Here is a 53,618-nt window from a genome sequence, read left to right on the forward strand (position 1 = left end):
GGTTTCGGCGGGGTGCGACATCGTCCGCGACGACACCGGACTCATCGCCGCCATCGTCACCGGCATGGCCGCGGCCAACATCCGCAAATTCGACATGCCGGCCCGCCGGCCCTTCTTCGAGACGCTCGTCCAGCTGATCATCGGGCTGCTGTTCATCTCCATCTCCTCCAGCGTCGCCCCGGCCTCACTGACACCCGTGCTCCTGCCCACCCTCGTCCTCGTCGCGCTCCTCGTCCTCGTGGTGCGGCCGCTGGTGGCCTACCTCGCGACCATGGGCAAGAACATGAGCACGGGGGAGCGGGCGTTCACGGGCTGGATGGCCCCGCGCGGCATCGTCGCCGCCTCCACCGCCGCGGCCTTCGCCGCGCCCCTCGTCCAACTGGGGCTCGCCGGCGCCTCCAAGATCCTTCCCATCACCTTCCTCGTGATCGTCTCGACGGTCGTGCTCTACGCCCTGACCGCCGGCCCCGTGGCCCGCATGCTCGGCGTCGCCCGCCCGAACCGCACCCGGCCCCTCCTGGTGGGCGGCGCTCCCTGGGTGATCGCGCTGGGCAAGGCCCTGCGGTCGGCGGGACTCGACGTGCAGATGTGGGCGGGACAGAGCGAGGAACGCGAGCGCATCAAGGAGGCCGGGATCAAACTGGCCAGGGGGGACCTGCTGGCGACGGCCACCAACCCCAGGGCGCGGCTGGAGGGGGTCAACGCGGTCTTCCTGCTCACTGACGACGACGACTTCAACGCGCTCGCCTCCGTACTCGTCGAGGACAACGTGGAGGGGCCCGTCTACCGAGTGGGACCACCTCACGAGAGCCACGGCGTCGTCGCCCCCTACACGGGCGGCGCCGTCCTGTTCGGCGGTTCGCTCCTGCGGCACGTCCTGGCGGCACGCTACGAACAGGGCGCCCGGTTCCTGGTGCGCCCGGCCTCCGATCCGCTCCCGCCGGGACACGAAACGCTGTTCGTGGTCCGCGACGACGGCAGTCTGGAACCGGTCGACGAGACACGGGCCGTCGTCGCCCAGGAGGGCGACCTGGTCGTGGTGCTGGCCCCCGGGCCCCCCGTGCGGACCCGCCCGACCACCGGCGGCGAGGCCGTCGGCTGATCCCTCCGCTATCCCTTCCGCATGCGGTTCAAGGTGTCGTCCAGCGTGATGGCGGCATCGATCAGTGCCAGATGGGTGAACGCCTGCGGGAAGTTGCCGAGTTGCCTTCCCGTCAGCGCGATCTCCTCGGAGTACAGGCCGAGGTGGTTGGCGTACGCCATCATCTTCTCCAGGACCAGCCGGGCCTGATCCGCCCGCCCGGCCCGGGCCAGGGCGTCGACGTACATGAAGGTGCACAGGGAGAAGGTGCCCTCGGAGCCGCGCAGCCCGTCGGGGGAGGCCTCGGGGTTGTAGCGGTAGACGAGGCTGTCGGTGACCAGCTCCCGGTCCATCGCGTCCAGGGTGGACGTCCACATCGGGTCGTCGGGCGTGATGAACCCGACCGTCGGCATCCGCAGCAGGGAAGAGTCGAGCACAGCGCTGCCGTAGTGCTGGACGAAGGCCCGGCGCTCGGGGTCCCAGCCCCTGTCCAGGATCTGCCGGTAGATGTTGTCGCGCTCGGCGGCCCAGCGGCCGCTCTCCGCCGGCCTGCCGTGGGCGGCCGCCAGCCGCAGCGCGCGGTCGAACGCCACCCAGGACATCACACGGCCGTAGGTGAAGTCCTGGCGCCCGCCGCGGGTCTCCCACAACCCCTCACCGGCCTGGTCCCAGTGGTCCACGAGCCAGTCGAGCAGGGTGCGCAGCGAGGACCAGCCCTGGATGTCGAGGTGGATGCCGTGCTGGTGGGCGAAGGAGATGCTGTCCAGCGCCTCTCCGTAGATGTCCATCTGCAACTGTTCCGCCGCGCCGTTGCCGATCCGCACCGGGGCGGACCCCTGGTAGCCCTCCCAGTGGTCCAGGACCTCTTCGTACAGGTCGGACGAACCGTCCACCCGGTACATGATGTTCAAGGGCCCCGTGTCCGTGTCGCGGCCCGCCTTCTCCTTCACGCGGTCGCCGAGCCAGCCGATGAAGGCCCGCGCCTCCTCCGTGAACCCCAGCCCCAGCAGGGCGTACACGGAGAAGGAGGCGTCACGGATCCAGGTGAACCGGTAGTCCCAGTTCCGCTCGCCGCCCAGCTGCTCGGGCAGACCGGTTGTGGGCGCCGCCACCAGGGCACCGGTGGGTGCGTACGTCATCAGCTTCAGGGTGATGGCGGAGCGCTCCACCATCTCGCGCCACCGGCCCGTGTACCGGGACTGGCGGAGCCACGTCCGCCAGAAGAGCCTGGTCTCGTCGAAGAGCTCCTGGAACTCGGCGACGCGGATCTCGCGCGGCGGCCCCTCCGCGGCGGACGCCAGCACCAGCCCCCGCTGCTGTCCGGCGTCGAGCGCCAGCTCGACACGCAGGTCGTGCTCTCCGGTGAGGGTGTGCACCAGCCGCTCGTCCTCCGGTTCCCGCACCACGCTGAGCGTGAGTTCCAGGTCGGCCGAGGCGAACACCGCCCCGTTCTCGGAGATCCGCAGCGTGTGGGGTGCGCGGCCGTAGTCGAACCTCGGGGCGATCTCGACCTGGAAGGTCATGCTGCCGCGCACGCACCGAAGCATGCGGACCAGGCGGTGGCGGTCGGTGGCCGTGCCTCCGGTCACCGGCATGAAGTCGACGACCTCGCCGGTACCCGACTCGGTCATGAACCGAGTGACCAGAACCGCGGTGTCCGGCAGGTACAACTGCTTCGTGGTGTACGTGGGTTCGGCCGGCCTGACCGTGAAGTGGCCGCCCTTCTCCCAGTCGAGGAGTGACCCGAACACGCTCGGAGAATCGAAACGAGGACAACAGAACCAGTCGATCGTTCCGTCCGTGGTCACCAATGCCGCGGTCTGGAGATCACCGATCAGGCCGTGGTCTTCGATCAGCGGATAGTCAGCCATGCGAGACGACCCCTTCCGACGCCCCCCAGCCAGCTTAGGCGCGGAACTCCCGGCGAGCCCGCCGGGCCGTCGCCGCCTGCGGGCGCCGGGAAGCGGCCCTACCATGGGAACGTGCGAACTGGACGGTCAGGCCGCTGCGCACCGCCGAAACCGGGGAACGGACGATGATGTCCTGGGCGGCGCGCTTCCGGTTGCGGCAGTACGCCAAGGCAAGCCTGTGGATCATCCCCCTGCTCGGACTCCTGCTCGGGGCGCTGTCCGCCGAGTGGGCCGCCCGCGTCGACGGGGCGGACTGGCTGCCGGGCGGCTGGCGTTACTCCGCGACGACCGCGAGCAGCGTGCTCAGTTCCGTCGTCGGAGCCATGGTCGCGCTGCTGGGGTTCGTCGTGACCATCGGTGTACTGGTCATCCAGCAGGCGACCGGCACGCTCTCCCCGCGCTACATGCGCCTGTGGTACCGCGACCGGCTCCAGAAGGCCGTGCTGGCCACGTTCACGGGAACCTTCGCCTTCGCATTCTCCCTGCTGCGCAAGATCGAATCCGACTCCGTCCCCAACCTCGGGGTGACCCTGTCCGGTGTGGCCGTCGCCGTCAGCCTCATGCTGCTGCTCATCTACCTCAACCGGTTCACCCACAACCTGCGGCCCGTCGCCATCGCCGATCTGGTGGGGCGCCTCGGAGCGAAGGTGGTGGCCCGCGGGTCGGAGCGCATCCGTTCCTCGGCGGCACCCGAAGGGTGGTCCTTGCCCACGGCCGGTCCGGTCACCCGCATCCGCTCCGAACGGGGCGGAGTCCTCCAGGCGTTCGACGCGGCGGGGCTGATCGCCGCCGCGGCCCGCGAGGACTGCGTCCTCGTCCTGACCCATCCCGTCGGGGACTTCGTACCGCCCGGCACCACCTTCGTGGAGGCGCACGGCACCTCGCCGCCCCCCGACCCGCACCGGGTCGCGGGGCTCGTCGCGTTCGGGGCCGAGCGCACCATCGAGCAGGACCCCGCCTTCGCCCTGCGCATCCTCGTCGACATCGCCATCCGCGCCCTCTCGCCCGCCGTCAACGACCCCACGACCGCCGTGCAGGTCCTCAACCACGTCGACACGTTCCTGCACGTGGTGGGCCGGGCCCGGCTCGGCGGCCGGTACGTGCTCGCCGACGACCGCGGCCGGCCGCGGCTGGTGGTGCCGGGCCGTGGCTGGGACGACTACCTGCGGCTCGGGGTGACGGAGATCCGCGAGTACGGCGTCACCTCCCTCCAGGTGTGCAGACGGCTCCGCGCCCTGCTGGAGGACCTGCTCGAAACACAGCCGGCCGAGCGTCTGACGGCCGTACGCGCGGAACTGGGCCTCCTCGACGAAGCGGTCCGCCGGACCTTCACCGACCCCGCGCGCCGCGCCACCGCGCAGACGCCCGACCGTCAGGGCATCGGTGGTGTGCGGCCTCCCCGGGCCTGACCCACGCCCGCCACCCCTCACCGCCGGGCGCCGTCACAGACGAAGGACGACCAGGGCCGTGTCGTCGGTCATGCCGACGGGCTGGGCCAGACGGGTCAGCAGGGCGTCCGCCAGCGATTCCGCGTCGGCGGAGCGGTGCCGCACGAGAGTGGCGGCGAGCCGTTCGAGACCGGTGTCGATGTCCTCGCGACGGCGCTCGACGAGTCCGTCCGTGTACAGGACCAGCACGGAACCGTCCCGGAAGGCCGTCTGGGCCTGCGGGCGGGGAGTGTGCTCGGGCCGGGCGCCGAGCGGCGGGTCGGTGGCCGCGTCGAGGAAGACGACCGTGCCGTCGCTGTGGCAGAGCGCGGGCGGCGGGTGGCCGGCGCTGCTGTAGGTGAGGGTGCGGCTGCTCCAGTCGATGAAGACGAGCACGGCGGTGGTCGACTCGGCTCCCGTGACGGAGCGGGCGTACAGACCGAGTACTTCGAGGGCCTGCGCCGGGCCTTCCGCGACACGGGCCGCGGCCGACAGTGCACTGCGGAGCTGTCCCATGACGCCGGCCGCGCGCAGCCCGTGCCCGACGACGTCACCCACGGCGACGGCGGTCCGCCCCGGCAGGTCGGCGACGTCGTACCAGTCACCGCACACGTTCAGGGCTCCGGCCGCGGGCCGGTAGCGCACCGCGGCCTCGTGGTGGCCGAGCGGGCGCAGCGCCGGCAGCATCGCCTCCTGGAGGTGGAGGGCCACCTCGCGCTCCCGCGCGTGGGCCCGGCGCAGCCGCTCGTTGACGTCCTGGAGGTCCCGGGCACGGCTGTAGAGGTCGGACTCCAGGGCCTGGCCACGGTCCCCGCCGCTGCCTGCCCGGATCAGTTCGGTGACCTCCTCCACCCGGTGCAGAAGGAGCGCCACGCTGCCGTCGGCGGCGAGGACGGGGACGTTCACGGGGCTCCAGTACCGTTCCTGCCACACCCCCGGCCGGTCGGGGGACTCCACGTCGTAGCGTTGCAGCGCCATCGCGTCGCCCTCGCGCGTGGCCGCGACCCGTTCCAGGGACGTGCGCAGGTTGCGCACGCCGGTCGCGGCCGGATCACCCGGATTGTCGGGGAAGACGTCGAAGAGGTAGCGGCCGACGAGCTGCTCACGGGTGCGGCCCGACAGGGACAGGTAGGCCTCGTTGGCGTCCACGTACACCAGGCCGGTCGTCAGCAGCGCCACCGCGCTGGGCAGGGCGTGGAAGACCGCCGGGTAGTCGATCTCCGATCCGTTCACGCTCCACCTGCCCGCGGGCCGCCGCTTCCGGTCATGACATCGCTCCCACGATAGGGCTGCGGCGGGCGAGGGGCGCGCCGTCACCCTCCGGCCCCGGGCCGCCCGGCGCGGATGCCCGGTACACCGTCTCGTGGGACCGGTCAGTCACTCCGGGCGCCGATACCCCGGGCGCCGCCACCCCGCCGGTCAGCCGGTGAGCTCCTCCGCCGGCAGGCGTCCCGTGCGCACCGCGTCCAGCAGCGCCTGGTGGTCGCTCTCGTTCTGGTCGGCGTACGCCTCCGCGAACGTGACGAGGGCCCGGTCGAAGGAGTCCCCGCGGCCCAGGTAGGACGCGATCGCGATCCGGTCGCCGGACCGCGCGTGCGCGCGGGCCAGCGTGATGCCGCAGACTTCGCCGAACGCCTCCAGCTGCCTCGGCGACATCGTCTCCGGCATCGCGATGCCCTTCCAGTCGCGCAGCTGGCGGATGTAGAAGTCGCGGCGCTTGCCGTCGATCCCCTCGACCCGTTCCCAGCCGAGGAACATGTCGCTCGTCGCCTGCATCAGCCGCTGTCCCGCGACCACGCGCTCACCCTGGTTGCGGTACTGGCTCGCCCCGACGTGGTCGGCGAGGACGGAGGTGTCGGCCTCCTTGGCCTGGAGGAAGAGCGGGTCCTCGCCGTCCCGTCCGAGGAGCAGGAAGATCCAGCACCGGGTACCCACGCTGCCGACCCCGACGACCTTGCGGGCGACGTCGACCAGCTGGTAGTCCGCCAGCAAGTGGCGCCGGTCGGACGGCAACGTGAGCCCGTACCGGTCGATGAGCGCCCTGAACTGGCGCTCCAGCGTGGTCCGCTCGGCGTCCGGCAGCAGATCGGCCATCGGCACCAGCAACGGCGGGTCCGCCGCGATCATCGGCCTGCCGTCGACGAGCTCCGTGAGCTTGCCGAACACCTGCAGGGTGTCCCGGGCGCGGGCCTTCGCCAGCGCGCGGTCCAGCTTCTTGCGGCCCTTCTTGTGGAGGCGGCCCGTGGTCAGGTCCTTGAGGCCGGTGTCGTTGATCTTCGTGTACCAGACGTCGAGGTTGCCCATGCCGGCGAAGCTGATCATCGCTTCGCGGTACGAACGCACGGTGCCGCTCACGATGCGGGCGCGTTCCGCGTCGTCGAAGCCGTTCGCCCGGCCGGCGATGACGAAACTCGCCGACAGGCGCTTGACGTCCCACTCCCAGGGGCCCGGCAAGGTCTCGTCGAAGTCGTTGATGTCGAACATCAGCTCCCGCTCGGGCGACGCCAGCAGCCGGAAGTTCAGCAGGTGCGCGTCTCCGCACAGCTGGGTGGTGATCCCCGAGTCGGGACTGCCCGCCAGGTCGGAGGCCATGATCGCGGCGGCGCCCCGGTAGAACCGGAACGGGGACTCGGACATCCGCCCGTAGCGGATCGGCACCAGTTCCGGCACCCGGGTCGCCGACTGCGCCTCGAGGATGCCGAGGGGGTCCCTTCGGCTCGAAGAGGGCTCGTACGCGGCGTGTCCCGACCGCGGTGAGCGGCGGCGGGCTTCCTTGCCGAGTGCGGCGCGCTCCGCGGGGGTGGAGCGAAGTGCCGCGCGCATCGCCGTGGTCGCGTGCTGGGGCATCCGGGGCCTCCTGCCTGGCTCTCTGACCGTCGAGCCGCCCACGGCACCGCGTCGGGCTGACGGCGGGGGCGCCGGGCGTCCGCGAGCGCCGGGATCTTCCTCCAACCGTAGATCCGTCCCTGGTACCTCGCATGACAGGGCCGGGATCCGCATGACAGGGCCGGACCCCGCTCTGGGGCGCGGCGGTCTTGTTTTCTTGTGCGGCTAGCCCCCAGTCGCCATGTGTATCAACGCACTTGGCGCGGAATACCTTTCATACGCGGATTGTCGCGCCCCCCTGCCTTGGAATGAAGGGATCTCTGATGTCTCCTTCCGGAATCCGGCGTCCCCGCCCGACTGCCGTCGCCGCACGGCCCGACGGGCGTGACGGGACCGGCGGCGACCTCGTGGAGGCGCAGACCGCGTCGGCGGTGGGGATGCTGATGGCCATGACGCCGTGTTCGGCCCGGGACGCGCACCTGATCCTGGCCGCCGCGGCGGACCTCGCCCGCACCACCCCCGAGGCCGTGGCGTCGGCCCTGGCCGCCGGAGCCCGGGGAACTCCCGTCCCCCGGCGCGTGGAGCGGGCGGTGCGCCGGGCGGTGCAGGCGGCCCGCGCCCCCGCCCCGCCCGGGCAACGGCCTCGTGCCCTCACGCCGGCCCGGACCCGTACCGAGGAGGCCCTCACGCGGCTGCGCGCCTGCCAGGCCCGTCTCGCGGCAGCGCCCGGGGATCCCGCGGCACTGAGGGAGATGGACGACGCCGCCTACACCTTGTGCGTCCTGATGGGCCGGCCCACTGCCCACGACGCCGTCCTCGCGGCACTGGAGCACCTCGCCCCGCCCGCCGCCGCATAGCCGCGGCCCGGCACGGCGCCGCGTGCCGTTCGCGCGTACGCCCGGCATGCGGGGGTACGTTCCGCCGCATGCGTACTCATGACCTCGTGATCATCGGGGCGGGCTCGGGCAACGCCGTCGTGGACGACCGGTTCTCCCACCTCGACGTGGCCATCGTCGACGAAGGGCCGTTCGGCGGGACCTGCCTGAACCGGGGGTGCATCCCCAGCAAGATGCTCGTGCACGTCGCGGACCTCGTGGACGGGATCCGCGACGCCGGACGGTTCGGCGTCGGGGCACGGCTGAGCGGCGTCGACTGGTCCACCGTCCGCGAGCGGGTGTTCGAGCGGCTGGACCGGCAGGCCGCGGAGGGGGAGCAGGGCCGTCGCGACTCCCCGAACATCGAGGTCCTCAAGGGCCACGCCCGCTTCACCGGGGACCGTACGCTGACCGTCGGAAGTTGCGCGGACGCCGTCACGATCCGCGGCCGACAGGTCGTCGTCGCCACCGGCAGCCGCCCGACCGTACCCCCGCCGGTACGGGAGTCCGGGCTGCCGTACGAGACCTCCGACACGGTGATGCGCGTGCAGCGTCCGCCGCGCCACCTGGCGGTGCTGGGCGGTGGCTACGTCGCCGCAGAACTCGCCCACGTCTTCCACGCCGCGGGCAGCCGCATCACGGTCGTCGAGCAAGAGGACACCCTGCTCTCCGCCCAGGACGAGGCGGTCGCCGCCGCGTACACGGCGATCGCCGCCGACCGCTACGACGTACGCACGGGCACCGCGCTGACCCGCGTCGAGGGGCGGCCGGGACAACTGCGCCTGGTCCTGGACGACGGCGGCGCCGTGGAAGCCGACACCCTGCTCGTCGCCGTGGGCCGCACCCCGAACAGCGACCGGATCGACGCCGCACGGGCCGGGATCGACCTCCACGACGACGGCCGGATCGTCGTGGACGCCTTCCAGCGCACCAGTGCCCAGGGGGTGTTCGCCCTCGGCGACGTGTGCACGGACTTCCCGCTCAAGCACGTGGCGAACCGGGAGGCGCGGACGGTCTCGCACAACCTGCTGCACCCCGGCGACCCGGTCCGCACCTCCCACGAGGCCGTCCCCGCCGGGGTGTTCACCCGCCCCCACATCGCGCAGGTCGGCAGGACCGAGCAGCAGTGCCGGCAGGAGGGCCTCGACTACGCCGTTTCCGTGCGCCGCTTCTCGGACACCGCCTACGGCTGGGCGCTGGAAGACGGCACCGGCTTCTGCAAGGTACTCGCCGACCGCGGCACCGGGCTGCTGTTGGGCGCCCACGTTCTGGGTCCGCAGGCCGCGAGCCTGATCCAGCCGCTCGTGGTGGCCATGAGCCTCGGCATCGGCGCCGGTGAGCTCGCGCGGACACCCCTGTGGATCCACCCCGCGCCCACCGAGGCGGTCTCGAACGCACTGCTCGACCTGGACCTGGACTGAACCTGGACCCGGGCACGGGCGAGGGGCAAGGGCAAGGGCGTACACCCGATCGGCGGTGTCCGGCGGGCGTGGTCGGTGCGTGCCGTCACAGCATGGGGGTGAAGGCCGCCCCGCCCCCGGGGACGGGGGTGGGGCGGCGTAGACCCGGTCGGGGAGCGTGCCGCATGCCCGATGAACGGTTCACAGGCTTCGTCCAGTCCTACAACCGAGCCAGAGGCTACGGGTTCATCCTTCCGCTGGGGCGGCAGGAGCCCGTCTTCGTGACGCGGGACGCCTTGGAGGGCCCGACCCCGTCACTCTCGGAGGAGCAGCAGGTCACCTTCACGATCGAATTCCACGAGGGACGCCTGCACGCCCGGCACGTCCTGCCCTGACCCGCCGCACGGAGACCCGCCGCGCGGACCGTGGGGCGGAGCGCCGGAGCCCGCCGTCAGCGCCACGACTGCTGTGGGGAGCCGTTGCAGTTCCAGAGCTGGACCCGTCCGCCGTTGCGGTTCTGGTTGGTGTCGTGGTCCAGGCACTTGCCGTTGTACTTCAGCACGATCGAATCGTTGGGGCCCCGGTACCAGGCCTGCTGAGGCTGGCCGTTGCAGGACCACAGCTGCACGTTGCCCCCGTTGTTGTTGATGGTGTTGGTGTCGGCGTCCAGGCACTTGCCGTTGAAGTCGATCTTCAGTTCACCCGACGGGTGCAGGGTCCAGCGCTGGTTGGCGGCGTGGTTGCAGTCCCACACCTGGGCCCGCGCCGGGTTGTTGTTGATGGTGTTCGTGTCCGCGTCCAGGCACCGGTTGCTGAGCTGGACCCGGTAGACCGCGCCGGCGGCGGCCGCCGCCGGGGAACCGGTGCCGGCGCCCACGGCGCTCTCGGTCGTGGTGAAGGGCAGGAGTACGAGCGCGAAGCCGGTCGAGAGCTTCTTCGCCGTAAGGGAGTTGAAACGCATCGCGGTACGGGCCTTTCGGTCAGGAGTCGGGCCGGCGCCGGGCACACCCGTGCCGCACGAAGCGGGGGAGGGGGAGCCGCGTGCTTCACCACGTGGGGTGAACCGCCGACTGGATGCTCCGAGTTTGTGGCGGTCTGGGCAGGCTGGCAACCTTGTCCCTGTTGCTTCGCCTATGTCGGGATCCCTACCCTGCTGACCTGCGGGGACAGAGGTGTCCCGGGACAGGACGGGCGACCGGGACGCTTCGGCGAGCCGCGGGGGAGAGGGTACGGATGAGCCACCTCGACGGCACGGACCGGCAGGTCACGGCCGCCCGTCGGCTGGGCGACGCACTGCGCGCGCTGCAGCAGCGGTCCGGGACGACACTGCGGGCCCTGGAGCAGCAGGTGCTGATCAGCGATTCCTCGCTGTCGCGTTACTTCCGTGGGGCCACGGTGCCGCCCTGGCCCGTCGTCCGGGACATCTGCCGGGCCCTGGACACCGATCCCACGGCGTACCGCGTGCTGTGGGAAGCCGCCGACGCCGACCAGAACCGTCCGCCGTCCGGCCAGGGCACCGGCCCGGACCGTGCCCCGTCAGGGTCCGTTCCCGCCCCCTCCCCGGAGCCGGGCGGGCCTTCCGCGCCTTCGGTGGCCCCGGAGCCCGGGTCTGCCGGGCCCGGCCCGGTACCGGTCGTCGCCCGGCGCTGGCCGTGGGCGGTGGCAGGCCTGCTGACCGGTGTCGCGCTGGGGGTCGCGGCCGTCCTCGCGCTGACCTCGTCGGAGGCTCCCGAAGCCGCCCGGGTCTTCCGCAACAAGGCCACCGACGCCTGCCTCGACGACAGCGTGGAGGGCCTGCGGGTATGGCCCTGCAACGGATTGCGCTACCAGGAATGGGAGTTCCGCCCGTACGGCGACGGCCCCGGCGACCTCCGCAACCGGGCGACCGGCGCCTGCCTGGACCACGACGGGACGGCGCCGCGCGCCCGCTCCTGCGACCGGTCCGCCGCCCAGGGATGGACGCTCACGGGCCGCGCCGACGGCTCGGTACAGCTCCGCCACCTCGCCACGGGAACCTGCCTGACCGGTGGCCCGGGGGCACCCGCCGCCGGTCCGTGCGACGGATCGGACCCGCAGCGCTGGACCTGATCCGTCCGGCAGCCCGTCCGGCGGGCCGTCCGGCGGGCCGGCCGGCAGCCCGTCCGGCGGGCCGTCCGGCGGGCCGTCCGGCGGGCCGTCCGGCGGGCCGTCCGCCGGTCAGGAAGCCGGCGGCCCGCTCAGCCCCCGTACCCGGAACTGCATGACCCGGTACGGCCAGCCCCTGTCCGTACGCCACTGGCTCACCGTCAGGTGCAGGTCGTCCAGGCGGGATCCCGGGATGACGTAACCGCCGTACGGCTGGGCCACGTGCGTGTCGTCCTCCTGGCCCCAGGCCGCGCCGCGGATCAGGGTGTGCCGGTACGAGCCGGCCGGTCCGGCGGTCGGCTCGCGCATGACGAGGGCTTCGATGCGGGCGTCGGCGGCATTGAAGCAGACCAGCACCCAGTACCCGTCCAGCAGCCGCAGGCACAGCTCGCCGAAGCCGCCCTCCAGCACCGGCGTGGGCGCGTTGCCCCAGCCCCAGGCGCCCGCGCGGTACCCCCACCCTTCGTAGGCGTCCGGCTCGGCCAGCGCGTCCGCCCGCACCCGGTGCAGCAGGACAGGCCCGGTCCGGCTGAAACCCGTCGAACAGACGTAGACGTAGCCGTCCGGCCCGAGAGCCCACGTCAGCGACTGGAACAGCCCGCCGTGCGCGTTCCCCGGGAACCGGGCACCGGTGTGCCGCCAGGTCGCTCCCGAGTCGTCGGAGCGCCAGATCTCGCTCCACACCACGCTGCCCCACCCCCGGTGCACGGTGACGTGGAGGAAGAGGGCTCCGCCGATGAGGACCACGTCGGACGGCAGCACGGTGCTGAACAGCGGGTTGTCGTGCTCGTACGCCCACAGCTGGCGGGCGTGTTCCCCGCCGACGGCTCCCGTCCAGACGACACCCTCGTCGAGGCGGGCCGTCGTCGCATACAGGCCGACGGGGGAGCGCCACCAGCCACCGCCCACCCGGGCCTCCTCGAAGGTGTCCCCGAAGACGAAGAGGGTTCTGCCGTCCGGCAGGGCGACCGGGATGCCCAGGTCCGTGGCCTCCATCCGGAACCGGGTGGTGAGCCCGGGGCCCGTCAGGTCACGCACCTTCGTCACCCGCGGCGCACCGCCGGCCCCATGAGCGCCGCCCTGAGCGCCCCCCGGAGGGCCGCCGCCGCGGCCCGGACCGGCCGGGAGCGCACCCAGTGCCGCGGCGGCGGCCGCCTTCAGGAACGTCGACCGGCGAAGCCCCGGCCCCCGTGCGAGCGTCATGCGAGGACAACAGCGGAAGCAGGCCCCGCGTCACGCGCGAACGCCGCCCGGCCGGGGAGAACGCCTCGGGTCCGGAAGCACAAGATCGGCAGGGCCTACCGATTCCGGAAGCGGGTGCGGTATCCCTGAAGAGCGGCCCCGATCGGGGGCGTTCCCGCTGGAAGGAGAACCGCCGTGGACGACTGGTACGTGGACGACCGTTGCTTCAACTGCGACGTCGCTCGACAGTTGGCGCCCGATCTGATCGGCGAGGTCGACGGAAGGTCCGAGGTCCTGCGCCCGCCGCGCGACGAGGCGGAGACGCGGCGCTTACACGCTGCCGTCTTCGCCTGCCCCACCCGCTCGATCCGCCCCGTCTCCGGGCGGCCGGACCAGGGGCTCGATCCCTTTCCGATGACGCTGGACAGTGGCGTACTGCTGTGCGGGCACAACTCACAGCACACCGCCGGGGCCAACTCCTACTTGCTCCTCCGGCCCTCCGGCACGGTCATGATGATCGACACGCCGCGCTGGAGCCGTGGACTCGCCGACCGTTACGCGGAATCGGGTCCCGTCACCGATGTCCTGCTCACCCACCGCGACCACGCGGCACACGGCCGCCACTACGCGGACCACTTCGGCGCCCGGCTGTGGATCCACGAGGGTGACCTCGACGCCGCGCCGGACGCAGACCGGGTGATCCGGGGTCTCGAACCCCTGGAGATCGGCGAGGGAGTCACCGCCCATCCCCTGCCCGGCCACACGCAGGGCAGCGTGCTCTACCTCGCGGATGACCGGTACTGCTTCAGCGGGGACAGCTTCTACTGGTCCCGTACCACCGGTGACCTGGAAGTCGCGGACAGCGTGACCTGGTACTCCATCGAGGAGTTGGGCACCTCCCTGGCCCGGGCGGCCGAACGGCTGAAGTTCGAATGGGTCCTGCCGGGCCACGGCGACCGCCGCCGGCTGCCCGCCGACGAGATGTCGAGGAGGCTGAGCGCGCTGGCAGGGCGCACCCGCCTGTTGCGGCCCCGGCCGGTCGACTTCACCGCCGTCCGCTGGTGAAACGGCGGCCGGCCCGAGCCGGCGGATCCGCGTGATCGTCGCGACGGCGCGGCGACGTGCGGAGCACTCCCGGCCCCCGCTCGAACTCCGCGGTCAGCTGCCGCTCCCCGGAGGCCCGCACCCAGCGGTGCTCCCGTGAGGCTGCGGTGAGGGCCCGGGCCCACACGGCCCGGGCCCCCACCGCTTGCTCTACTTCACCGTTTCACCGTCAGTCAGTGGGAGTCGACGGGATCCCCGAGGGGTTCTTCGTCGGGACCGGCGTGGAGGTCGGGGCCGGCGGGGTCGACGGGTTCTTCGTCGGACCCGCTGTGTAGCTCGGGGTCGGGACGGGCGTGCAGGTGGGGTCCACCGTCGGGACCACCGTGGGGGTCGGCTGGACCTCCGTGGGGTTCGCCGTCGGGACCGGCGTGGTGGTGGGGCCGGTCGTCGGGACCGGCGTGGGGGTCGGCGTGGAGGGCGGCTCGACCTCGGAGGAGTTCGCCATCGGGATCGTGATCGGGGTGCGGCTGGGGGTGGGGGCCGGCGTGGAGGTGGGGTTCGTTGACGGGACGGGCGCGCGGGTCGGAGTCGGCGCGCACGTCGGGCTCGACGTCGGAGCCGGAACGGTGGAGGAGGCCTGGGCCATCCCCGTCGCGAGGGCGAGGCCGGTCACCAAGCCGGATGCGGCAACAGCAAGTGTGAGTCGGACTCGGCGAGTACGCATGTGGGTCCCCCCTGGTCAGTATGTCCGGCAGTGTTGCCAAACATGATCAAGAAGAGCCAACACTGCCCGTCGCCGACCCGCAACAGCCTTCTAGCGGCACCGCCGCCCTGACCCCTACCACCGAACTGCCCCGCACCCCTCGAACCCCGCCGCCCCGGCCAGGTGGTGCTTCGGGCGAGGCCGGGACCGAGCCTCTCCGGTGGCCGGGACGGGTTTCCGTACCTCGGTTCAGGAGACGCTGCCTCGATGGTTCTCGCGGCCGAGCAGCCCGTCCTTGTACGTGACCGTCTTCGCGGTGAACGCGCCCTTGCCGGTGATCACCCCTGTGATGTTCTCGCCGGGTGCGAGATCGACGGTGTCGATCTGGCCCTCATCGACAGCGAGTTCAGCAGTGTGCTTCCCGCCAGTGTTGTCGGTGATCGAGAAGTACAGCGGGTTGATGCTGATCGTCTTGGCCGAGTTGTTGGTGACGGTCACCGACACGCTGGTGTACTTCTCGTCGCTGCCCTTCGAGAGGACGTTCGGCTTGAAGTCTGTCTTCTTCGCCGTGACGACGATGGGCTGCTGGTTCTTCCCCGCAGGGGTGTCGGACTCGCTCTCCAGCGCCTTCGCGGCAGGCGATGACACGGCTGCCGGCGGCGCGGCCGCCTCCTTCCCGTTCTTCCCGCCGTCCGTCCCGCCCGCCAGCGCTCCGGCGATTCCGATGAGCACGATCACGCCGACGACACCGAGGCAGGAGAACCCGATGATCTTCCCTGTTGGAGACTTCTTCGGCGGCGGCGGGTACCCGTACCCGGGCTGCGGTGGCTGTTGGGCTGGCGGGAACTGGTTGGACATGGGACCCCCATAGGGACAGGTGTGAACGAGTCACGCTATGGGGACATCGCCGCCTGGGAGGGGCTATGCCCGAACTGTGACATTCGGACATGCTTTCCCCTCTTCTGTGAATCGTTTCAGCATGTTGGGTCGTCAACGACCCTGTAGGTGCTTGACGTTGTCGCCGAAGGTCCAGCCCTTTGAGCCGTCCCAGTTGACCGACCAGGTCATGAGGCCCTTGAGCGAGCCGCTGAAGGCGTTCCACGACTGGCTGACCAGGCTCGGAGTCATGTGGCCGCCACCCGCACCCGGCTGGGCGGGCAGGCCGGGCACCTGCTTGTCGTAGGGGACCTTGACGGTGGTGCCCTGGATGGTCAGGCCGTTGTTCAGGCAGGTGGTCTGCGCGGTGAAGCCCTGCACCGTACCGGCCTGGTAGGAGTCGCCGGAGCAGCCGTACATACTGCCGTTGTAGTACTGCATGTTCAGCCACCACAGTCGCCCGTTGTCGGCGTACTTCTTGATGATCGGCAGGTAGGAGCCCCAGATCGACCCGTAGGTGACGCTTCCGCCGGTGACGTACGCGGTTTCGGGGGCCATGGTAAGTCCGAACCCCGCGGGCATCTGGGCCAGCACGCCGTCGATGATGCGCACCAGGTTGGCCTGGGAGGCGGACAGGGTGTTGATGTTGCCGCTGCCGGTGAGGCCGGTCTCGATGTCGATGTCGATCCCGTCGAAGTTGTACTTCTTGAGGATCGGGACGACGGTCGCCACGAACCGGTCGGCGACGGCGCTGGAACTCAGGTCGATGCCCGCGGCCGCGCCACCGATCGACATCAGGACCGTCGCTCCGGCCGCCTTGGCCTGGCACATCTCGGCGGGGGTCGCGACCTTGACGCCGGCGTCCATGCCGTCCTGCCACAGGACGGTGCCGTCGGAGAGGATCACGGGGAAGGCGGCGTTGATCACGTTGTAGCCGTGTGCGGCGATCCGGCTGTCCGTGATGGGGATCCAGCCCAGGCCGGGGTGGACGCCGTTCGCGGCGCCGTCCCAGTTCTCCCAGTACCCCTGCAGGACCTTGCCGGACGGCTTGGGCTTCGTGGGGCACGTCTCGCCGGGCGGCGGGGTCGTGGGCGGTGCGGTGGTGGGCGGCGGGGTCGTCGGGGGCGGTGTGGTGGCCGGGGGTGTGGCGGTCGGTGTGGCGGTCGGTGTGGGGGTGCTGCCGCCGGGGCCGACGAGCGACACGTCGTCCGCGTGGTACGAGGGCTGTCCGTACCAGCCGTGCAGGTAGACGGTCACGGAGGTGGTGTTCGGGCCGGTGGTGAAACCGACACTGAGCCGACCGTACGACGGGCTGTTCGGAGTCCAGGTGGACTGGGCGCCGGAGATGCCGGCACCGGTGGCGCCCAGGTATACGTAGCTGCCCTGGACGTAGGCGCTCAGCGTGTACGAGGAGTTGGGCTGCACGCTGGCGGTCTGGCTGCACTGGGCGTGGTCGGAGTCGGTCGGCGTGGCCTTGAGGGCGGCCGCGCCCGAGTGGACCGGGCTGCCGACGGCGGCGCCGGTGGTGCCGGAGCACGTCCAGCCGGAGAGCCCGTTCTCAAAACCCGAGTTGGCCACCGGATCCGAGGTGACCGCGCCTGCCGATCCGGTACCGGACACGGCGATGCCGGCGCCGATGAGGGCGGCGGCGCTCACCCCGGCCAGGGAACGCGCGAGGGCGGACGCTCCGCGCCGGGCGCGGCTGGTCCCGTACACCCGGCCCTCGTTGCCGCGGCCGGAATCCTGTGGAGGGCGGGCATCGCCCGTGGGGCGTGGGGTGCGCGACCGTCGACGGAACATGCTGTGCTCCCTTCCCGCTGGGCGTCGTAGGCATGGCTGACTGACTGACGCGTGGGGTGCGACGCCCGGCTCCGGGTGAGGTGGGGACAGGTGGGGCTGTGCCGGTCCGGATCGTATGAGGGGCGGAGAGGTCGGTCAATAGGTATGGACCAATAGCGGAAAGTGCGGCTCGCCGCCGCCACCCGGCCGGGAGGTGTCACGTTCTGGGCCGCTCGCCTGTCGTGCATGCAGGAGCCGGAGAAAGGATCGTCAGGATGAAGACCGTCATCGTGTGTGCCTCCGTGTCGCACGGCAATACCCGTCGTGTCGCTGAGGTCGTGGCCGAAGTGCTGGGCGCGCGTGTCGTCTCCCCGGAGGAGGCCGACCCGCTGGAGCTGGCCGACGCGGACCTGCTGGGGTTCGGGTCGGGCGTCTTCTACGGCCGGTTGCACCCGCATCTGACTGATTTCGCCAAGGCGCTTCCCGACCGGCGGGGCCGGGCGTTCGTGTTCGCCACGAGCGGGCTGCCCGAGCTGCGGCCGACGCCTTTCACCCGTCGGCTGGTCGGGCTCCTCGAAGCCAAGGGCTTCGTGGTGGAGAGCACGTTCTCGTGCCGGGCGTTCGACACGTGGACGCCCTTCAAGCTCGTGGGCGGCATCAACAAGCACCGGCCCGACGCCGGGGACCTGGCTGCCGCGCGGGCGTTCGCCGAGCGGCTGCGGGACGGGGCCGGGCCGGTGTCCTGATCCCTGGTGTCAGGGGCCGGTCGGCGACAGCGCGGCCGGCCGGCCCCTCACATCAGGTGACGGGCGAGCCCGCCTCCGCGCGTGTGGACCCGGACCCGCGGGACGCGCGGCAGCAGGACTGCCCGTAAGGTCGGCAACGGCCGCCGGCGCCACGGGCCCGGTGGTGACCTGTGGGAGGAACACGTGGAAAAGGCTGAGCCCCGGGGGCGTTCGTACCCTGATGCGGAGGGTCCGGGCGACGGCGCGGACGGTCTGCGCGAGCGCGGGTTCGCCCGCTACGGAGCCGAGCGGCTGGGCATCCTCCCGGCCGGCTCCGCCGCAGGGGACCTGGCCAGGATCCGGGAGGTCTGCGCGGCCATGCCGCCCGACCCGTACGCCCCGGGAACCAACCGGTTCCGCCGGTACTCCCATGCCGTGTACCTGCCGTGGAAGGACGAACTGTCCTGGATTCCCGGAACCCCTGACCCCGTGCACGGTACGGTCACCGACTTCTCCCAGGGCCAGGACGGCCCCGATCACCCGCGGACGCGGCGCGTGCTCCCCGACATCCCCGAGGCACTGCGCGGCAACCCCCTGCTGCTGCGCCTCCTGCGCTGGGACATCGAGCAGGTCCTGTCCCTGAAGGACCTGGGGCGACGGCCGCTGTGGGCCGGTGTTCACCTGATCAGGCTCGGCGTCGACGGTCCCGGCCAGGAAGCCGTCTCCTCCCCGAACTGCTTGCACCAGGACGGGGGTTCGGCCGGCACGTTCACCTTCGCCCACCTGATCAGCCGGACCAACGTCACCGGCGGGCAGAACGTCATCGCGACACCGGGCAGCGCGGGCCTCCAGCCCGAGGACCCGTGGGCGGACCTCCACGCCGAGTTCACCCTCACCGACCCGCTGGACGGCTACGCCGTCCACGACCACAGGGTCAGCCACTACGTCGGCCCGGTCCGCGCGGGCTCCGGGCGGGGGCCGGGCGAACGGTCCATCCTCATCGTGGGCATCGCCCCGTACGTCCCCCAACTGTGACGTGGACACACCTGCACCCCGCACGTGAACCCCGGCACCGTCGCGTCGGCGAACCAGCCGTCGTTCGTGAAGTCCCACAACGGCAGGTCCGCGGCAGGCCCGCATCAGGCCCGCGGCAGGTCAGATCCGGCAGCTGATCGGTGAGCCGTCGAGCGCCGATTCCGCGGACCAGCTGAACCAGGTGCGGGCGTCCACGCCCAGCAGAGCCGCCGGGGCTGGCCCCTCCCCGTAGATCTCGCTGAGCACGTCAGGGGTTTCGAAGGCGAGGACGATGCTCGGCCGGCCGGCGGATTCGAAGCAGAAGACGGCGGTCCGGCCGTCAGGCCCCGTGTCCAGACCATCCACGGGCCGCCATCCCGACGCCGGCGCTTCCCGGCCGTAGTACGCCAGTACTTCCTGCCGGGTCCCGCCGTACGCGTAGAGCCGCCCCGCGGAGAGCCAGGCGTCCGCCGTGTCTTCGACGCAGGAGGCCCCGGCCCATGGACCGTCGACGGACACGGCCCCCTGCGGACGCAGCGCCAGTGCGGGAAGCTCGTCGAGTTCGGCCACGGCCTGCTCGGTTCCCTCGCAGGTGGGGAACGGGGGAAGGAGCGAACATCCGCTCACGCTGCTCCCCACGAGGAGGACAGCCAACAGCACCCGCACGGCAAGCATGTTCATGGCGAGATTATGACCCTTGTCCGAAAGTCGCACCGCCGCCCCCTGGAACTCGCGGGTGCGCGCGCCCGGGCCGTACTTCGAGACGACGCGCAGGCGTGCCCTGGTCGGCCGGCGGACCGCAAGGCGGCGGCTGGTGAAACCGCGTCAGGTGGTCACGCGCGCACTCCAGCGGTCGAGCGCCGCGTACGCCGGGATCCACCGGGTGGTGCAGGCGGCGTACTCGGGAACGGACAGCCGGGCGAGGAGCCTGTCCGCCGTGAGTTCGTCGGCGCCGTCCAGCAGCCACGGCAGCAGCAGCGGCGCGTCCTCGTCGACGTGCTGGGCGTGGACCCGGCTGAAATGCTCCCACTGCCGGGCGGTCAGCTCCCGCTGGATCAGCGGGAGCGCCGCCTCCTCCTCGTGCTTGAGGTGTCCGGCCAGACCGCGGGTCAGCGCGTCGGAAAGCTGGCCCAACCGCAACGGGTCCGGATCGCGGTCGGTCACCGCGTCGTCGATGGCCCGGATCACCGGGTTGATGGCGGCGTGCTCGGCCTCCATCACCTCCAGCAGCGCCAGGTCCTCCGGCCGGCCGGTCAGGCTCTCGCGCAGCGACGGCCACAGGGCGTCGTCTTCGGCCCTGTGGTGGGCGCGGAGCGCCTTCTTGAACAGCGTCCACCCGGCAGCGGTGGCAAGCACCTGCCCCGGGTCGAGGTCCGCGGCGGTGGTGACGCGGTCAAGATGGGCCAGTTCCCGGCGCAGCGCATCATGCATCGCGTACATCACCGTCAGGTCGAGGGCGACGCTCATGGGGAGTTCAAGGAGGTGCCGACGATGCGGGGATACGTCATCCCGTCCGGGCGTACGGACGGGGGGTCTTGCGCGCGTGACTGCATAACTCAAACGATCTTGCGGGTCGCGCGCATGATCAAGGCCGAATCGTGCGCGGAACGATAACCACCGGGTTATCGATGAAGGGCCGGGGCCGGTGGCGACGACCGCGGCACGGGTAGGGGAAGGCATCCCCAGGCGGGTCATCGGCGTAGTGCACGCAGTATTCGTCCTCGGCGAAGAGGCCGAAGAACCTCACGGGGGCGGCGCGCCGCCTTCCGGCGAAAGCCGCCGTGTGATCCGGTCGAACAGCTCCGTCAGCGGCTCGCCTACGTCCCGGCCGAACTCGGTCAGCCCGTAGGTGACCTGCGGCGGCGTCGTCGGTTCGACCTCCCGCCACACCAGCCCGTCCTGAACCAGTGCGCGCAAGGTCTGGGCGAGCATCTTCTCGCTGATTCCGTGGATGCTCTCGCGCAGCTCGTAGAACCGGAGGTCGCTGCTCCGCAGGGAGATCAGCACCCAGATGCCCCACCTGCTGGTCACGTGGTCGACCACATCGCGCGCGGGGCAGTCGGTGTGAAACACGTCATACCGCTTCTCCGCCGCGGCCTGTCTGGTCTGCGCGCCTTCTTCCATGTCATGAACTTACCTCAAGGTATGTCCTTACGAAAAGTAAGCCCCTGCTCCTAGCGTGAAGGCCACACAGGACATCCGAGAAGGAGCTGCTTATGATCGTGGTGACCGGGGCCACCGGGAACATCGGCCGGCCGTTGACGCAGGCACTGACCGAGGCGGGCCAGGAGGTGACGGCCGTGTCACGGCACGTGGCGGCGGTGCCGAACGGCGCCCGCCACGTGGTGGCCGACCTGGCAGAGCCGTCCGGCTTCAAGCCGGCGCTGGCCGGGGCGAACGCGCTGTTCCTTCTGCTGTCCGGCGACTTGCACGCCACTGGAGCCAACCCTGCCGACATCATCGGCGAAGCTGCGGCCAGCGGGGTCCGCCGGGTCGTCCTGCTCTCCACGCTGGGCGTGGTGACCAGGCCCTCAGGCCGAACACGGATCGCGATGCGCGCGCTGGAGGACGTGCTGCGGGACTCCGGCCTGGAGTGGACCGTCCTGCGGCCGGGCGGCTTCGCCTCCAACGCCCTGTGGTGGGCGGATTCCGTCCGTACGCGACGGGTCGTCGCCGCGCCCTTCGGCGACGTCGGGGTGCCGGTCATCGACCCGGCGGACATCGCCGCGGTCGCGGCGGCCTGTCTGGTGGATGACCGGCACACCGGCGGCGTTTACGAGCTGACCGGCCCGGAGGTGATCACTCCGCGCCGGCAGGCGGAGGCCATCGCCGCCGCGCTGGGCTCCCCGGTGAGGTTCCACGAGCTCACCCGGGACGAGGCCAAGACCGCCATGACCCAGAGCATGCCGGCGGAGCTCGCCGACGACACCCTGGACATACTCGGTTCCCCGACCTCGGCCGAGCAGCGCGTCAGCCCGGACGTCCAGCGGGTCCTCGGCCGAGCCCCGCGCCCCTTCGGCGACTGGGCCGCCCGGAACGTCGCCGCGTTCCGCTGAGACCGGTCAGCGCCCCCGACGAGGAGCGACACGTGGGCGCAGCGGTCCGGCTCCCTGCGACCGGAGCACCAGAATGCCGCCCATGGAGCGCATCGAGTTCTTCACGTACGGGGCGGACCGCAGGCTCGGCATCCGGGTGGACGGGGCGGACCTGCGACAGATTCTGGTCGAGGCGATCCGGCCCGTGTGGGAGGAAGAGGAGTTCTTCCGGTCCAAGTCCTCGCAGGAGCGCGAGGAGTTCTTGAGCCACCAGTACGGCGGCCTGCCGGCGTACGACATCGGCGGGGGCGATGAGGTGGTGCGCCACTTCCTGGATGACGGATCCGACGAACTCAGGGACGCCGTGACCGGGGCGCCGGTCGTCCTCGGCTGCGTGTGCGGGGTGTGGGAGTGCGGCCCGCTGTACGCCCGCATCGCCGTGCGCGCGGACACCGTGACGTGGTCCGGTTTCCGGATGCCGTACAGGCCAGAGGGGGACGTGCTGCCGCTCGGCCCGTACGTCTTCGACCGCGACGCCTACGAGGAGGCCCTCGGTCGCCCCGGCGACGAGGAAAGGGATCCGCTCGACCTCATGCCGTAGCGAACCAGGCCACACACCCGACTTCGCCCAACGCCCGCCGTCACCCACACTCCGCTGACGGGTTCACAGGCGTCCAGGCTGACGGGCCTTGGGCGCCAACAGCCCGGACCTGGAAGCATCGCTTGGGCCCCGTGGGTCCGGGGATGGTGTACACCCAACCTGTGCTGTTCGGTGGCAGGGCCTTGGTGTAGTGGGTGTAGGTCTCGGTGACCTCGTAGCCCGTTTCGTTGGTGGCTTCGTCCTGCCATGTCACGGCAACGTGCCGAGAATCCAGGGGCCGACCGGCCACCACGCCTGAGGGTGCTGTGGGCCGGTCGGTTTCAGGTGTTCTGTGCGTCACGGTGAAGAAGGCCTTGGCGGTATCGACTTTGACGTACTCATTGCTCACCGCCAACAAGGACCAGCTGCCCGTCTTACCCGCGAACACGAGGCGCCTCACGTCCTCGTCGGCTCCGTCGAGGTCCATGTTGTCGCAGTCGCTGCCTTCGAAGAGCCTCAGCGTCGGCCGGACCCAAATCGCCTCGGAGCCCTGGCGCCCCACGGAGACGCGCAGTTCACCCCTGGCCTCCCCGCCGGCGCACGCCGATACCGTGACCAGCTCTCTCGGGTGACCGGTGTCGAGGAATGCCGTTCGGTTGAAACGGTAGACGGCTTTCCCGCTGCCGCTGATCTCCGGGGAAGACACCTCCAGGGTCCCGGCGAGAACGATGATGCGGGGATCTGCCGCCACTGCCGTCCCCGTCGTGCCCGCAAAGGCGATCGGGGTCAGCAGGACTGCAATGGCGGCGGCGCGTCCAAGCTTCATCTCAGGACCTCACGGATCTCGCGGCCCGACCCGACCCGGTGGGATTGTGTCGCGGACGGGTCACCCCAGTACCGCCAGACTCCCACTGCCGAAAATCCGGCGCATCTCGGGCGGCCGGGCTTAGTTGAATGGTGCACGGCCGCCTGCCGCCGGCCTCAGTACGGGGAGCGGCAGCGTCATGGGTTCCAACCCCCGGAACCGCCGTCAGGCGGGCTGCCACAGTTCGACGCGATTGCCCTCGGGGTCGGTGACCCAGCCGAACCGGCCGACGCCCTCCATGTCTTCGGTCTCGCCTGCCACGTCCGCTCCCTTGGCGCGCAATTGCGCGAGCATCGCATCCAGGTCACGGACACGGAAGTTGAGCATGGTCCGCTGGGCGCGGGACCCGAAGTAGTCGGTGTCGGACTCGAACGTCGCGAACACCGTCATCCCGGCTTCCTGACGCCACAGGCCGTTCTCGTCGGCGTCCAGGCCCAGACATTCGCGATACCACGCGCCCAGGGCCGCCGGGTCCGCCGCCCGCATGAAGTACCCACCGATTCCCAGCACACGTTCCATGCCGCCATCGTGCCAGCACCGCGGCCGGGCGGGGGAGACGTGCGACGTGGTGCGCGCTCGGTGTCGTCGTCGAGCCTGCCGGGGGTCGTCAGCCGGTGGCGTGCAGGGTGCGGCGGGCGGTGGCGCGGAGGTGGTCGAGGACGTCGGGGTCGGCGTCGAGGGCGTAGTCGGCGGTGAGGCAGGCCAGTGTCCGGGCGATGCGGGTGAGGGAGTCGTCCGAGGCGTCGACGACACAGGTGGCTTCGTCGACGGGGCGGATGCGGGCGGTCAGGTAACGGGTGTGGGTGCGGACGTGGTCCGCGGACGCCCGGACGGTGGCGACGGCGCGGTGACGGGTGGGGGCTTCGGAGAGCTTCTCGGCGACGTAGGCGGCAGGGTCGTCACCGGGCAGGGCGCGGGCGGGGACGCGATGGCCGGTGACCGTGACGCCGGTGATGCGGTCCAGTCGGAAGACGCGCCAGTCGTCCCTGCCGGTGTCGTGGGCCAGGAGGTACCACAGGTCGCCGGAGGCGACGAGGTGCTGCGGTTCGACCCGGCGTGGAGCGGTCGTGCCGGTGCGGGTGGTGTAGTCGAAGGTGACGATCTCGTGATCACGGCAGGTGACGGCGAGGGTGGACAGGAGGGCGGGGTCGGCGCGCGGGCCGCGGGTCTCCCAGACGATTCCGCTCATCGACTGCTGGAGCGCGGTGACCCGCGTGCGCAGGCGGCGGGGCAAGACCTGTTCGAGTTTGGCGAGGGCGCGCAGGGCGGTCTCCTCGATGCCCCTCAGGCCGCCGGCCGCGGTGCGCAGGGCGACGGCGATGGCCACGGCTTCGTCGTCGTCGAGGAGGAGTGGCGGCAGGTCGGTGCCGGCGGCGAGCCGGTAGCCGCCGGCGTGGCCGCGGGTGCTGTCGACGGGGTAGCCCAGGTCGCGCAGGCGGTCGATGTCGCGGCGCACGGTGCGGACGGTCACCTGAAGGCGGTCGGCGAGGTCGTCGCCGGACCACTCGCGGCGGGTCTGTAGCAGGGACAGCAGTCGCAGCGTCCGAGCCGTCATGTCGCTGGTCATGGCCCCACTATGACCGGGTCAGAGGACAGTCTGTGTCCTTGAAGGGTCTGAATGTGGTGCCATCCGACCGCAGCAGGTCGGTCGCAGTTCGCGGCACTGGTGACGGGGAACGCGGTTTCGGAGCCTTCGCGATCCGCGGGTCGGCCTCCGCTGTCCCGGGGTACGCGAAGACGCCCGGCGGGGGTGTCCCGGCCGGGCGTCTCGCGGTGTGTTCTCGGGTCCGCTGGTGGCTTAGTACCAGTGGTGGGTCTGCCAGAAGTTCCAGGCGCCGACGGGGCTGCCGTAGCGGGAGTTCATGTAGTCCAGGCCCCACTTGATCTGGGTGGCGGGGTTGGTCTTCCAGTCGGAACCGGCGGAGGACATCTTCGAGGCCGGCAGGGCCTGGACCAGGCCGTAGGCGCCCGAGGAGGAGTTCGTGGCGGTGTGGTTCCAGCCGCTCTCGCGGGAAACGATGTTGTTGAACGCCGCGAACTGCGCCGGGTCCTTGATCATCTGCTGGGCGATCGCTTTGGCGCTCGTCGGGGCCGCCTGGGCGGGAACCGTGGCGAGCATCGAGCCGGCGACGCCGAGGGCGACGACGGTGCCCGCGAGGGTCTTCTTCGAGGCGGCGATGCGGCGGATGACAGCGTTCGGCACAGGGGAACCTTCCACAGGGGACAAGGGCGGTCGCGGCATGCCTGAGGCATGCGTGATCCCTTCACGCGGTGGAGAGGGGTTCGTCAGCGGCAGGTGAGTGAAGCACCCGGGCCGCCCGGCGACACATCCAGTTCTACCGATGCCCCACCCGCCTGGCAACGAGCCCGCTTACTACCCGCCCTCGCAGCCGGGGACCCCCGGCCCGTCAGGGGGGTACGGTCCGGAGCCCCGGTGACGGGGCACCGTACCGGTCTGCGAGGCCTACTACCCCAGGTCGTATGTGACGTGGGTCCTATGGGGCGGCTCACCCCGGAGCCGCCCGAATCTCACCGAACGTCACTGGATATACCGCTTTGAAGGTTCGACACCGTGGTGGCATCAGGCGTCTGGCGACGGCGTTCTCCTTCTTTCGGCGACGGACTCAGCCGCCTTCGCCGTGCATGGCCTCGCCGAGCGCCCGCAGCAAGAGCTGGAACTCCGCGTCGTCGACGACGTGGAGGACCTGCCGGAGATTGACGGCGCAGTCGCCCGCCAAGGAGACCGCGACCTCCAGCACGGCGGCCTCGCTGCTGGTGGCTCGGTTCGACCACCCCGGGGTACGCATCAGCCGGGCGAGCGCGTCCCAGTCGATCCCGCCGGTACGGGCGATCAGCTGCCGTCCCGCAGCGTCCTCGAGTTCCCCGTCCTCGGCGAAGCGCCGGAGCCATAGCCCGCCCTGATGGGAACCCAGGAGCCGGGTGGCCGCCCGCATGTGCTCATCGCTGACGCCTTGGAGCAGCTGCGCCGCGAGCTCCGCGCCCGTCGTCTTGTCCGCCGACACCGGATTCTCCTCTTCCTGGAGGGACGAGGCCGAAGCCGGCCCCGGGCCACTGTGTCCGGCACGCCCGTTCCGCTGCGTCACACACGCCCGCCGTTCGCCCGGACGGCCTTCCACCGGGAAGAGCAGGACTCCTGCTGGAGCACGGTCACCTCGAGCCGGTGATCCAGGCGGCGGCGCGCGGGGAATGGTTCTGCGCGAAAGGGTGCAGCCGAGGGGCTGTGTCGGGCCGAGGAAGCCAAGGCCGACCTCGAGCCTCTGCCCAGCGGGGGTCGGCCCGGATGCCCCGTGAGCGTTCAGTGGTGGTCGGGGGTGAGCAGCGCGGCGGCCGCAGTGACGAAGGTGGCGGATGCGGCCTTCGCAGCCTGGCGCAGGGCGTGCAGCTCGGGGGTGGTGCTGGCGGTGCGCAGGGCGTACGTGGCTTCGGCGGCGCTCTGGGCGGGCGTGGTGAGTTCGGGAACGAGTACTTGGAGCCGGACCAGGGGCGCGGTGATCGCCGTGCGGGTGTCGTGAGAAGTCGTCTGCGCGGCCAGTCGCGCGTCGGGGTCGGCGGCGCCGTCGGGAGTGTCGGTCATGGCCAGGCGTTCCCGGTGGAACATCGCTGACCGGTGGGCGTCCAGGGCGGCGGCGAGATCCGTCACCGCGGCGAGCTTCTCCTGGCGGCGGGCATCGGCACGGTCCTCGGCGCGGGCGGTACGGGCGGCGCGGTGCTGGAGGAGGCCGGCGGCCAGGACGCCCGCCAGGGTGCCTACTACGGCGACTATGGAAGACCACATGGGTCGAATGTCCTCTCGGTCGGCGATGGATCATCGGGTGGCCAGGTGCGCGGGCGGGGCGGCCTCGTGACGTGACCGTCCTCCGCACGCGGTCAAGTCCCGCGTGTCGTACGGGGGTCAGGCTACGAAACGCTGGACTCCCCGACGGCCTCGACGGGGAGTCCAGGAGCCCAGGAGCCCAAGAGCGCAGGTGAAGCACCTGGTGTTCGATCCGAAGCCACCCTTGCCGAACCTATCGACATTCGATAGATTCCCATCGTAAGTCGATTGAAGGATGGGTCATGGGAAAGCTGGCAGTGCGTGCGTTGCGTGCCGTGCTCGCGGTGGTGTTGGTCGGCACGGTGTTCGTCCAGGCATCGATGGTGTGGGTGTTGGTCAGCGGGGGCGACCCCGAGGACGGATCGCTCCCGCTGACCCCCCTGCGCGTGATCACGATCCTGGGCATGGGGTCGGCCCAGGTCGCCCTGGTCTGTGTATGGCGGCTGGTGACGATGGTGCGACGCGGAACGGTTTTCTCCCACGCCGCCTTCCGGTACGTGGACTTCGTGATCGGCGCGATCGTGTCGGCCGCCCTCATGTGGTTCGTGGTCACGGCCCTCAACGCGCCGGGCCAGCGGGAAGATCCGGGTGTCACCGTCATCATGGGCGGCGTCGGCCTGGCCATCCTGGGGGTCGCGCTCATCGTGTTCGTGCTGAGGATGCTGCTCGCCCAGGCTGTCGCGCGCGACGTCGAAGCCGCGCAGATGCAGGCCGAGCTGGACGAGGTCATTTGATGCCGATCGCCGTCGACATCGACGTGATGCTGGCCAGGCGGAAGATGTCCGTGGGCGAGCTCGCGGACCGCGTGGGGATCACACCCGCCAACCTGGCCGTACTCAAGAACGGCCGCGCCAAGGCGGTGCGCTTCGCGACGCTCGCCGCGCTCTGCGAGGTGCTCGACTGCCAGCCGGGCGACCTGCTGCGCTGGGAGGCCGAGGACGCCGCGAAGGCCGAGGGCGCCGCGGGCGCCCAGGCCGGCTGACGTGGGCCGGGACGGAAGGGCCCCGGGGCCTGCCTGCGGCATGGCGAGCGCACGTGATCCGGAGGCTTCTCGGCTACGTAATCGCTGGTCAGAGCCGTAATCCTCGAACCGGTAGTCAGTGCGGTATGCCGACGGGCATACTCGAAGACATGGCAGATACCAGCGTGAAGATCGACGACACCACCCGGGACCGCCTCAAAGCCCTGGCCGACGACGAGGGCATGTCCATGAAGGACTACCTCGCCAAGGTGGCCGCGGAGAAGGAGCACGAGAAGCTGCTCGGCACCGCCACGGCCGCGTTCCGGCGGGCCATCGCCGCGCCCGGCATCCTGGACCGCTTCGACGCCGACTTCGGTCCGCTGCCGCCGGCCGCCGCCCACGCGACCCCGCAGGCGGCCTGAACCGGTGGAACTGCTCGTCGACTACCGATGGCTCCTGGACCGCCAGGAGGACATCCTCCGCTCCGACCTGACCGTCAACGACCTCTCCGCCCTGGTCGGCATGGCCGCCCGGCACCGGGTCAACACCCCCCGCCTCGACCAGGCGGACCCGGACGCCTTCTGGCGTGCGGCCGTCTTCCTGGAGGAGTGCGTTCTCCTGCGCCCGCTGCCGGCCCGGAACGAGGCGTACGGCTACGGCATCGCCCTCGCCTATCTGGAGGCTTCGGGGAAGCGGGTCGATGCCGAGTACGAGCAGTGGCGCGACCTCATCAACGACATCCGTGCCCTGCGCCTCGACTCGTACGGCATCGCGGACCGATTGCGATCCTTCCAGCTCGCCTGAGGTCGCACTGCCCCGAAGCCCCAAGCCCAAGCCCGAAGCCCGCCGCCCGCGCCTCGGTCACCGACAGGTGCCGATCGAACGGATCGCCGGGGTCGGCTCGGCGCCCGCGTTCAGTCGATGACGGCGCCGCCGGTGACATTGAACTCCGTGGCGGTCATGGTCGGCGCGCGGTCGGAGGCGAGGAAGGCCGCGGCGTAGGCGACGTCTTCGAGACGGGGCCGGCGGTGGAGCAGGGTCGCGGTCGCCTCGGGGTCTTCCTCGGGCGGGTTCGACGGGTCGGGGGAGCCGGGGGAGAGCAGCCAGGCCGACCGGATGCCGTGCGGGCCGAGCTCGCCGGCGAGCTGGCGGCACAGACCGGAGAGCGCGGACCAGGCGATGTGCGAGCCGCCGAGGCCGGGGATGGCCTCTCGGCCGCCACCCATGGCCAGGATCACCCCGGTGTGGCGGGGGATCATGTGGCGGGCGACGGCGGTGGCCAGGGTCAAATGGGTGGTGACCGCCTTGATGACGGGACGCAGTACGTCCTCGTCGGCCATGTCGACCAGCGGGGTGCCGTGCAGGTCGTCGTTGGAAGTGGCGTTGAAGGCGATGTCGATCCCCCCGGAGTGCCGGGCGACGGCATCGGCATGTTGCTCGACCGCGGCGCGGTCGGTCGCGTCGAGCGTGGCGAACTCGACGCGTCCCCCGGATTCGGCGATGGCGCCGGCCAGTTCCTCCAGGGGTGCGAGGGTGCGCCCGGCCAAGTGGACCGCGGCGCCTTCGCCGGCAAAGACGCGGGCGACCGCGGAACCGATCGCTCCGGCCCCGCCGTAGACGATGGCGGTCTTGTTCTCCAGCAGCATGACGTTCCCTACTCCATCGACGTTCTACACCTGGACCTCGCCGCCACCCCGTGCTCTCACCGGCACGAGGAGCTCCTGACAGCTGCGGGGACGGGGAAGCGCAGGGCCAATGGTCGGCGGCGGACAGCGGGCGGGCGTGTCGGCACGGCCGTGGCTGCGGGCGGGTCACCCGCCCGCCACACCGCGACGACGGGTCCGCCCCGCGCGAACCGATCTCGAAGCGCGGTACCGGGGAACGCGGGCGGCCCCGGAACGGATCCTGCCCTTGCTCCCGCCAGTCGACGCATTCTCAGGCGGCCGCCGGTTCCGCCCCGGGATACGGGCTGAGCATGGTGTCGAAGTAGCCGTCCGGGGCTTCCTCCAGGAAGGTCGACAGGTTCTCCAGGAAGGCGCGCAGAGGGGGCGTCGCGTTGTGCCGGTCCAGGTCTTCCTGTGAGCGCCAGACCTCGTACAGGAAGAACCGGCCGTCCTCGTGCTCGTGCAGGTGGTACTGCAAGTTGCCGGGCTCTTGCCGGGTGGGTTCCACGAAGGAGGAGAGGATGCGGCGGACCTCGTCGGCGCGCTCCGGCCGGGGGCGAAGGAAACCGTAGAGGGGAATGGGGTGTTCCGTGTTCGTCATGACCCTCACGCTAAGATCTCACATCAATGTGAGGTTCAAGGGATTGTGAGGGGCGCCACATGAAGATCGGTGAGCTCGCCGCAGCAACGGACACGTCCGTGCGGCTCCTGCGCTACTACGAGGAGCAGGGCCTCCTGACGTCCTACCGTCTCGACAGCGGCCACCGCCGCTACGACGACGCTGCCCCCGCCGCGGTCCGCCGCATCCGCGCACTGCTCGACGCCGGCCTTCCGACCCGGGTCATCCGCGATCTCCTGCCGTGCGTTCACCAGGACGGTACGGTCGCCGACTGTCAGCTGGAGACCCTCCAGAAACACCTCCAGGGTCTGGACGACCGGATCGCAGCGCTGGCGGAAACCCGCACCTCACTGGCCGGGCTCATCTCTGCCACCCAGACCCACGCACCGGCGCGCGCCTGACCCGCCACCCCCAGCACCGCGGGTCCGCGGCCATCGCGGCCCCCGTCGTGCGCAGCCGGAAAGTCGCCCAGGGCGGCTCCCAGCGGCCACGGGCACGGCCCTGTACCCGGCCGGTACAACCTTCGGCCATCCGTCCTGGTCACATCCGGGACAGAGCTGACTCGCCAGGGGAGTGTGCGTGAACATCACAGGTGGCAGACCGGATGGCGGAGCGGTCGCGGCGGTCGCGACGCTGCTGGTGGCAGCGCTGCTGAGTGCGGGATGCACCGCCGCGGGCCCTGCCGGTAGCGCGACGCCGAAGGGGCGCGGGGCCACGCCTTCCGCCTCGGCCGACGGCTCGTCGTCGACGCAGCCGCCCCTCACCTCCCGGCGGCTCGACGCCGCCGAACTGCTCACGGCGGCCCTGCCGGAGGGCGAGACCGCTCCCGCCGGGTCGAGCGAGAAGAAGGTGTACGAGCGCCAGCCGAAGGCAGCCGCCAAGACGGTCGGCGATCCCGCTTGTGTGCCGGTCGTCGACCGGTACGGGGAAGGGCCGTGGCCCACGACGGTGATCCAGACGTTCGCCAGCCGGGAGAACCTCGAGTGGAACGGCACCACCGTGCTCACCGCTCACTCCGAACCGGCCTCGGCCGCAGCGGAGTTCAGCCGACTCCGTCAGGCATTGCCGGACTGCCGGGACTACCGGACGCCCGGCGCCGCCGGCGGGACACGTACCGTTCTTGCCCCGGTCGGCGCGCCCGCGCACGGCGACGAGGCGGTCGCCTTCACTCTGACGTCCTGGACCGATGTCAGTGACATCAACCCCGACGTGAAGGAGGTCCGCACCATCCACAAGGTGACGGTGGTGCGGATCGGCTCGGTGATCGCCGAATTCGAGCTGGCCCCGTCCCCCTCCGCGGAAACCATGGAGTTCCCGGCCGAGCTCATGGCCCGTCAGGTACAGCGGCTACGCGAACTGCGCTGACCGCCGTACAGCAGTTCTGCGCGACGCCGCGACCGCTCCGCGGGCGGCCGGTGCTGAGGGCCCGTACCAGCCTCGGCCCGTTGACGGCCCGCGCGGTCAAGATCCGCTTGGTCGCGGTTCTGTATCAGCGGCCGGGGGGCCGGGAACAGTTGTGCGGGGTGGCGGGAACCTTACTACTGGCTGGTAGGCGGCTTCGTCCGGCGTGGTGTGTCCGGCGGTCGGGCGCGTCGTGGTCGGCTGTGTGTAACAGGAAAGTATGAAGCCGCGGTCGGGCGGAACGGTTCACCATCCGGACGGGTCTTGGTGATCAGAAGGCTCGTTCGTACCGACCCGAGCGGCCGGTCCTGCCAACCGATTCCGAGGAAGCCACGATGCGCGTTCACCAGCTCACCTTCGCAGCCCTGGCCGTTGCCGCCGGTCTCTCGCTGACGGCGTGCCAGAACGGCGACGCCGGTGCGGCTCAAGGAGGTGCGTCGTCCGCGTCCACCGCGTCGCCGTCCGCGTCCGCCCCGTCCGCGTCGGGCGGTTCGAGCCCGGGGGGTCCGGCTCAGGCGGGCGGCAAGGACTCTGCCGGGACGGGTTCCAACGGGAAGGGTACGGCCGCCGGGACCGGCTCCGCCGGGAACGGCAAGGACGGCAAGAACGGCAAGGACGCCAAGTGCCGTACTGACGACCTGGAGATCACGGCGATCGACGCCACCGTCGGCGGCGACACCGACGGTACGGTCGCGGTCCAGCTGAAGAACCGCGGCGGCCGGGACTGCACGCTCTCCGAGTACGCGGGCGTAGACCTGAAGACCAGCTCGGGGTCGCTGTCCGCACAGCGCACGGGCGAGCATCCCGGCCCGGCCGTGCTCAAGAGCGGGGCGACGATCTCCTTCGGAGTCACCTACCCGCTCAACACGTCGGGCGGCTCGGGCGTCCGCATCACGGGGCTGGTCGTGACCCCGCCGGACGAGACGAAGTCCGTCACCCTCGCCTGGCCGGGCGCCGCGACGCTGCCCGTCACGGAGGGCCCCGGCACCCCGGTCAAGGTCGGCCCGATCGGAAGCGCCGGCCAGGGCGGCTGACCGGCCCATGCCGTACGCGTCAACCGCCACCCGAAGCCCCGCCCGTCGAACTCGGCGCGCATGAGTGCCATCGCCGCATGGCTCTGCTCCCGCGTCAGCAGTTCACCCAGGTGTTCCCGGACTTCGGGGTCGGTGTTCATGGCTGCCCACGGTTCGAGGTCGGACTCCCGCCACCGGCGGAGCAGGAGACGATCGGTACTCAGTTCTGGCATGACGTACAGCCAACGCAGTCGACGTCATGGTGTCGAGCGGATATGTCGAAAGAGGCGCCCCGGCCGGGTCTCCTTCCCGCGCTCGGAGCTCCGCCGGTCCCCGTCCAACGCGCCTGCTACGCCTTCCGGGAGGACGTCCAGCCCTGGCGGCGGAGGTTTTCGAAGCCGTCCAGGAGGAGGTCCAGGGCGAATTCGAACTCGTACTGGTCGTCGCAGCCGCCACCGACCGTGGAACCCCCGTCGTGCGCGGCCGTCGCGGCGAGTTCCGCGATGTGCGGGTAGCGCGCCGCCAGCCCGGGGTCGGGCGGGCCGGAGGGGGCCGAGGTGGCGAACAGTTCCTGGCTGAAGCCGAGCAGGCGGCTGCCCATGGCGTGCATGACGTGGTGCGTGAGGTCGGCGGAGAGGCCGCCTTCGCGGAAGCTCCCGGCCATCGAGTCCAGGTACGCCAGCACGGCCGGGGTGGGCCCGGTCCGCGACTCGATGACCCGGGCCGCCCAGGGGTGGCGCAGCAGGACCCGTCGGGCCGAGAGGATCCGCCCGCGGACCACGTGCCGCCAGTCGGGGCCCGCGGCCGGCGGGTCGATCTCCTCGATGACGGCGTCGGCCATGCCGTCGAGCAGCTCCTCCTTGTTGGCCACGTGCTTGTAGAGCGCCATCGGTACGACGTCCAGCTCCTGCGCGAGCCTTCGCATGCTGAGCGCGTCGATGCCGGTGGCGTCGGCGAGCGCGACGGCGGCGCGCAGGACCCGGTCCCTGTTCAGGGGGATCCGTGGCGTGTGCGTGGTTTCCTGCCGGGTCATTCCGGTCCGGCCCCTTCTTCTCGGCAGCGCCCTTTCCTTGACGAGTGTACGCCGTACACCTAGGATCGCCGCCAGGTGTACGGCGTACACCGCCTTCGAGTGAGAGGTACCGAGAAGATGAGTCCGGACCGGAGAACCGCGGTGGCCGCCGGGTCGCTGTTCCTGCTGACCGAGGCCGCCGCGATAGCCGGGACGGTTCTGTACCGCCCCCTGCTGGGCGCGGCGGACGGCCGGCTCGTGCAGGGCGCCGACACGTGGGCGCTGCTCGGGGTGTTGTGCGAGGTGGTGCTGGTGGTGGCGGTGGCCGGCACCGGGGCGGCGCTGTTCCCCGTCCTGCGTCGCCACGGCGAGGGGCTCGCGCTCGGGTACGCCTTCGGGCGGCTGCTGGAGGCGGCCGTCATCGCCCTCGGGATCGTCGCCGTCCTGGCGCTCGTCACCCTGCGGCGGGAGGCGGGAGCGCCGGACGGCGCCGACGTCGCGCTGGCGGCCGTGCGCGACTGGACGTTCCTGCTCGGGCCCAACATCGCCCTCGGACTGAACACCGTCCTGCTCGCGTACCTGGCGTACCGCGCACGGCTCGTCCCGCGCTTCATCGCCGTGCTCGGGCTCGTCGGCGGGCCGCTGATCTGCGCCTCGGCCGTCGCCGTGATGTTCGGGGCCTACGCGCAGCTCTCCGTGGCGGGGGCGGCCGCCGCGCTCCCGGTGTTCGCCTGGGAGCTGGGGCTGGCCGGCTGGCTGATCGTCAGGGGGTTCGGTCCCGGCCCGGACGCCCCGTCCCGGCAAACCTTTCCGGCCACGGCACTAGAAAATTCCAACGCGCATGTGGTGCGTGAGGTTCTCTAGGATCTCGCGCAGCCACGGGCTGCGAGCGGCCGGCAACCGGACCAGCGTGTGCCGGAAGGTCTCCGGGTCGGCCCGGAACAGGCGATGGGGGCGCGGTGCGGGCGGGTCGTCGCGGAGCACGCCGTCGGGCAGGGTTCCCGAGGCGGGGAGGCGCAGGTCTCGTACGGGGAAGGCCAACGACATCCACACGCCGAACGGCAGCGGTACGGGATATGCCGATGAGTCCGGGCCGGCCGGGCTCCAGGGTCGCCCCGTCTGCGGGTGGATCGGTACGAGGATGATGTCGGCGGGCGCCTCGGGCTCGGACAGCCCCGGTCCGGCCAGGACGGCCCGCCGTGCGCGCCGGCCCGCGGGCAGCAGGGCGTCGAGGGCGCGTTGGAAGACCTGCGCGGTCAGACCCAGCGGGACGGTCACTGGCCGACCGTCCGAGGCGGCCAGCAGATGGGCCAGGGCCTGGCCGGCGGCTGCCTCCCACTGCGGGTTCCATGACCACCAGTGGTCCAGCCCGAGCAGCGAGCCCCACGTGGTGATCGGCGCGACCGGGGGCGTGGCCCTTCCCTCCGCCAGCACTTCCGCCCAAGAGAGCATCGCGGGACCGGCGTTGTCGACGGGGACGGGACGCACGGCGTCCGGCGCGAGCCATACCGCCTGCCAGAGGGAGCAGTCGTCGATCCGGCTCGCCACGGCCAGACCGCACGCCTCGCAGGCCATGTTGGGGCGGTCACCCCAGTCGAGGCCGCAGCAGTAGCCGCCGCCTTCCTCCGGCACGAGCACGGTGCCGCGCGCATCCCCCGGAGCGATGACGACGCTGCCGGGCCACCCGTCGGACACGGCATAGACCGGAGCGCAAATGCCTCGGGCCGCCGCCTCGTCCGGACCGATCTCGTCCCACCGCCGCCACGGCGGCCCCCAAGGCTCCGGTTCCACGGCGAACGTGCCCGACTCCATGAGCACCGGGAGTTGGATCCCGTTCCCGTACTTCTGATGTGCATGGGCCGGCAGTGCGACCTGGGACAGCGGGACGGTCAGCCTGGCGCCGCACCCAGCACACACGAAAACGAACAAATGCCCTCCGCTAGCGATAAGGAGGGCATCGTCGCAGCTCCGCGGCGAACCGGCCAAGGCGTTTTTCTTCCGCGCGCGGGGTGAATTCGAGGGCCACGCCGCGGCGATGTCCGCTGTCAGTCGGTCAGGGCCCGGCGGAAGCGTCGGTCGAGGTCTTCGGCCACCGCTTCCGGAACGGGGTCCGGGTACTGGCTGATCACGCCGCCGGTGCGCACGAGGGTGATCGTCTTGCCGGGCTCCTGAAGCGGTCCCGGCCCCAGCGGGACCGGGGCCCCTCCCGCGTCCTTGTCCCCGGCCGGCGGATCGAGCCGGCGGTAGCTGAACGTGTCGTCCCCCACCTGGTACGGCGACCGCGCCGGCTTGAGACCGTGGCGGGTGTAGAGGTCCGCGTACCAGGCGTTGTAATGCGCACAGTCCGCGATCGCCGCCCTGATTCTCTTCATCACCCGCACCGCGTCGTCCTCGGAGAAGCTGTAGGACTTGACCACCTGCTCGTGACCGCTTGGCCCTCGGGGGACCAGAACCACCTGGGCCGAGGCCTCAGGCACACGCCCAGCCGAAGCGATGGCCACCGACACCTTGCCGCAGGGGCGGTCGGCCGACGGACGGTCGGTGTACTCCTCTTCGACAGCCGCTACTTGGTAACCGGCGATGTCCTTCCCACGCGGCAGCGCCTCCCTCATCTCGGCCATGCTCAACGCTCCTGATGAGAACGAGTCGAACACGAGACCGCCGCCGACGGCGACGGCAAAAACCGAGAGCACCGTGAAGAACCGGAGATGACGGCGCATGTGCTTTTCCTCCCCCGCGGCGAAGCGCGATGACCGGCGAAGTGGCACAGCCGGCGCGCGCCCCCTCTGACCAGCCTAGGACCACGACGCCGCAAGCCCGACCGGCGCCCCCCGTCACCTCGCTCCCGTGTCGCCTTCCGCGTCGGACATCGGCTCCGGCGCGGAGCGGTCGCGCCTGACCTCCCGCAGGTACGCGAGGGCCTGCCTCCGGGGCACCTGGCCCAGGAGACGGTCCTCGTGGTGCCCGCGGCGCGCCTCGTTGCGCGCGTTCACCAGCGCCTCGGCCCGCAGCACCAACAGCCCGGCGAACGCCAGGCCCGCGATCACCCACCAGGGGGCGCGGGCCAGTACGCCCACGGCAGCCGTCAACAGGCCGCCGAGGGAGGTCAGAAGGCGGGATGGGGAGGTCATGGAGGACTCCTCGTGCGACAGGGAGCGGACGGTGGCCCACGGACGCGCGGGATTCGGCTGATCCGCCAACAAATGCTTCGAACCTGGCGGTTGGCCGTACACGCGTCGTTCCGATGGCCAAGATGAGTGCTTCGGGGTGGGCCCGGCGGCCCGGTGCCGACCGCGCAGGACGGGGCCGGCGACTCCGACGAGTACGGTTCTACGCCCGCCGCACCCCCTCCCACCAGGGACGACCGGCAGCCGTGAACGAGTGAACGCCGATGAACGGCTCGTGAACGAGGAGAACGGATGACAGCATCTGCCGGCTTCCGGCCACGGGGCCCCCAGCGCCCCGACCCGGCAGCGGCCCCGCCGGAGTTACGTCCCTGGGCAACGCTCATGAGTCGGGTCCACGACGAGCTGTACGAGGCGCTCGATCCGGCCGAACGGCCCACCGTGACGGCACTCGCCGATGCGGCCCACCTCAGCCGGTCGTACGTCTCGGAGGCCTTCTCGGGCAAGCGGCGGCCGCAGCTGATCCCGTTCCTGTCCATGGTCACCGCGCTGCGCGGGGACCCTGCCGAGTGGGAACCCCGCTGGCACCGGGCCGCGGCCGCGCAGGAGTCGGCGGCCACCGAGGAGACACCGGAACCGGTTCCGCCGCTGCCCGGCGTCGAAGACGACTCCGCGGACGAAGCCGCGGACGGGCACGCGGGCGGGCATCGGCACGAGGACGGGAACGCGGAGGGGGACCGAGCGCAGCGGATACCGCCCCCGGAGCCCGGGGCCGCGGAGCCGCCGCACTCCCCGGGGACCGGCACCGGCCCCGACGGGGGCCTGCGTCGCTACCCGGTCCGCCGGTCCGTGCGGGCCGTCCTCGCCTGGGTCGTCCTCGTACTCACCTGGCCCCGCCGGGTCCGCCGGGACAGCGCCGCGGTACGCCTGCGCCGCCGTCTGGTCAAGCAGGTCCGCGACCGGACCGCCGTCGAATGGGGACGCGCGGAGGCCCACCTCTACCTCCAGCCGAGGTACACGATTCTCACCGTGCGCGAGGACGCCGGCCCCGGGCGCGGCCGCAGGGGGAGGCGGGCCCGCCGGGCCGAGCCGGTGGCTGCGCCGACGCCGGTGACGAACATCCGTACGCTCTTCGAGGACACCGACGACCTCGTGCTGCTCGGCCGGCCCGGCATGGGCAAGACCACCCAACTCGCCAGGCTCGCCCACCGGCTGGCCGTGGAGGCCTTGGAGGGAACCGACGAAGCGGAACCCCTCCACGTCCCCGTCTACCTGCGCCTGGACACCTACCGCGGTGAGCCGTTCGAGGAATGGCTGGTCACCGCGATGGGGCGGCAGTACACCGGGATCTCCGGGATCCTGGTGCGGACCTGGCTGAGCGAACACCGCCTGCTCCCCGTACTGGACGGCCTGGACGAGGTCCCCGAGGCGGACCGTTCCAAGTGCGTCGCGGAACTGCGACGCCTGCGCCGGATCTGCCCCGGCATGGCCGTCGGCTGCCGCACGGACGAGGCCGATCTGCGCCGCCTCGCCTTCGACCTCAGGGCCCTGCGCTACGTGGAGATCCAGCCGCCGAGCCGGCAGGACGTCCAGGAGTTCCTCACCGCCGACCGGCAGGCCCTGGCGGACGTGCACGTCGCCCTGGAGGAGGACCCGGACCTCTGGCAACTGCTCCGCTCCCCGATGATGCTCGGGTTCATCCGCGTCACCTACCGCCACAGGTCCGCCGACGACCTGCGCCGCCCGGGCAGCCCGGCCGAGCGCCGCGGCCGGATCTTCGACGCGTACGTGCGCGAGTGCCTGCTGCGCGAGCGCCCCCGGCCGGACGACTCCCCGGAGCGGACGCTGACCTGGCTGACCTGGCTCGCACGGACCCTCACCGAGCGGCAGGAACACGTGCTCTATCTGGACCGGCTCGACCTCGGCTGGCTGTCCCGCACGGAACAACTGCTCCCCAGGATCGTTCCGAACCTCGCCATGTCGGTCTGCGCGCTGGGACTGCCCGTCCTGTGGGTGGCCGCGGCCGTGCACGCCGGAGTGCTGGAGGCCAGCGTCGCCGGCGCGGCGGCGCTCGCCACCGCCATGGCGGCCACCTGCGCGGTGACGGCCTACCACTCGGAGACCCGCACCCTCAAGGCCGACGAGGCCGATGAGGCCGACGGAGCCGGGGGAGCTGGGAGAAGGGGCGGAGGCGGCGCGGCGGACGGCCATCACGACCGCGACGACCGTGACCGGGGAGCCGTTCTGGGGCCCGTGGCCGCCACCGGCCCTCTGATGGTCGTCATGGTGTACCTCATGGTCTACGTGGGACACGTCGACCTGACGGCACCGGGACCGGTGGTGGTGGCGCTCGCGTACCTGTGGGTCACGGCCACGCAGATAGAAGGCTCCTTGACGGACGTCTTCCAGCCGGTGGAGCAGATGCGGTGGACCTGGCGGCGCAGTGAACGGATGATCTACTCCAAGGTCAAGTTCCACATCGTGCGGGGGGCGTTGGCGCTGTTCATGTGGGTCGCCATCGAGGCCCTGCTCGGTTACGTCGTCCACCTGCTGTGCCCCGAGCCGGGATGGATGGCCCCGGTCGCGGCCGCACTGCTCGGTGTCGTCTACCTCATCGGCAACCAGTTCGAGCCGTCGCTCCAGGACCGCCGCCCCCGCCCCAACGAGGGCATGCGCCGTACGGTCCGGTTCTCCGTGGCCCATGGCTTCGCCGGGCTGGCCGTGGCCGTCGTCGGCCTGATGGTGTTGGTCGGCCTGGCGACACCGGGCCACGACCTGCGCCGCGCCGCCTTCGTCGCCGCCCTGCTGGGCGTCCTGTTCGCTGTGGTGCGCGGATTCCGGTTCGGCGGCCTGGCCGTCCTGCGGCACTGGACGATCCGCGCGATCCTCGCCCACCGGGGACGCACCCCGTACCGCTACCGGCGGTTCCTGCACACGGCGGAGGAACGGGTGCTGCTCTTCCGTACCGACAGCGGGTTCTTCTTCCCGCACCGCCTGCTCCAACTGCACCTGAACACGCACGTCGAGCAACTGCTGCCGCGCATCACCCCGCGGCCGTGACGAGGGGCGGTCCTGTCCGCCCTCGCTAGGGGTATCCTTAAATCCATGAGCGAGTCCTCTCCCGCCGTCGATGCCATCCGCTCCGTGATCGCGGACCTCGCGGCCATCCCGGACCCCGCCGAGCGGGCCCGCGCCATCGGAACCGTCCTCGACGCCGTCCCCGCTCTCCAGGCCGAACTCCGCGCGACCCGGCAGGCAGCCGTCGTCGAGCTGCGTGCCACCCAGTCCCTCGCCGAGGTGGCCAAGGCCCTCGGCATCTCCGGCCCGCGCGTCTCCCAGATCGCGTCCGGCGTCAGCCGCACGTCGAAGAAGTAACGAGGTCCCGACGGGGCGGCGGACACGGGACACCACCTTTCCGGCGTAGCCGCAATCATCGAGGATCGCCGTCTTCCAGGTCACGCTTGTCCGAGAGCGGACCGAAGAGCCGAGGCCCCCTCTCCGGCTCTCCTTCGCACGCGTTGCCCCGCTTCTCTCGGACGGTGGACCCAGATGCCCCAGAAGACCCCTGCTTCGCTCTCGACGAACCGTGCCGCACTCACCCACCGCGTCGGCTACGCCCTGCGCCATCCCGAACGGGTCGGCCCGTATCTGCTGCGGTCGGCCCGGGACGGCTGGCTGCGGCTCGAACACAGGGATCACGTGTCCTACTACCGGGCCGTGATGGCTGCCGACGCCGCCCGCGGTCCGCAGGCCGCCGTCGGCAGCCGAAGCCATGAGCGCTGGCTGGCGCTCGGCCACATGCAGTTCGAGTACCTGCTGGAGCACGGGCTGCGCGGCGACCACCGCGTCACCGCAGGTGCGGCATGGTGACGTCGACCGAACCGGTGACACCGGTCCCGGTCCCGGCCCGGACCCCGGGCCGGCTGCTCGTGTCGTGGCTGACGACGACGGACCACAAGAAGATCGGCCACCTCTACCTGATCGCCTCGTTCGGCTTCTTCCTCATCGGCGGCGTCATGGCGTTGCTGCTGCGGGCCGAGCTGGCCCGGCCGGGGATGCAGATCGTCTCCAACGAGCAGTACAACCAGATCTTCACCCTGCACGGCACGATCATGCTGCTCTTCTTCGCGACGCCGACCTTCGCCGGGTTCGCCAACGCGATCATGCCGTTGCAGATCGGGGCGCCCGACGTGGCGTTCCCCCGGCTGAACATGCTGTCGTTCTGGCTGTTCCTCTTCGGTGGGCTGATCGTCGTGGGGAGCCTTCTCACCCCGCAGGGCGCGGCCGACTTCGGCTGGACCGCGTACACGCCCCTCAGCAACATCCAGCGCACCCCGTCCATCGGCGGTGACATGTGGATCATGGGGCTGGCGTTGTCCGGGTTCGGCACGATCCTCGGCGCGGTCAACTTCGTCACCACGATCATCTGCATGCGCGGTCCGGGCATGACCATGTTCCGGATGCCGATCTTCACCTGGAACGTCCTGCTCACGTCGGTTCTCGTCCTGTTCGCGTTCCCCGTGCTGGCGGCCGCCCTGCTCGTGCTGGAGGCGGACCGCAAGTTCGGTGCCCACGTCTTCGACCCGTCCAACGGCGGTGCCCTGCTGTGGCAGCACCTGTTCTGGTTCTTCGGGCACCCGGAGGTCTACATCATCGCCCTGCCGTTCTTCGGCATCGTCACCGAGATCTTCCCGGTCTTCTCCCGTAAACCCCTGTTCGGCTACCTCGGCCTCGTGGGCGCCACGATCGCGATCGCGGGCTTGTCCGTCACCGTCTGGGCGCACCACATGTTCGCCACCGGGGCGGTCCTCCTGCCGTTCTTCTCGTTCATGACGTTCCTGATCGCGGTGCCCACGGGCGTGAAGTTCTTCAACTGGATCGGCACGATGTGGCAGGGCTCGATCTCGTTCGAGACGCCGATGTTGTGGTCCGTCGGATTCCTGGTCACCTTCCTGTTCGGAGGGCTGACCGGCATCATCCTGGCTTCCCCTCCGATGGACTTCCAGGTCACCGACTCCTACTTCGTGGTCGCGCACTTCCACTACGTGGTCTTCGGCACCGTCGTCTTCGCGACGTTCGCCGGCTTCTACTTCTGGTGGCCGAAGATGGCCGGCACCATGCTCGACGAGCGCCTGGGGAAGATCCACTTCTGGACCCTGTTCATCGGTTTCCACACCACCTTCCTCGTCCAGCACTGGCTCGGCGCCGAAGGCATGCCCCGCCGCTACGCCGACTACCTGAGCGCTGACGGATTCACCGCCCTCAACACGCTCTCGACCATCGGCGCGTTCCTGCTGGGCCTGTCCACCCTCCCGTTCCTCTACAACGTGTGGAAGACGGCGACGACCGCTCCCAAGGTCACCGTCGACGACCCGTGGGGATTCGGCCGCTCGCTGGAGTGGGCCACGTCCTGCCCGCCGCCCCGGCACAATTTCCTCACCCTGCCGCGCATCCGCTCGGAATGCCCGGCCTTCGACCTGCACTACCCGGAGATCACCGCACTGGACAAGGCGGGCGGTGAGGGCAAGCGCGACGCGCTCGACGATCCCGGCAACCGGGAAACCCCCGGATCCGGCAGCGGCACCCCCGGGCAGTAGCGGGAGAGCGAGGAGCCGGTTTCGTACGTACGTCCTGATTTCCGGGTGATTCTTGACGTACGTCCGCCGGGTGCCGACGATGCTGATGGAAGCCAAAGGCAGCTGGCCCCAGAGCGTGTGGGGAGGCAAACATGACCACGATGGTGCGCGACGATCACTGCGAGGCCGCAGAGGCCGCAGAGGCCGCAGCGGCCGCAGCGGCCCCGGAGGCCCCCGAGGCCGTAGTGGCCGACATCCTTGAGATCGGCATCACCCCCGCGATGTCGGGGCTGCCGGTCCGCGCGTGCGTGAGCGGCGAGATCGACTTCCACAACGCGGCGGCCCTGCGCGAAATCCTGCTGATCGCCCTGACCTCCCACCGCTGCACCCTCCTCGTCGACATGCGGAGCGTCACCTTCTGTGACTGCGCAGGCCTGAACGCCCTGCTGACCGCACGCCTCGCCGCCCTGCGGGCCGGGCGCAGCCTGCGGGTGACGGCCGCCAGCCGACCCGTCGAGCGGCTCTTCCACCTCACCGCCACCCGCTCCCTGCTCACCTGAACGTGTCCGCCCGAAAGCCAGTGACCGCCATGACCGCATCGACCCCCCCGGCCCCCAGGCCGTCTCCTCCGGATCGTGCCGGGCCGGTGCCGCCCGGCACCGGCCCAACCGGCAAGATCCGGAAGAGGCGGCCCGGCCGTGAAGCCGGCCCCCGCCGCGCCTCCCGGGCCGTCGGCACCTCCGCCGTGCCGGTACGGGCTGACCAGGCTGTTTCGTGGGCGGTGGGAACGCTGATGGCGACCACCCCGGCCCCGGCCCGCGAGGCCGAGCGCATCCTGTCCGCCGCTGCCGCGCGGGCCGGCCTGCCGGAGGCCGTCCTCGCCGCCGCGCTGTCCGACGCCTCACGCGGCGTACCCGTACCCGTCCGTACGGAGCGGGCCCTGCGCCAGGCCGTCCACGCCGCCCGCAGCGCGGACACCGCGCCCCGAGCCGACCGCCCGCCCCTGCTCCCGCTCCAGTCGGACGCCGAACAGGCCCTCGGCCGGTTCTTCGAAGCCCGCCTGCGCCTGACCGCCACCCCGACCGACCACGACGCACGCCGCGCCTTCGAAGACACCCTGTTCACCCTGTGCGTCCTCATGGGCCGGCCCAGCGCCCCCGCCGCGCTGCACGAAGCGGTCCAGTACGCAGAGATTTGAACGGACCACAGCCTGTGGTCGAGTCGCCCCCGGGCGTCAGGCAGGGGTGAGGTCGAAGCCGGCCGGCTGCTGCTGGAAGATCAGGCAGTCCCGCCCGGGGCGGGCACCGCTTTCGTACGGGTGGCCGGCGGGCACGTGGAAGTAGGAGCCCGCCGGGTGCTCGGTGAGCTTGCCGTGGTCCACCACGTAGTAGGTTCCGCCCAGCACGACCACGGTCAGGTCGACGCTGTGCAGCCGCGGCCCGTGTTCGGTACCGGCACGGACGCTCAGGAACGCCTCGTACGGTCCGTCGCCGAGGACGTCGCCGCGTACGTTGGCGTACTGCACCAGCCCGCTCGTGCCCGGCAGTTCCTTCCACTTCAGGTTGGGGCCGGGGAACGAGATCAACATCGTCATGGAGGTGTCCTTCCTCTGCTGGAGGCGGCAGGACGCGCCCTGCCGCAGCGCGTACCGCGCACGAAGCGTGACGATCGTCAGCTTGCCACGGCGGCCCCGACGGGCAGCGGAAGGCGTGCGGACGTCCGGGTTCGACGGCGCCGGGACCGGCGTCGCGCGGGGCCGTGGCCGGGGCCGGCCCCGGGAGCAGGTCACTTCCGCCAGAACAGGTGGTGCGTCACCCCGCTCGGGCTCGGAACGACCTCCAGGTGGAACCGGTCGAGCAGCTCGTCGGGGGACTCCCAGAGACGTACTCCTGACCCGAGCTCCATCGGTGAGACCGCCACGTGCAGGGTGTCGACGAGGTCGGCGTCGAGGAACTGCCGGATGGTCGTGGCCCCGCCGCCGAGCCGGACGTCCTTGCCCTGCGCCGCTTCCCGGGCCTGCCGGAGGACCTCGGCGGGGTCGCCGTCGACGAAGTGGAACGTGGTGTCGGACAGCGTGAAGGAAGGACGCTCGTGGTGGGTCAGGACGAACACCGGGGTGTGGAACGGAGGCTCGTCACCCCACCAGCCCTGCCACTCATGGTTGAGCCAGGGCCCGCGCTGGGGACCGAACTTGTTGCGGCCCATGATCTCGGCGCCGATGTTGCGGGCGTAGTCCCGCGTGAAGTAGTCGTCGAGGCCCCGGCTCCCTCCGGGGTCGGTGCGCATGGGCCAGCTCGCCGTGGCGCCGGCCCAGGCGAACAGCCTCTCGGGATCGACGTGACCGAATGGCCTCTCAAGGGTCTGGTCCTCACCGGCGCCGATCCCGTCACTCGAGACGTTGAAGTTCTGGACTCTCAGCAGCTGGGCCACGTGCTCCTCCTGCGTTGTCGCTTCTTCTCAGTGCAGTTGCTCGGCCAGACCGACGATGACGCCCTCCGGGCCGCGGACGTAGCAGAGCAGATAGCTGTCCTCGAACCGGGCCATCTCCCCGAGGAGTTCGGCGCCGTGAGGGCGCAGGCGGGCCACGGTGTCCTCGATGTCGTCGACGGCGAACATGACGCGGTGCGTGCCGAGGACGTTGTGCGGCCGGTTGCGCGGCCCGGTACTGATCGCCGCGGGGCTGCGGTACTTCGACAGCTCTAGCCGGCTGTGACCGTCCGGGGTCCGGAGCATCGCGATGTCACAGTGGACGCCGTCGAGTCCGGTGCACTGGTCGGCGACGACACCCTTGACCTCCGCCCTGCCCTCCAGCTCCATGCCGAGTTCCACGAAGTACGCGATGGCGGCGTCCATGTCCTCGACGACGATGCCGACGTTGTCCATCCGCTGAATCGCCATGCTGGCCTCTCCTTCTTCCTCGTGCGGCCGGTGGCGGCCTCCGATGCTCCTGGGACGGAGCCGGTCGCACGTTCTCGACATCCTCAGAATGGCGGGGTCCGGGGTGCCGGGGCCGAGGCTGCTGCGGCGGACGCGGCTGTGGCCCGCATCCCTCAGGGGATGCGGGCTCCGGTGCCGTGGACCTCGTCCTGCTACCGGCGGTCGTCCAGGTCGTCCTGGATGTCGTCGAAGGACTTCTGGCCGCTCTGACGGGCTTCGTCGGCGCGCTCGCGCAGGCGGTCCTGCTCGGTGCGGCCCCGCTGGGAGGCTTCGTCCTGCTTGCCCTGGAGCTTGTCCTTGGCCTTCTGAGCCTTCTCCTGCATTTCGTCCTTGATGCCCATGAGGGTGGTACTCCTCGTTGTGTGTGGTGGGGGCGATCGATTCTTGTCGAGCCTGGCACGGAGCGCGGAGGAGTGCCTGGTTGCGTTGAGCCGACCGAGTGCCCCGCCCCATCTCAGAGACCCTGTTATCGTGCGCCGATGTCCACGATCAGGCAGTTCCAAGTGACCTTCGACTGTGCGGAACCCGCGCGTCTCGCCGGCTTCTGGTGCGAGGTGCTGGGGTACGTCACACCTCCGATCCCGACGGGGTTCGCCACGTGGGAGGACTGCCATCGCTCACTGCCGCCTGAGGACCAGGTGATCTACTTCGCGTGCAGCGATCCCTCGGGTGTGGGCCCGCGCCTGCTCTTCCAGCGCGTACCCGAAGGGAAGGTCGTCAAGAACCGGCTGCACCTTGACGTGCGGGCCGGCACCGGACTCGTGGGTGAGGAGCGCCTGACCACGCTCGAAGCCGAATGCGCCCGGCTGGTGGCGCTCGGCGCGGTACACGTGCGAACGATGCGTGCCGATGGCGAGAACGAGTCCTGCATCGTGATGCAGGACATCGAGGGCAACGAGTTCTGCCTCGACTGAGGATCCGCCGAGTCGGCGGGTGAAGTGATGGCTTGACGGGCCGCCTTACATGCTGAGGGGACCATCTGGCGCCTTTTCGGTGGGGAATGAGGGCTCCGGAAGGTTGATCACGGCGGGCCCATGTGTTCAACTGCCGTTGTGTATTCATCAACTAACGTTGGGTGTACGCAGTAACGGCGCATCAAGGGGGGACTCGATGTCCATCGTCAAGCGTTCCGTCGGCCACGGCGGCACTTTCGCCACCGCGATCCCGCTCGCGGTCGCCCCCGCGTCTGCCCCGAGCTCGCTCTGACTGTTGCCGACGCAGTGTGCGTCAGCCCCTGACGGACGGTCCGCTCTTCTGCTGGGCGATGGGTCCGTGAGGCGAATCCCGTCCGGGGCTGAGCGGGGGCGGGCCGTGCGCGATCCGCCGCCGGCTTCGCCCCGCACCGGACCTGCGTCGACGCCATGATCAAAAATGGTTGCAGTCTCAACATCTGTCACACCGTCACCAGGAGAACCGTGTATTCGCCGCCTGCTCAACACGCCCCCTACCCCCAGCAGCCCGTCCGGCGCTGGTGGCAGCGCACGGCAGTGATCATCACCGCGCTCGTGCTGCTGCCCCCGCTCGGGATCGCGCTGGCCTGGATGACCCGGTGGACGCAAGGCAAGAAGATCGTCGCCTCCGTGCTCTCTGGGCTCTGGTTCCTGATCGTGCTGTTCTCCGGCGGCGGCGACGACAAGGCTGCCGACGACGCCAAGGCCGGGGCGGCCAACGCCGCGACGGCCTCGCCGGGTTCCTCCGCCGCCGCTCCGGGCAAGGCCGCGGCGCAGAGCGCGGCTCCCGCGCTGCCCACCGTGGTCTCGATGCCGTTCGATCAGGCCGAGAAGGCCCTCAAGGGCGCCGGGGTGGCCAAGGTCAGCGCGCTGAGCGTCTACACCGATGTGCCGCTCGCCTCGTACCACCGCGACTGGGGCGTCTGCTTCCAGAGCCCCGAAGCCGGAGCGGCGCCCGCCGACGCCACCCTCCACCTCGTCGCGCCCGGCAGCACCTGCCCGGCAGCCACCGGCACCCGCCTCCACGCCGAGGCGACACGGGCCCCGGCCACGCCCAAGGCGGAGACGGGGACCTCCGGTACCGGCGGGGGCGGAAGCGCCTCCTACAAGAACTGCGACGCAGCCAAGGCGGCCGGTGCGGCGCCCATCCGCAAGGGACAGCCCGGCTACCGGTCCGCCCTCGACAAGGACGGCGACGGCATCGCCTGCGACAAGTAGTCCCGACCTTCTTGCGGCCCTCACGACCTGCCGGACCGGTGGCACGGACCCGCCTCCGTACGGACCGGGTACCGGGGGCCGTACGGAGGCGGGGCGGGTGGTGGTGCGGGGAATCAGGTGCCCAGGGGGGCGCCGCGCCACTGCTGGTTGGTGTGCTGCGGGGCGCAGTCCCAGATGCCGAGGCGGGTTCCGTTGCCGGTGGCCCAGCCGAGGGCGTCCAGGCACTTGCCCGAGTGGACGCTGCGCAGCAAGCCGTCCGGCAGCAGCTCCCACTTCTGGTTCAGGCCCTGGTGGCAGGTGTTGAGCCCGATGTGGGACCCGTTCTCCGTCTTGGCGTACTGGACGTCCATGCAGCGGCCGAGGGCGCGCACGGTGCCGTCGCTCTCCAGCCGCCAGGCCTGGGCATCGGTTCCGTTGCACTGGTACAGCTGGATCGGGGCGCCGTCCTTGAGGCTGCCGCCCTTGACGTCGACGCACTTGCCCGAGTGGACGCCGGTGATCTGGCCGGAGCCCGGCGGAGGCGGCACGCTGCAGTAGATCTCCACGAGCACCTGGTAGTAGCCGTTGCCGCCGATCGGATTGGCGGCCGGGCCGGCCGAGCGGGCGCAACGCGAGGTCTGGTAGCCCTCGTTCACGGCGGCCGCGTAGGCGGTGTTCCAGGCGGCATCGACGGCGATGTTGTACGGGCCGTAGCCGGTGCCGAGGAAGTACTTGGGGGCGGTGGGCGCCAATGCGGCGGCCGGGGCGGCGGTGGTGCGCGCGGGGGTGACCGCGGTGGCACTCGCGGTGCTGCTCGCCGCGGCGGGCGCGGTGAGCAGGGTGGTCGCGGCGAGGAGGGCGGTGGCCGTGGTCGACAGCCATCGAACCAGCTTCACTCCGGGCTCCATTCGGGTAGGTGGTGGCCGTGCAGGAACGTGCGCCGCCGGGGCCCCGCGGTCATTGCGACCCTAGCCGCGGGCCGCTGTCGCGGAGTCTCACGGTGGTATCAACTCCAGCCAAGGTTCGGCTGGTTGACCGCTGACCCGGTCGGCCGCCGGATGGGTATCGTCCGGGGACCGTGAAGATCCCCCCGGGCCTCGGCGCCCTGTCAGCCGCCCTCGCCTCGCACTCCGTGGTCAACCTCTGCGGCCCCCTCGGCAGCGGAAAGAGCACACTGGCCGGCCGGCTGCCCGTGGCCGCCCGCGTCGACCTGTGCGGGCTGCCGGCCCCCGCCGCCGCGGAGCGGGTACGGGGGCTGCTCGCCCGGGCAGCGGAGGGGGACGGGGCACTTGGGGGCGGAGTACTGCTGGTCGACAGCGTGGACGGCCCCGGCCAGGCCGAGGCCGTGACCGAGGCGCTGGCGGAGCCCCGCCCCTTCGACGCTCCGGGGCCCCCGGCTCTGCTGGGCGCCGGGGGGTTCGTAGGGACCTCGGGGCGGCGGAGATGGGCATCGGGGGCGCCGTCGGTGCTGGTGGTGAGCCGACGGCCGCTGCGGGGGCTGCCCGGCTGGGCGGACCGGTACGCGCCGTCCCTCGTACCGCTGCGGCCGTGGCCGGCCGAGGACGTCGAGGACCTCGTCAGGGCGGCCGGTCTGGAGGACGAGGAGACGGTGGCGCTGGCGGTGCGCCTCGCGGGCGGGCACCCGCTGCCGGCCGTCCTGGCCGCCCGGGAACTCCTCGCCGGAACCCCCGCCGACGCGCCCGGCGCCGTCGCCGACGCGGTGGCGGAGGAGGTGCTCGGGCTCCTCGACCGAGAGCGGCCGCGGCCCGGCGGCCGGGACCGGCACGCGCTGCGGCTGCTGGCCACCGTGGGCGCCGGGGACGAGCGGCTGCTCACCGCGGGGCCGGAGGTGTTCTCCGCGCTGGCCGCGTTGAGCGTGGTCCGGCGCGGGCCGCTCGGACTGGCGGTGCGCGAACCGTACCGGTCGCTGTTCGAACTGGCCTACGCCTGGCGCAGGCCGCAAGCCCACCGGGACGTCCGGACGCGCGCGGCCGGGTACCGGCAGACGCTGCTCACCGAACGCCGGGACCCGCGCGATCAGGCCCGGATCGTGGAGCAGGGGCTGTTCCTGTCCGGCGAACCCGCCCTGCGGCGTTCACTGTTCCCGCCGGTCGAGGACGATGCGCTGATCCGGCCCGCCCGCTCCGGCGACGCCGAGGACATCGGACGGCTGATGCGCCGCTGGGCGGTCCGCAACGGCTTCGACCCACGGCGTTCGGAGCGGGTCACGGAGGGCTGGCTGGCGTCGGCCCCCGCCGCGTTCCACCTGGCCCGGGACTGCGACGGGGCGGCCGTGGCGCTGGCCGCCCTCGTACCCGTCGGCCCGGACACCGCCGACGGCATCGAACCGCTGCTCCAGCAGCACGCACCCGGCCTCCTCGCACCCCGGCCGGCGGCCGACGAGGATGCCGGCGAGGGTGGCAGCCCCGGCGGCGGACCGCCGGCCGGGGGCGGGCCCGGGCTGTTCCTGGGGGCGGCGTACGGTGCGGACGCGGGCGCGCACGCGCAGATGCTGCGCCACATCCTGGTGCAGGCGACCCTCGCCGGGCACCTCCTCGTCTCCACGGCGAGCCCGGACTACCAGAGCCTGCTGCACGCGCTGAGCTTCCGCCGGCACGGCGGCATCCGGGACGACGTGTACCGGTGCGGGCGCCGCCCGGAGGTCTACAGCCAGGAGTTCACCGCCACCGGCCTCGCCGGGTGGATCCGCCGCGTCGGCACCGGCCCTGGCGTTCCCCCCGGGACCGTACCCCCGACCGGGGCAGGGCTCGCGGCCCTGACGGGCCGGGACCTGCCGGCCCTGGTCGGCCGGGCCTTGGCCGGGCTCCGGGACCCGGGAGGCCTCGCCGGGAGCCCCCTGCTGGCCCTGCCGGATCTGTCGTCCCCGCCCCGGCTGCGCGCCTGGCTGACCGACCGCGTGGCAGCCCTCGCCGCCTCCTCGGCCTCCACCGACAGGGAGGCGGGCGCCATCCTGGCCGCGTACTACCTGGGTCGGTCGCGCACCCACCACCAGATCGCCCACGGCCTGCACCTGAGCCGCGCCACCTACTTCCGCCGGCTCCGCCGCGGCCTGACCCTCCTGGCCGCCCAACTCCCGCCGAGCCCGTGGCCACCGGGCGGCCACCGGTGAGCGGCGGACTGCCCGTGTCCGACGGCCTGGCCGGCGCGAACACCTTGGGCCGGCCACCCTTGGGCTTCGGATGCAGCGAGTCGAAGCCCTGGAAGCAGACGCTGTGTCACCCGGCGCGGCGCCGGAACTCCTCTAGCCATCGCCGTACTTGTTCGTCGTCGTGCAGGTACGGCTCCCCGGGCCCCGGTCGCAGATCGATGCCGTAGAGAAGACCCAGTGCCCACCAAGACAGTTCGTCCCAGTCGAGCGTGTCGTCGACGACCCACCGCCCGGCCCATCGGTCAGCCGCTTCACGGCTCATGTGCCCCTCGGCCAAGGCGACGAAGCACGCCTCGATCTCGTCCAGGTTCGGCTGCCCACCACTCATGGGCGTCACCGTACCGGGGAGGGGATCGGAGTGGGGGACCAATCCTGGTATAGGCCATTTTTATGGGGTCATGGAGGAATGTGATCTACCGGGCTATACGGGGGCTTGTGAGGCTTACAGGACTGCACCCGCGGATGTGAAGGATCGACAGCTCCTGTGAATCTGAAACGTATGACTGTTCTCGCCGCTGCCTCTGTAGTCGGCCCCACGGCTTTGATGGCGGGTTCGGCGACGGCGGATGAGGTTCGCCGTCCGGCGGTCTCCGTCCCGGACCTTCCCGTCGGCGCCGCTCCGACTCCCGGGGAGAGCGCCCCGGTCGAGGATGAGGATGAGGTCGAGGTGCCTGCGACGGAACCACGGCCGACTCGCCCCGCGATCGGTGAACCGGCCGTCGGCGGGATTCCGGTCGGTCAACTCGTGGCTGGCACGCCCCCAGTCGGGGCGCCGGTGGCCGAGACGACCGAGAGGGCTGAGCCGTCGGCGGGCTTGCCGGCCCCGGGCGATGCCACGGGCAGGGTGAACGATCCGTCACAGGCTCCTGCCGCTCGGGCGGTGGACGGCCTGACGGCCCACACGGAAGGGGTCCCGGATTCCTTCGTGGCGGGGGGAGGGTGGGGCGGGTTCTCCGTCGTCGTCACCAATGCTTCAGGACAGCCCCGGGGAGGACACGACATCCAGCTGACCCTCAACGTGGTCGACGAAGGGGATCTGATCCCGGGACGGGATGTCCGCGCCCAGTTCTTCGCGGGCGGTGTGTGGCGGGAAGCCCCCCTCGTCAGCGATCCCGACCTCGGGGACCTCGACATGGTGCTGCCCGGCGCGCTCTTCGATTTCCCGGCGGCCCGGACCGATGTGCCGGTCCGCCTCGCGTTCACGGACAAGGCCCCGCTCATCAACTTCTTCGTCACCGCCACCATGATCGGCGACGACAGCCTGTCGGAGTGGGCGGCCTCCAAGATCGTCGCACCTGAAGGCGGCGAGGAACCGGGCGGTGAGGAGCCGGGCGGGGAAGAGCCCGGTGGTGAGGAGCCGGGCGGTGAGGAGCCGGGCGGTGAAGAACCCGGAGTCGAGGAACCGGAAGTCGAGGAACCGGGAGCCGAGCGACCCGGCGGTGAGACAGGTGACGACCAGGAGAGCGGCGGCGTTGGTGCCCCCGACCCCGGCGCGGTTGCTCCTGGTGCCGGGACCGGTGGCGGGGGTATGCCGATGGGCGGTCGGTCGGGTGACAGGACAGGTGGACGGCTCGCGGAGACCGGCACGGACGCTGCTGCGACCTGGACCCTCGGCGCGGCGGGAACAGCGCTCGCACTGGGTTCGTCGCTGATCATCGGCGTCACACGGTCTCGTCCCAAGGGCAACAGAGCAGCCTCGTAGGTGACGACGGCAGTGGTGGGGCTGCCTTCCGGCGAGCCCGCAGGGCCCGGCGCCCGCTTTCGTCGGAGACCAGGTCCCACCGGTCCGTCGCCGACCGGGCGGGCGCCGACGAGGCCGTCGCCGTCGTCCGCGCTGCCGCGCGGGAACCCGCGCCCAGCCCCGCAACTGCCGTGACCGGTGCGGCCGTTGTCGAAGGCTGGAAGGAGGGCTGGAAATCCGTCTGCGGGTCGGTCCGAGGGTAGGCCGTGCGCGCCTTCTGGCCGGCCTCCATCCGGACGGTCCGGCGCACCGCTTCGCGTTCTATGACGGTGTGGACCACGGAGCCGAGCGGAGTTCGGCAGTGCTGCGCCGTGCCCGTACGGCTGGAGGGGCGTCGGAGGACTTGCCCACGGCGATCATGGAAACGATCGCCCAGCCCGGATCCGGGTCGAGTTCCTTGGTGAGGGCCTCGAGGTCGAAGGCGCGGAACTGGTGGGACGACAGTCCCATCGCCTGTGCCTGGATGGTCAGGTGGGCCACGGCCTGACCGAGGTCGTAGTCGGCGAACTCGGAGTAGAGGGTTTCCGAGTCGTCGGAGTACCGGCGGGTGAACGTGACGATCAGTAGGCTCGCGTCCATGGCCCACCGGGCGGAGCTGGCCGCAAGGCGGGGCACCACGCGCTCGTAATCCGGCTCACCGGGCCTGACCGGCAGGAACCCCCACGGCTGGGAGTTCCCGGCGGAGGGCGCCCACCTGGCCGCTTCGAGCAACAGATCAAGGGTACGGTCGTCGACTCCGGCCGACGGGTCGAACGTGTACGGGCTGAATCGGCCGGCCAGCAGCGGGTGGACCCCACCGGGCCTCATAAGATCATCGGTCATTTGTGCTGCCAACAGCCCGTCGCCCCGGTTCATTCCGGTCGGCGCCACGTGCACGGCATCGTCCCGGCCACGGCGACCGGCCCGCCCGTCGGCGACGCCGCCCCGAAAGACCCCTTTCCCCTTTTCGTCCTCTTGACGATATTGGCATGG

58 protein-coding genes and 4 pseudogenes (1 of these 62 only partly in view) are annotated in these 53,618 nt (G+C 71.3%); 29 read left to right on the forward strand and 33 right to left on the reverse strand.

What is annotated here, in order from left to right; all coding sequences use genetic code 11:
- Nucleotides 1–1,102: the 3' portion of a cation:proton antiporter gene (locus AC07B0_RS03440; RefSeq protein WP_478896482.1), read on the forward strand. 701 nt of this gene lie to the left of the window's left edge; only the last 1,102 of its 1,803 coding nucleotides appear in the window; the start codon falls outside the window, past its left edge; the stop codon is at nt 1,100–1,102.
- Nucleotides 1,103–1,110: 8 nt separating this feature from the next.
- Here the strand turns inward: AC07B0_RS03440 and AC07B0_RS03445 are convergent, their stop codons facing one another.
- Complete coding sequence (locus AC07B0_RS03445) at nt 1,111–2,952, reverse strand: glycoside hydrolase family 15 protein (RefSeq protein WP_478896484.1); 1,842 nt, start codon at nt 2,950–2,952, stop codon at nt 1,111–1,113.
- A 164-nt stretch (nt 2,953–3,116) separates the two neighbouring features.
- Here AC07B0_RS03445 and AC07B0_RS03450 point away from each other — a divergent pair, with 164 nt between their 5' ends.
- Nucleotides 3,117–4,400 carry a DUF2254 domain-containing protein gene (locus tag AC07B0_RS03450; RefSeq protein ID WP_469384453.1) on the forward strand — a complete coding sequence of 428 codons (1,284 nt, stop codon included), beginning with the start codon at nt 3,117–3,119 and terminating at the stop codon, nt 4,398–4,400.
- A gap of 33 nt (nt 4,401–4,433) precedes the next feature.
- On the opposite strand, the gene AC07B0_RS03455 is transcribed toward AC07B0_RS03450, so the two are convergent.
- Together AC07B0_RS03455 and AC07B0_RS03460 are read right to left on the reverse strand one after the other, a co-directional pair.
- A complete protein-coding gene (locus AC07B0_RS03455; protein WP_469384451.1) occupies nt 4,434–5,651 on the reverse strand; it encodes a PP2C family protein-serine/threonine phosphatase in 1,218 nt (405 codons plus the stop codon).
- A gap of 186 nt (nt 5,652–5,837) precedes the next feature.
- Nucleotides 5,838–7,265, reverse strand: a complete 1,428-nt coding sequence (locus tag AC07B0_RS03460) for a DUF2252 domain-containing protein (RefSeq protein ID WP_469384449.1) — start codon at nt 7,263–7,265, stop codon at nt 5,838–5,840.
- A 302-nt stretch (nt 7,266–7,567) separates the two neighbouring features.
- Between AC07B0_RS03460 and AC07B0_RS03465 the strand changes: the two genes are divergently transcribed.
- The 3 genes from AC07B0_RS03465 (at nt 7,568) to AC07B0_RS03475 (ending at nt 9,914) form a co-directional block, all read left to right on the forward strand.
- The gene (locus tag AC07B0_RS03465) at nt 7,568–8,101 is read left to right on the forward strand and encodes a DUF5133 domain-containing protein (RefSeq protein WP_469384448.1); all 534 of its coding nucleotides are present in this window, start codon (nt 7,568–7,570) and stop codon (nt 8,099–8,101) included.
- Between the two features lie 68 nt (nt 8,102–8,169).
- The gene (locus AC07B0_RS03470) at nt 8,170–9,540 is read left to right on the forward strand and encodes a mycothione reductase (RefSeq protein WP_478896486.1); all 1,371 of its coding nucleotides are present in this window, start codon (nt 8,170–8,172) and stop codon (nt 9,538–9,540) included.
- Between the two features lie 164 nt (nt 9,541–9,704).
- The gene (locus tag AC07B0_RS03475) at nt 9,705–9,914 is read left to right on the forward strand and encodes a cold-shock protein (protein WP_356880649.1); all 210 of its coding nucleotides are present in this window, start codon (nt 9,705–9,707) and stop codon (nt 9,912–9,914) included.
- 56 nt (nt 9,915–9,970) lie between these two features.
- On the opposite strand, the gene AC07B0_RS03480 is transcribed toward AC07B0_RS03475, so the two are convergent.
- Nucleotides 9,971–10,480 carry a ricin-type beta-trefoil lectin domain protein gene (locus tag AC07B0_RS03480; RefSeq protein WP_478864888.1) on the reverse strand — a complete coding sequence of 170 codons (510 nt, stop codon included), beginning with the start codon at nt 10,478–10,480 and terminating at the stop codon, nt 9,971–9,973.
- Between the two features lie 272 nt (nt 10,481–10,752).
- Here AC07B0_RS03480 and AC07B0_RS03485 point away from each other — a divergent pair, with 272 nt between their 5' ends.
- Nucleotides 10,753–11,607, forward strand: a complete 855-nt coding sequence (locus AC07B0_RS03485) for a helix-turn-helix domain-containing protein (protein ID WP_356880646.1) — start codon at nt 10,753–10,755, stop codon at nt 11,605–11,607.
- A gap of 108 nt (nt 11,608–11,715) precedes the next feature.
- Here AC07B0_RS03485 and AC07B0_RS03490 read toward each other — a convergent pair whose 3' ends face one another.
- Nucleotides 11,716–12,690 (reverse strand): DUF4185 domain-containing protein, encoded by a 975-nt coding sequence (locus AC07B0_RS03490; RefSeq protein ID WP_478896488.1) that lies wholly within the window; start codon nt 12,688–12,690, stop codon nt 11,716–11,718.
- Between the two features lie 330 nt (nt 12,691–13,020).
- Between AC07B0_RS03490 and AC07B0_RS03495 the strand changes: the two genes are divergently transcribed.
- The gene (locus AC07B0_RS03495; protein ID WP_478896489.1) at nt 13,021–13,890 is read left to right on the forward strand and encodes a 4Fe-4S domain-containing protein; all 870 of its coding nucleotides are present in this window, start codon (nt 13,021–13,023) and stop codon (nt 13,888–13,890) included.
- Nucleotides 13,891–14,098: 208 nt separating this feature from the next.
- On the opposite strand, the gene AC07B0_RS03500 is transcribed toward AC07B0_RS03495, so the two are convergent.
- The 4 genes and pseudogenes from AC07B0_RS03500 to AC07B0_RS03515 all read right to left on the reverse strand — a co-directional run.
- Nucleotides 14,099–14,374 carry a hypothetical protein gene (locus tag AC07B0_RS03500; protein ID WP_478896491.1) on the reverse strand — a complete coding sequence of 92 codons (276 nt, stop codon included), beginning with the start codon at nt 14,372–14,374 and terminating at the stop codon, nt 14,099–14,101.
- 447 nt (nt 14,375–14,821) lie between these two features.
- The gene (locus tag AC07B0_RS03505; protein ID WP_356880639.1) at nt 14,822–15,430 is read right to left on the reverse strand and encodes a DUF4352 domain-containing protein; all 609 of its coding nucleotides are present in this window, start codon (nt 15,428–15,430) and stop codon (nt 14,822–14,824) included.
- Nucleotides 15,431–15,562: 132 nt separating this feature from the next.
- A complete protein-coding gene (locus tag AC07B0_RS03510) occupies nt 15,563–16,651 on the reverse strand; it encodes a chitinase (RefSeq protein ID WP_478896713.1) in 1,089 nt (362 codons plus the stop codon).
- 42 nt (nt 16,652–16,693) lie between these two features.
- A pseudogene (locus AC07B0_RS03515) lies at nt 16,694–17,248 on the reverse strand (carbohydrate binding domain-containing protein); the annotation flags it as partial.
- A gap of 254 nt (nt 17,249–17,502) precedes the next feature.
- Here AC07B0_RS03515 and AC07B0_RS03520 point away from each other — a divergent pair.
- Together AC07B0_RS03520 and AC07B0_RS03525 are read left to right on the forward strand one after the other, a co-directional pair.
- Complete coding sequence (locus AC07B0_RS03520; RefSeq protein WP_469384443.1) at nt 17,503–17,973, forward strand: flavodoxin family protein; 471 nt, start codon at nt 17,503–17,505, stop codon at nt 17,971–17,973.
- 183 nt (nt 17,974–18,156) lie between these two features.
- Nucleotides 18,157–18,987, forward strand: a complete 831-nt coding sequence (locus tag AC07B0_RS03525) for a 2OG-Fe dioxygenase family protein (RefSeq protein WP_478896494.1) — start codon at nt 18,157–18,159, stop codon at nt 18,985–18,987.
- Between the two features lie 120 nt (nt 18,988–19,107).
- Here the strand turns inward: AC07B0_RS03525 and AC07B0_RS03530 are convergent, their stop codons facing one another.
- The 3 genes from AC07B0_RS03530 to AC07B0_RS03540 all read right to left on the reverse strand — a co-directional run bounded on the left by AC07B0_RS03530 (nt 19,108) and on the right by AC07B0_RS03540 (nt 21,090).
- Complete coding sequence (locus AC07B0_RS03530; protein ID WP_478896496.1) at nt 19,108–19,647, reverse strand: hypothetical protein; 540 nt, start codon at nt 19,645–19,647, stop codon at nt 19,108–19,110.
- Nucleotides 19,648–19,791: 144 nt separating this feature from the next.
- Nucleotides 19,792–20,433, reverse strand: coding sequence for a hemerythrin domain-containing protein (locus AC07B0_RS03535; RefSeq protein WP_478896498.1), 642 nt, complete (start codon nt 20,431–20,433; stop codon nt 19,792–19,794).
- Between the two features lie 276 nt (nt 20,434–20,709).
- On the reverse strand, nt 20,710–21,090 hold the full coding sequence (locus tag AC07B0_RS03540; RefSeq protein ID WP_469384438.1) for a winged helix-turn-helix transcriptional regulator: 381 nt from the start codon (nt 21,088–21,090) through the stop codon (nt 20,710–20,712).
- Between the two features lie 92 nt (nt 21,091–21,182).
- Here AC07B0_RS03540 and AC07B0_RS03545 point away from each other — a divergent pair, with 92 nt between their 5' ends.
- Nucleotides 21,183–22,022 (forward strand): SDR family oxidoreductase, encoded by an 840-nt coding sequence (locus AC07B0_RS03545; RefSeq protein ID WP_478896500.1) that lies wholly within the window; start codon nt 21,183–21,185, stop codon nt 22,020–22,022.
- A gap of 82 nt (nt 22,023–22,104) precedes the next feature.
- Nucleotides 22,105–22,602, forward strand: a complete 498-nt coding sequence (locus AC07B0_RS03550; protein ID WP_469384437.1) for a hypothetical protein — start codon at nt 22,105–22,107, stop codon at nt 22,600–22,602.
- Nucleotides 22,603–22,642: 40 nt separating this feature from the next.
- Here AC07B0_RS03550 and AC07B0_RS03555 read toward each other — a convergent pair whose 3' ends face one another.
- The 6 genes from AC07B0_RS03555 to AC07B0_RS03580 form a co-directional block, all read right to left on the reverse strand.
- Entirely contained in the window at nt 22,643–23,407 is a 765-nt protein-coding gene (locus tag AC07B0_RS03555) for a hypothetical protein (protein ID WP_469384436.1), read from the reverse strand.
- 204 nt (nt 23,408–23,611) lie between these two features.
- Nucleotides 23,612–23,965 carry a VOC family protein gene (locus tag AC07B0_RS03560; RefSeq protein ID WP_356880623.1) on the reverse strand — a complete coding sequence of 118 codons (354 nt, stop codon included), beginning with the start codon at nt 23,963–23,965 and terminating at the stop codon, nt 23,612–23,614.
- 88 nt (nt 23,966–24,053) lie between these two features.
- Nucleotides 24,054–25,013, reverse strand: a complete 960-nt coding sequence (locus tag AC07B0_RS03565) for a helix-turn-helix transcriptional regulator (RefSeq protein ID WP_469384435.1) — start codon at nt 25,011–25,013, stop codon at nt 24,054–24,056.
- 231 nt (nt 25,014–25,244) lie between these two features.
- Nucleotides 25,245–25,649: an aggregation-promoting factor C-terminal-like domain-containing protein gene (locus AC07B0_RS03570; RefSeq protein WP_478896504.1), complete on the reverse strand. Its 405-nt coding sequence runs from the start codon at nt 25,647–25,649 to the stop codon at nt 25,245–25,247.
- 421 nt (nt 25,650–26,070) lie between these two features.
- Nucleotides 26,071–26,469, reverse strand: a complete 399-nt coding sequence (locus AC07B0_RS03575; RefSeq protein ID WP_478896506.1) for a hypothetical protein — start codon at nt 26,467–26,469, stop codon at nt 26,071–26,073.
- A 293-nt stretch (nt 26,470–26,762) separates the two neighbouring features.
- Complete coding sequence (locus tag AC07B0_RS03580) at nt 26,763–27,242, reverse strand: protein kilB (RefSeq protein ID WP_469382524.1); 480 nt, start codon at nt 27,240–27,242, stop codon at nt 26,763–26,765.
- 281 nt (nt 27,243–27,523) lie between these two features.
- Here AC07B0_RS03580 and AC07B0_RS03585 point away from each other — a divergent pair, with 281 nt between their 5' ends.
- From AC07B0_RS03585 to AC07B0_RS03600, 4 genes are all read left to right on the forward strand, one after another.
- Nucleotides 27,524–28,015 carry a DUF2975 domain-containing protein gene (locus AC07B0_RS03585; RefSeq protein WP_467298638.1) on the forward strand — a complete coding sequence of 164 codons (492 nt, stop codon included), beginning with the start codon at nt 27,524–27,526 and terminating at the stop codon, nt 28,013–28,015.
- Nucleotides 28,015–28,263, forward strand: coding sequence for a helix-turn-helix domain-containing protein (locus tag AC07B0_RS03590; RefSeq protein ID WP_356880814.1), 249 nt, complete (start codon nt 28,015–28,017; stop codon nt 28,261–28,263). The genes AC07B0_RS03585 and AC07B0_RS03590 overlap by 1 nt, the downstream gene beginning before the upstream one ends.
- 149 nt (nt 28,264–28,412) lie before the next feature.
- Nucleotides 28,413–28,664: an antitoxin MazE7 gene (locus AC07B0_RS03595; protein ID WP_356880812.1), complete on the forward strand. Its 252-nt coding sequence runs from the start codon at nt 28,413–28,415 to the stop codon at nt 28,662–28,664.
- 4 nt (nt 28,665–28,668) lie between these two features.
- Nucleotides 28,669–29,046: a toxin Doc gene (locus AC07B0_RS03600; RefSeq protein WP_469382523.1), complete on the forward strand. Its 378-nt coding sequence runs from the start codon at nt 28,669–28,671 to the stop codon at nt 29,044–29,046.
- Nucleotides 29,047–29,156: 110 nt separating this feature from the next.
- On the opposite strand, the gene AC07B0_RS03605 is transcribed toward AC07B0_RS03600, so the two are convergent.
- Nucleotides 29,157–29,888, reverse strand: coding sequence for an SDR family NAD(P)-dependent oxidoreductase (locus AC07B0_RS03605; RefSeq protein ID WP_469382522.1), 732 nt, complete (start codon nt 29,886–29,888; stop codon nt 29,157–29,159).
- Between the two features lie 289 nt (nt 29,889–30,177).
- The gene (locus tag AC07B0_RS03610) at nt 30,178–30,507 is read right to left on the reverse strand and encodes a putative quinol monooxygenase (RefSeq protein ID WP_478896509.1); all 330 of its coding nucleotides are present in this window, start codon (nt 30,505–30,507) and stop codon (nt 30,178–30,180) included.
- A 59-nt stretch (nt 30,508–30,566) separates the two neighbouring features.
- Here AC07B0_RS03610 and AC07B0_RS03615 point away from each other — a divergent pair, with 59 nt between their 5' ends.
- The 3 genes from AC07B0_RS03615 (at nt 30,567) to AC07B0_RS03625 (ending at nt 32,960) form a co-directional block, all read left to right on the forward strand.
- Entirely contained in the window at nt 30,567–30,926 is a 360-nt protein-coding gene (locus AC07B0_RS03615; RefSeq protein ID WP_469382520.1) for a MerR family transcriptional regulator, read from the forward strand.
- A gap of 178 nt (nt 30,927–31,104) precedes the next feature.
- Complete coding sequence (locus tag AC07B0_RS03620; RefSeq protein WP_469382519.1) at nt 31,105–31,890, forward strand: hypothetical protein; 786 nt, start codon at nt 31,105–31,107, stop codon at nt 31,888–31,890.
- 371 nt (nt 31,891–32,261) lie between these two features.
- Complete coding sequence (locus AC07B0_RS03625; protein ID WP_356880800.1) at nt 32,262–32,960, forward strand: DUF4232 domain-containing protein; 699 nt, start codon at nt 32,262–32,264, stop codon at nt 32,958–32,960.
- 26 nt (nt 32,961–32,986) lie between these two features.
- On the opposite strand, the pseudogene AC07B0_RS03630 reads toward AC07B0_RS03625, so the two are convergent.
- Together AC07B0_RS03630 and AC07B0_RS03635 are read right to left on the reverse strand one after the other, a co-directional pair.
- Nucleotides 32,987–33,172 (reverse strand): annotated as a pseudogene (locus tag AC07B0_RS03630) (GNAT family N-acetyltransferase); the annotation flags it as partial.
- Between the two features lie 116 nt (nt 33,173–33,288).
- Nucleotides 33,289–33,972: a TetR/AcrR family transcriptional regulator gene (locus AC07B0_RS03635; protein WP_478896511.1), complete on the reverse strand. Its 684-nt coding sequence runs from the start codon at nt 33,970–33,972 to the stop codon at nt 33,289–33,291.
- 117 nt (nt 33,973–34,089) lie between these two features.
- Here AC07B0_RS03635 and AC07B0_RS03640 point away from each other — a divergent pair, with 117 nt between their 5' ends.
- Nucleotides 34,090–34,815 (forward strand): DUF4386 domain-containing protein, encoded by a 726-nt coding sequence (locus tag AC07B0_RS03640; protein ID WP_478896513.1) that lies wholly within the window; start codon nt 34,090–34,092, stop codon nt 34,813–34,815.
- Here AC07B0_RS03640 and AC07B0_RS03645 read toward each other — a convergent pair.
- From AC07B0_RS03645 to AC07B0_RS03655, 3 genes are all read right to left on the reverse strand, one after another.
- Nucleotides 34,774–35,880, reverse strand: a complete 1,107-nt coding sequence (locus AC07B0_RS03645; protein ID WP_478896515.1) for a hypothetical protein — start codon at nt 35,878–35,880, stop codon at nt 34,774–34,776. The two genes, AC07B0_RS03640 and AC07B0_RS03645, sit on opposite strands and share 42 nt — an antisense overlap.
- A gap of 116 nt (nt 35,881–35,996) precedes the next feature.
- Entirely contained in the window at nt 35,997–36,671 is a 675-nt protein-coding gene (locus AC07B0_RS03650) for a hypothetical protein (RefSeq protein ID WP_478896517.1), read from the reverse strand.
- Between the two features lie 114 nt (nt 36,672–36,785).
- Nucleotides 36,786–37,082, reverse strand: coding sequence for a hypothetical protein (locus AC07B0_RS03655; RefSeq protein WP_478864911.1), 297 nt, complete (start codon nt 37,080–37,082; stop codon nt 36,786–36,788).
- A gap of 378 nt (nt 37,083–37,460) precedes the next feature.
- Between AC07B0_RS03655 and AC07B0_RS03660 the strand changes: the two genes are divergently transcribed.
- The 6 genes and pseudogenes from AC07B0_RS03660 (at nt 37,461) to AC07B0_RS03685 (ending at nt 43,850) form a co-directional block, all read left to right on the forward strand.
- Nucleotides 37,461–40,136: an NACHT domain-containing protein gene (locus tag AC07B0_RS03660; protein WP_478896519.1), complete on the forward strand. Its 2,676-nt coding sequence runs from the start codon at nt 37,461–37,463 to the stop codon at nt 40,134–40,136.
- A 45-nt stretch (nt 40,137–40,181) separates the two neighbouring features.
- On the forward strand, nt 40,182–40,451 hold the full coding sequence (locus AC07B0_RS03665; RefSeq protein ID WP_478896521.1) for an RNA polymerase subunit sigma-70: 270 nt from the start codon (nt 40,182–40,184) through the stop codon (nt 40,449–40,451).
- 174 nt (nt 40,452–40,625) lie between these two features.
- Nucleotides 40,626–40,925 (forward strand): annotated as a pseudogene (locus AC07B0_RS03670) (methyltransferase); the annotation flags it as partial.
- Between the two features lie 14 nt (nt 40,926–40,939).
- Nucleotides 40,940–42,673, forward strand: coding sequence for an aa3-type cytochrome oxidase subunit I (gene ctaD, locus AC07B0_RS03675; protein ID WP_478896523.1), 1,734 nt, complete (start codon nt 40,940–40,942; stop codon nt 42,671–42,673).
- Between the two features lie 131 nt (nt 42,674–42,804).
- Complete coding sequence (locus AC07B0_RS03680) at nt 42,805–43,212, forward strand: STAS domain-containing protein (RefSeq protein ID WP_478896525.1); 408 nt, start codon at nt 42,805–42,807, stop codon at nt 43,210–43,212.
- 233 nt (nt 43,213–43,445) lie between these two features.
- Entirely contained in the window at nt 43,446–43,850 is a 405-nt protein-coding gene (locus AC07B0_RS03685) for a DUF5133 domain-containing protein (RefSeq protein ID WP_469382509.1), read from the forward strand.
- Nucleotides 43,851–43,886: 36 nt separating this feature from the next.
- Here the strand turns inward: AC07B0_RS03685 and AC07B0_RS03690 are convergent, their stop codons facing one another.
- The 4 genes from AC07B0_RS03690 to AC07B0_RS03705 all read right to left on the reverse strand — a co-directional run bounded on the left by AC07B0_RS03690 (nt 43,887) and on the right by AC07B0_RS03705 (nt 45,930).
- Entirely contained in the window at nt 43,887–44,246 is a 360-nt protein-coding gene (locus AC07B0_RS03690) for a cupin domain-containing protein (protein WP_356880778.1), read from the reverse strand.
- Between the two features lie 191 nt (nt 44,247–44,437).
- Nucleotides 44,438–45,082, reverse strand: coding sequence for a dihydrofolate reductase family protein (locus AC07B0_RS03695; protein ID WP_469382508.1), 645 nt, complete (start codon nt 45,080–45,082; stop codon nt 44,438–44,440).
- Between the two features lie 27 nt (nt 45,083–45,109).
- Nucleotides 45,110–45,550 carry a VOC family protein gene (locus tag AC07B0_RS03700; protein ID WP_469382507.1) on the reverse strand — a complete coding sequence of 147 codons (441 nt, stop codon included), beginning with the start codon at nt 45,548–45,550 and terminating at the stop codon, nt 45,110–45,112.
- Between the two features lie 191 nt (nt 45,551–45,741).
- Nucleotides 45,742–45,930, reverse strand: a complete 189-nt coding sequence (locus AC07B0_RS03705; protein ID WP_356880772.1) for a hypothetical protein — start codon at nt 45,928–45,930, stop codon at nt 45,742–45,744.
- A 138-nt stretch (nt 45,931–46,068) separates the two neighbouring features.
- Here AC07B0_RS03705 and AC07B0_RS03710 point away from each other — a divergent pair, with 138 nt between their 5' ends.
- Complete coding sequence (locus AC07B0_RS03710) at nt 46,069–46,503, forward strand: VOC family protein (protein WP_469382506.1); 435 nt, start codon at nt 46,069–46,071, stop codon at nt 46,501–46,503.
- A 501-nt stretch (nt 46,504–47,004) separates the two neighbouring features.
- Nucleotides 47,005–47,757: an excalibur calcium-binding domain-containing protein gene (locus AC07B0_RS03715; RefSeq protein WP_469382505.1), complete on the forward strand. Its 753-nt coding sequence runs from the start codon at nt 47,005–47,007 to the stop codon at nt 47,755–47,757.
- A gap of 113 nt (nt 47,758–47,870) precedes the next feature.
- Here the strand turns inward: AC07B0_RS03715 and AC07B0_RS03720 are convergent, their stop codons facing one another.
- Nucleotides 47,871–48,632 carry an RICIN domain-containing protein gene (locus AC07B0_RS03720; RefSeq protein WP_356880767.1) on the reverse strand — a complete coding sequence of 254 codons (762 nt, stop codon included), beginning with the start codon at nt 48,630–48,632 and terminating at the stop codon, nt 47,871–47,873.
- A gap of 182 nt (nt 48,633–48,814) precedes the next feature.
- On the opposite strand from AC07B0_RS03720, the gene AC07B0_RS03725 reads away from it, so the two are divergent.
- Entirely contained in the window at nt 48,815–50,866 is a 2,052-nt protein-coding gene (locus tag AC07B0_RS03725) for a hypothetical protein (protein WP_469382504.1), read from the forward strand.
- A 106-nt stretch (nt 50,867–50,972) separates the two neighbouring features.
- Here AC07B0_RS03725 and AC07B0_RS03730 read toward each other — a convergent pair whose 3' ends face one another.
- Nucleotides 50,973–51,233 carry a hypothetical protein gene (locus AC07B0_RS03730; protein WP_469382503.1) on the reverse strand — a complete coding sequence of 87 codons (261 nt, stop codon included), beginning with the start codon at nt 51,231–51,233 and terminating at the stop codon, nt 50,973–50,975.
- A gap of 171 nt (nt 51,234–51,404) precedes the next feature.
- Between AC07B0_RS03730 and AC07B0_RS03735 the strand changes: the two genes are divergently transcribed.
- Entirely contained in the window at nt 51,405–52,607 is a 1,203-nt protein-coding gene (locus tag AC07B0_RS03735; protein ID WP_478896530.1) for a hypothetical protein, read from the forward strand.
- A gap of 300 nt (nt 52,608–52,907) precedes the next feature.
- Here AC07B0_RS03735 and AC07B0_RS03740 read toward each other — a convergent pair whose 3' ends face one another.
- Both AC07B0_RS03740 and AC07B0_RS03745 read right to left on the reverse strand, forming a co-directional pair.
- Entirely contained in the window at nt 52,908–53,225 is a 318-nt protein-coding gene (locus AC07B0_RS03740; protein WP_469382529.1) for a nitroreductase family protein, read from the reverse strand.
- A 60-nt stretch (nt 53,226–53,285) separates the two neighbouring features.
- Nucleotides 53,286–53,501 (reverse strand): annotated as a pseudogene (locus AC07B0_RS03745) (nitroreductase family protein); the annotation flags it as partial.
- Nucleotides 53,502–53,618 lie beyond the last annotated feature (117 nt).

This window comes from Streptomyces sp. NPDC044704 (genome assembly GCF_056433525.1).

Excerpts from the sequence above, each read along its gene's own strand:
- AC07B0_RS03445 (WP_478896484.1), bottom strand. The coding sequence starts at position 2,952 with ATGGCTGACTATCCGCTGATCGAAGACCACGGCCTGATCGGTGATCTC.
- AC07B0_RS03450 (WP_469384453.1), top strand. The coding sequence starts at position 3,117 with ATGATGTCCTGGGCGGCGCGCTTCCGGTTGCGGCAGTACGCCAAGGCA.
- AC07B0_RS03460 (WP_469384449.1), bottom strand. The coding sequence starts at position 7,265 with ATGCCCCAGCACGCGACCACGGCGATGCGCGCGGCACTTCGCTCCACC.
- AC07B0_RS03465 (WP_469384448.1), top strand. The coding sequence starts at position 7,568 with ATGTCTCCTTCCGGAATCCGGCGTCCCCGCCCGACTGCCGTCGCCGCA.
- AC07B0_RS03470 (WP_478896486.1), top strand. The coding sequence starts at position 8,170 with ATGCGTACTCATGACCTCGTGATCATCGGGGCGGGCTCGGGCAACGCC.
- AC07B0_RS03475 (WP_356880649.1), top strand. The coding sequence starts at position 9,705 with ATGCCCGATGAACGGTTCACAGGCTTCGTCCAGTCCTACAACCGAGCC.
- AC07B0_RS03480 (WP_478864888.1), bottom strand. The coding sequence starts at position 10,480 with ATGCGTTTCAACTCCCTTACGGCGAAGAAGCTCTCGACCGGCTTCGCG.
- AC07B0_RS03485 (WP_356880646.1), top strand. The coding sequence starts at position 10,753 with ATGAGCCACCTCGACGGCACGGACCGGCAGGTCACGGCCGCCCGTCGG.
- AC07B0_RS03500 (WP_478896491.1), bottom strand. The coding sequence starts at position 14,374 with ATGGCGAACTCCTCCGAGGTCGAGCCGCCCTCCACGCCGACCCCCACG.
- AC07B0_RS03505 (WP_356880639.1), bottom strand. The coding sequence starts at position 15,430 with ATGTCCAACCAGTTCCCGCCAGCCCAACAGCCACCGCAGCCCGGGTAC.
- AC07B0_RS03520 (WP_469384443.1), top strand. The coding sequence starts at position 17,503 with ATGAAGACCGTCATCGTGTGTGCCTCCGTGTCGCACGGCAATACCCGT.
- AC07B0_RS03530 (WP_478896496.1), bottom strand. The coding sequence starts at position 19,647 with ATGAACATGCTTGCCGTGCGGGTGCTGTTGGCTGTCCTCCTCGTGGGG.
- AC07B0_RS03535 (WP_478896498.1), bottom strand. The coding sequence starts at position 20,433 with ATGAGCGTCGCCCTCGACCTGACGGTGATGTACGCGATGCATGATGCG.
- AC07B0_RS03540 (WP_469384438.1), bottom strand. The coding sequence starts at position 21,090 with ATGGAAGAAGGCGCGCAGACCAGACAGGCCGCGGCGGAGAAGCGGTAT.
- AC07B0_RS03545 (WP_478896500.1), top strand. The coding sequence starts at position 21,183 with ATGATCGTGGTGACCGGGGCCACCGGGAACATCGGCCGGCCGTTGACG.
- AC07B0_RS03550 (WP_469384437.1), top strand. The coding sequence starts at position 22,105 with ATGGAGCGCATCGAGTTCTTCACGTACGGGGCGGACCGCAGGCTCGGC.
- AC07B0_RS03555 (WP_469384436.1), bottom strand. The coding sequence starts at position 23,407 with ATGAAGCTTGGACGCGCCGCCGCCATTGCAGTCCTGCTGACCCCGATC.
- AC07B0_RS03560 (WP_356880623.1), bottom strand. The coding sequence starts at position 23,965 with ATGGAACGTGTGCTGGGAATCGGTGGGTACTTCATGCGGGCGGCGGAC.
- AC07B0_RS03565 (WP_469384435.1), bottom strand. The coding sequence starts at position 25,013 with ATGACCAGCGACATGACGGCTCGGACGCTGCGACTGCTGTCCCTGCTA.
- AC07B0_RS03580 (WP_469382524.1), bottom strand. The coding sequence starts at position 27,242 with ATGTGGTCTTCCATAGTCGCCGTAGTAGGCACCCTGGCGGGCGTCCTG.
- AC07B0_RS03585 (WP_467298638.1), top strand. The coding sequence starts at position 27,524 with ATGGGAAAGCTGGCAGTGCGTGCGTTGCGTGCCGTGCTCGCGGTGGTG.
- AC07B0_RS03590 (WP_356880814.1), top strand. The coding sequence starts at position 28,015 with ATGCCGATCGCCGTCGACATCGACGTGATGCTGGCCAGGCGGAAGATG.
- AC07B0_RS03595 (WP_356880812.1), top strand. The coding sequence starts at position 28,413 with ATGGCAGATACCAGCGTGAAGATCGACGACACCACCCGGGACCGCCTC.
- AC07B0_RS03605 (WP_469382522.1), bottom strand. The coding sequence starts at position 29,888 with ATGCTGCTGGAGAACAAGACCGCCATCGTCTACGGCGGGGCCGGAGCG.
- AC07B0_RS03610 (WP_478896509.1), bottom strand. The coding sequence starts at position 30,507 with ATGACGAACACGGAACACCCCATTCCCCTCTACGGTTTCCTTCGCCCC.
- AC07B0_RS03615 (WP_469382520.1), top strand. The coding sequence starts at position 30,567 with ATGAAGATCGGTGAGCTCGCCGCAGCAACGGACACGTCCGTGCGGCTC.
- AC07B0_RS03625 (WP_356880800.1), top strand. The coding sequence starts at position 32,262 with ATGCGCGTTCACCAGCTCACCTTCGCAGCCCTGGCCGTTGCCGCCGGT.
- AC07B0_RS03635 (WP_478896511.1), bottom strand. The coding sequence starts at position 33,972 with ATGACCCGGCAGGAAACCACGCACACGCCACGGATCCCCCTGAACAGG.
- AC07B0_RS03640 (WP_478896513.1), top strand. The coding sequence starts at position 34,090 with ATGAGTCCGGACCGGAGAACCGCGGTGGCCGCCGGGTCGCTGTTCCTG.
- AC07B0_RS03650 (WP_478896517.1), bottom strand. The coding sequence starts at position 36,671 with ATGCGCCGTCATCTCCGGTTCTTCACGGTGCTCTCGGTTTTTGCCGTC.
- AC07B0_RS03655 (WP_478864911.1), bottom strand. The coding sequence starts at position 37,082 with ATGACCTCCCCATCCCGCCTTCTGACCTCCCTCGGCGGCCTGTTGACG.
- AC07B0_RS03660 (WP_478896519.1), top strand. The coding sequence starts at position 37,461 with ATGAGTCGGGTCCACGACGAGCTGTACGAGGCGCTCGATCCGGCCGAA.
- AC07B0_RS03665 (WP_478896521.1), top strand. The coding sequence starts at position 40,182 with ATGAGCGAGTCCTCTCCCGCCGTCGATGCCATCCGCTCCGTGATCGCG.
- ctaD (WP_478896523.1), top strand. The coding sequence starts at position 40,940 with ATGGTGACGTCGACCGAACCGGTGACACCGGTCCCGGTCCCGGCCCGG.
- AC07B0_RS03680 (WP_478896525.1), top strand. The coding sequence starts at position 42,805 with ATGACCACGATGGTGCGCGACGATCACTGCGAGGCCGCAGAGGCCGCA.
- AC07B0_RS03685 (WP_469382509.1), top strand. The coding sequence starts at position 43,446 with ATGGCGACCACCCCGGCCCCGGCCCGCGAGGCCGAGCGCATCCTGTCC.
- AC07B0_RS03690 (WP_356880778.1), bottom strand. The coding sequence starts at position 44,246 with ATGACGATGTTGATCTCGTTCCCCGGCCCCAACCTGAAGTGGAAGGAA.
- AC07B0_RS03700 (WP_469382507.1), bottom strand. The coding sequence starts at position 45,550 with ATGGCGATTCAGCGGATGGACAACGTCGGCATCGTCGTCGAGGACATG.
- AC07B0_RS03705 (WP_356880772.1), bottom strand. The coding sequence starts at position 45,930 with ATGGGCATCAAGGACGAAATGCAGGAGAAGGCTCAGAAGGCCAAGGAC.
- AC07B0_RS03710 (WP_469382506.1), top strand. The coding sequence starts at position 46,069 with ATGTCCACGATCAGGCAGTTCCAAGTGACCTTCGACTGTGCGGAACCC.
- AC07B0_RS03730 (WP_469382503.1), bottom strand. The coding sequence starts at position 51,233 with ATGAGTGGTGGGCAGCCGAACCTGGACGAGATCGAGGCGTGCTTCGTC.
- AC07B0_RS03735 (WP_478896530.1), top strand. The coding sequence starts at position 51,405 with ATGACTGTTCTCGCCGCTGCCTCTGTAGTCGGCCCCACGGCTTTGATG.
- AC07B0_RS03740 (WP_469382529.1), bottom strand. The coding sequence starts at position 53,225 with ATGGACGCGAGCCTACTGATCGTCACGTTCACCCGCCGGTACTCCGAC.